At 46.8% G+C, this 41,403-nt stretch carries 38 protein-coding genes and 1 riboswitch (1 of these 39 only partly in view); of the genes, 24 read left to right on the top strand and 14 right to left on the bottom strand.

Annotated features, from left to right (window positions below):
* Window positions 1-220: the 3' portion of a UbiD family decarboxylase gene (locus QUA57_RS00850; protein ID WP_333058944.1), read on the top strand. It extends 1,289 nt beyond the left edge of the window; only the last 220 of its 1,509 coding nucleotides appear in the window; the start codon falls outside the window, past its left edge; the stop codon is at window positions 218-220.
* 183 nt (window positions 221-403) lie between these two features.
* Here the strand turns inward: QUA57_RS00850 and QUA57_RS00855 are convergent, their stop codons facing one another.
* The gene (locus QUA57_RS00855) at window positions 404-616 is read right to left on the bottom strand and encodes a helix-turn-helix transcriptional regulator (protein WP_333058945.1); all 213 of its coding nucleotides are present in this window, start codon (window positions 614-616) and stop codon (window positions 404-406) included.
* A gap of 20 nt (window positions 617-636) precedes the next feature.
* On the bottom strand, window positions 637-849 hold the full coding sequence (locus QUA57_RS00860; RefSeq protein ID WP_015176698.1) for a helix-turn-helix domain-containing protein: 213 nt from the start codon (window positions 847-849) through the stop codon (window positions 637-639).
* 127 nt (window positions 850-976) lie between these two features.
* Between QUA57_RS00860 and QUA57_RS00865 the strand changes: the two genes are divergently transcribed.
* Both QUA57_RS00865 and QUA57_RS00870 read left to right on the top strand, forming a co-directional pair.
* Complete coding sequence (locus tag QUA57_RS00865; RefSeq protein ID WP_333058947.1) at window positions 977-1,219, top strand: hypothetical protein; 243 nt, start codon at window positions 977-979, stop codon at window positions 1,217-1,219.
* Window positions 1,220-1,348: 129 nt separating this feature from the next.
* Window positions 1,349-2,140, top strand: a complete 792-nt coding sequence (locus QUA57_RS00870; RefSeq protein ID WP_333058949.1) for a DUF4058 family protein — start codon at window positions 1,349-1,351, stop codon at window positions 2,138-2,140.
* Between the two features lie 99 nt (window positions 2,141-2,239).
* Here the strand turns inward: QUA57_RS00870 and QUA57_RS00875 are convergent, their stop codons facing one another.
* The 3 genes from QUA57_RS00875 to QUA57_RS00885 form a co-directional block, all read right to left on the bottom strand.
* Window positions 2,240-2,911 carry an ABC transporter ATP-binding protein gene (locus QUA57_RS00875; RefSeq protein WP_333058950.1) on the bottom strand — a complete coding sequence of 224 codons (672 nt, stop codon included), beginning with the start codon at window positions 2,909-2,911 and terminating at the stop codon, window positions 2,240-2,242.
* Between the two features lie 23 nt (window positions 2,912-2,934).
* On the bottom strand, window positions 2,935-3,204 hold the full coding sequence (locus tag QUA57_RS00880) for a hypothetical protein (protein WP_190663726.1): 270 nt from the start codon (window positions 3,202-3,204) through the stop codon (window positions 2,935-2,937).
* Between the two features lie 146 nt (window positions 3,205-3,350).
* A complete protein-coding gene (locus tag QUA57_RS00885; RefSeq protein ID WP_333040787.1) occupies window positions 3,351-3,530 on the bottom strand; it encodes a hypothetical protein in 180 nt (59 codons plus the stop codon).
* An 89-nt stretch (window positions 3,531-3,619) separates the two neighbouring features.
* On the opposite strand from QUA57_RS00885, the gene psbD reads away from it, so the two are divergent.
* Window positions 3,620-4,678, top strand: a complete 1,059-nt coding sequence (gene psbD, locus QUA57_RS00890) for a photosystem II D2 protein (photosystem q(a) protein) (protein ID WP_006633757.1) — start codon at window positions 3,620-3,622, stop codon at window positions 4,676-4,678.
* A 202-nt stretch (window positions 4,679-4,880) separates the two neighbouring features.
* Here the strand turns inward: psbD and QUA57_RS00895 are convergent, their stop codons facing one another.
* On the bottom strand, window positions 4,881-5,063 hold the full coding sequence (locus tag QUA57_RS00895) for a hypothetical protein (RefSeq protein ID WP_333063656.1): 183 nt from the start codon (window positions 5,061-5,063) through the stop codon (window positions 4,881-4,883).
* A gap of 515 nt (window positions 5,064-5,578) precedes the next feature.
* Between QUA57_RS00895 and QUA57_RS00900 the strand changes: the two genes are divergently transcribed.
* The 6 genes from QUA57_RS00900 to QUA57_RS00925 all read left to right on the top strand — a co-directional run bounded on the left by QUA57_RS00900 (window position 5,579) and on the right by QUA57_RS00925 (window position 13,147).
* Window positions 5,579-5,860 (top strand): 4a-hydroxytetrahydrobiopterin dehydratase, encoded by a 282-nt coding sequence (locus QUA57_RS00900; protein WP_333063655.1) that lies wholly within the window; start codon window positions 5,579-5,581, stop codon window positions 5,858-5,860.
* A 159-nt stretch (window positions 5,861-6,019) separates the two neighbouring features.
* On the top strand, window positions 6,020-7,669 hold the full coding sequence (locus QUA57_RS00905; RefSeq protein WP_333063654.1) for an HD domain-containing phosphohydrolase: 1,650 nt from the start codon (window positions 6,020-6,022) through the stop codon (window positions 7,667-7,669).
* Between the two features lie 292 nt (window positions 7,670-7,961).
* Window positions 7,962-10,160, top strand: a complete 2,199-nt coding sequence (locus QUA57_RS00910; protein WP_333063653.1) for an iron uptake porin — start codon at window positions 7,962-7,964, stop codon at window positions 10,158-10,160.
* 396 nt (window positions 10,161-10,556) lie between these two features.
* Window positions 10,557-10,997: an Rrf2 family transcriptional regulator gene (locus QUA57_RS00915; RefSeq protein ID WP_333040796.1), complete on the top strand. Its 441-nt coding sequence runs from the start codon at window positions 10,557-10,559 to the stop codon at window positions 10,995-10,997.
* A 58-nt stretch (window positions 10,998-11,055) separates the two neighbouring features.
* The gene (cysK, locus tag QUA57_RS00920; RefSeq protein WP_333063652.1) at window positions 11,056-12,018 is read left to right on the top strand and encodes a cysteine synthase A; all 963 of its coding nucleotides are present in this window, start codon (window positions 11,056-11,058) and stop codon (window positions 12,016-12,018) included.
* Between the two features lie 448 nt (window positions 12,019-12,466).
* The gene (locus QUA57_RS00925) at window positions 12,467-13,147 is read left to right on the top strand and encodes a J domain-containing protein (RefSeq protein ID WP_333063651.1); all 681 of its coding nucleotides are present in this window, start codon (window positions 12,467-12,469) and stop codon (window positions 13,145-13,147) included.
* Window positions 13,148-13,241: 94 nt separating this feature from the next.
* On the opposite strand, the gene QUA57_RS00930 is transcribed toward QUA57_RS00925, so the two are convergent.
* The gene (locus QUA57_RS00930) at window positions 13,242-14,741 is read right to left on the bottom strand and encodes a cyclic nucleotide-binding domain-containing protein (protein WP_333063650.1); all 1,500 of its coding nucleotides are present in this window, start codon (window positions 14,739-14,741) and stop codon (window positions 13,242-13,244) included.
* A 440-nt stretch (window positions 14,742-15,181) separates the two neighbouring features.
* On the opposite strand from QUA57_RS00930, the gene QUA57_RS00935 reads away from it, so the two are divergent.
* The 7 genes from QUA57_RS00935 (at window position 15,182) to QUA57_RS00965 (ending at window position 25,227) form a co-directional block, all read left to right on the top strand.
* On the top strand, window positions 15,182-16,054 hold the full coding sequence (locus tag QUA57_RS00935; protein ID WP_333063649.1) for a 6-carboxytetrahydropterin synthase: 873 nt from the start codon (window positions 15,182-15,184) through the stop codon (window positions 16,052-16,054).
* A 315-nt stretch (window positions 16,055-16,369) separates the two neighbouring features.
* Window positions 16,370-18,556, top strand: a complete 2,187-nt coding sequence (locus QUA57_RS00940; protein ID WP_333063648.1) for a tetratricopeptide repeat protein — start codon at window positions 16,370-16,372, stop codon at window positions 18,554-18,556.
* Between the two features lie 163 nt (window positions 18,557-18,719).
* Complete coding sequence (locus QUA57_RS00945) at window positions 18,720-21,695, top strand: dynamin family protein (RefSeq protein ID WP_333063647.1); 2,976 nt, start codon at window positions 18,720-18,722, stop codon at window positions 21,693-21,695.
* Between the two features lie 88 nt (window positions 21,696-21,783).
* Window positions 21,784-22,029 carry an HNH endonuclease gene (locus QUA57_RS00950; protein WP_333063658.1) on the top strand — a complete coding sequence of 82 codons (246 nt, stop codon included), beginning with the start codon at window positions 21,784-21,786 and terminating at the stop codon, window positions 22,027-22,029.
* A 12-nt stretch (window positions 22,030-22,041) separates the two neighbouring features.
* Window positions 22,042-22,731 carry a hypothetical protein gene (locus QUA57_RS00955; RefSeq protein ID WP_333063646.1) on the top strand — a complete coding sequence of 230 codons (690 nt, stop codon included), beginning with the start codon at window positions 22,042-22,044 and terminating at the stop codon, window positions 22,729-22,731.
* A gap of 266 nt (window positions 22,732-22,997) precedes the next feature.
* Window positions 22,998-23,094, top strand: a riboswitch (TPP riboswitch).
* 7 nt (window positions 23,095-23,101) lie between these two features.
* A complete protein-coding gene (gene thiC, locus QUA57_RS00960) occupies window positions 23,102-24,475 on the top strand; it encodes a phosphomethylpyrimidine synthase ThiC (RefSeq protein WP_190661570.1) in 1,374 nt (457 codons plus the stop codon).
* A gap of 158 nt (window positions 24,476-24,633) precedes the next feature.
* The gene (locus tag QUA57_RS00965) at window positions 24,634-25,227 is read left to right on the top strand and encodes a Uma2 family endonuclease (RefSeq protein WP_333063645.1); all 594 of its coding nucleotides are present in this window, start codon (window positions 24,634-24,636) and stop codon (window positions 25,225-25,227) included.
* A gap of 235 nt (window positions 25,228-25,462) precedes the next feature.
* Here the strand turns inward: QUA57_RS00965 and QUA57_RS00970 are convergent, their stop codons facing one another.
* The 3 genes from QUA57_RS00970 to pyrE form a co-directional block, all read right to left on the bottom strand.
* Window positions 25,463-25,915, bottom strand: coding sequence for a hypothetical protein (locus tag QUA57_RS00970; RefSeq protein WP_333063644.1), 453 nt, complete (start codon window positions 25,913-25,915; stop codon window positions 25,463-25,465).
* Between the two features lie 87 nt (window positions 25,916-26,002).
* Complete coding sequence (locus QUA57_RS00975) at window positions 26,003-26,230, bottom strand: hypothetical protein (protein WP_333063643.1); 228 nt, start codon at window positions 26,228-26,230, stop codon at window positions 26,003-26,005.
* A 79-nt stretch (window positions 26,231-26,309) separates the two neighbouring features.
* Window positions 26,310-26,885 carry an orotate phosphoribosyltransferase gene (gene pyrE / locus QUA57_RS00980; protein WP_333063642.1) on the bottom strand — a complete coding sequence of 192 codons (576 nt, stop codon included), beginning with the start codon at window positions 26,883-26,885 and terminating at the stop codon, window positions 26,310-26,312.
* An 84-nt stretch (window positions 26,886-26,969) separates the two neighbouring features.
* Between pyrE and QUA57_RS00985 the strand changes: the two genes are divergently transcribed.
* Window positions 26,970-27,497, top strand: coding sequence for a hypothetical protein (locus QUA57_RS00985; protein ID WP_333042583.1), 528 nt, complete (start codon window positions 26,970-26,972; stop codon window positions 27,495-27,497).
* Window positions 27,498-27,678: 181 nt separating this feature from the next.
* On the opposite strand, the gene QUA57_RS00990 is transcribed toward QUA57_RS00985, so the two are convergent.
* Both QUA57_RS00990 and QUA57_RS00995 read right to left on the bottom strand, forming a co-directional pair.
* A complete protein-coding gene (locus tag QUA57_RS00990) occupies window positions 27,679-28,422 on the bottom strand; it encodes a pentapeptide repeat-containing protein (RefSeq protein WP_333063641.1) in 744 nt (247 codons plus the stop codon).
* Between the two features lie 20 nt (window positions 28,423-28,442).
* Complete coding sequence (locus QUA57_RS00995; RefSeq protein ID WP_333042577.1) at window positions 28,443-29,087, bottom strand: hypothetical protein; 645 nt, start codon at window positions 29,085-29,087, stop codon at window positions 28,443-28,445.
* Window positions 29,088-29,409: 322 nt separating this feature from the next.
* Here QUA57_RS00995 and QUA57_RS01000 point away from each other — a divergent pair, with 322 nt between their 5' ends.
* On the top strand, window positions 29,410-29,721 hold the full coding sequence (locus tag QUA57_RS01000) for a WGxxGxxG family protein (protein WP_333042574.1): 312 nt from the start codon (window positions 29,410-29,412) through the stop codon (window positions 29,719-29,721).
* Between the two features lie 398 nt (window positions 29,722-30,119).
* Here QUA57_RS01000 and QUA57_RS01005 read toward each other — a convergent pair whose 3' ends face one another.
* Window positions 30,120-35,474 (bottom strand): PAS domain S-box protein, encoded by a 5,355-nt coding sequence (locus QUA57_RS01005; protein WP_333063639.1) that lies wholly within the window; start codon window positions 35,472-35,474, stop codon window positions 30,120-30,122.
* A 183-nt stretch (window positions 35,475-35,657) separates the two neighbouring features.
* Between QUA57_RS01005 and QUA57_RS01010 the strand changes: the two genes are divergently transcribed.
* Both QUA57_RS01010 and QUA57_RS01015 read left to right on the top strand, forming a co-directional pair.
* Window positions 35,658-36,461, top strand: coding sequence for a creatininase family protein (locus QUA57_RS01010; RefSeq protein ID WP_333063638.1), 804 nt, complete (start codon window positions 35,658-35,660; stop codon window positions 36,459-36,461).
* A gap of 81 nt (window positions 36,462-36,542) precedes the next feature.
* Window positions 36,543-37,298: a DUF561 domain-containing protein gene (locus tag QUA57_RS01015; RefSeq protein WP_333063637.1), complete on the top strand. Its 756-nt coding sequence runs from the start codon at window positions 36,543-36,545 to the stop codon at window positions 37,296-37,298.
* A 292-nt stretch (window positions 37,299-37,590) separates the two neighbouring features.
* Here QUA57_RS01015 and QUA57_RS01020 read toward each other — a convergent pair whose 3' ends face one another.
* Window positions 37,591-38,268 (bottom strand): calcium-binding protein, encoded by a 678-nt coding sequence (locus tag QUA57_RS01020; protein ID WP_333063636.1) that lies wholly within the window; start codon window positions 38,266-38,268, stop codon window positions 37,591-37,593.
* Between the two features lie 80 nt (window positions 38,269-38,348).
* Here QUA57_RS01020 and QUA57_RS01025 point away from each other — a divergent pair, with 80 nt between their 5' ends.
* The 3 genes from QUA57_RS01025 (at window position 38,349) to dprA (ending at window position 41,172) form a co-directional block, all read left to right on the top strand.
* Window positions 38,349-38,996 (top strand): DUF2301 domain-containing membrane protein, encoded by a 648-nt coding sequence (locus QUA57_RS01025; RefSeq protein WP_333063635.1) that lies wholly within the window; start codon window positions 38,349-38,351, stop codon window positions 38,994-38,996.
* Between the two features lie 146 nt (window positions 38,997-39,142).
* Window positions 39,143-39,796: a YdcF family protein gene (locus QUA57_RS01030; RefSeq protein WP_333063634.1), complete on the top strand. Its 654-nt coding sequence runs from the start codon at window positions 39,143-39,145 to the stop codon at window positions 39,794-39,796.
* 224 nt (window positions 39,797-40,020) lie between these two features.
* A complete protein-coding gene (dprA, locus tag QUA57_RS01035; protein WP_333063657.1) occupies window positions 40,021-41,172 on the top strand; it encodes a DNA-processing protein DprA in 1,152 nt (383 codons plus the stop codon).
* The last annotated feature ends 231 nt before the right edge of the window (window positions 41,173-41,403 follow it).

Below are 41,403 nucleotides of genomic sequence, written 5' to 3' on the forward strand. Positions count from 1 at the left end.
TACGTTAGATTTTGCCAGTGAAAAGATTGGTTTGGGAGGCAGAATGGGGATTGATGCTACTACGAAGATGCCGCCGGAAAGCGATCACGAGTGGGGGGAAGTTTTGGAGTCAGATCCCGATGTGGCGGCGATGGTAGAAAGGCGTTGGGCTGAGTACGGTTTGGCTGATTTGAATTTGGGAGAAGTCGATCCGAATTTGTTTGGATATGAGATGAGGTAGGAAATCGCAACAATGTTGTCTCCTAGCTTTTTTGAGTAAAATACGATTCCTCAATTGCCGACAATACACTAGGGACACAACAATGTTGTGTCCTGGTTTTTTTGAGTAAAATACTAGAAGCACAACAATGTTATGTCCTCAGACAATCAACTCTCTTTGAATCTTCGCGAGCATTATTTTTTTTTACTGTTCCAAAATCTCAACTAAGTCTTCGATCGCAATATCAAACAGGCGAGCCATCTTATTCAAAGCTGTATAGTCTACTGTTGCCAGTTTGGGAGAATGGGCATAACTTCTAACCGTACTGTAAGGAATGCCCGATCGCTCAGAAACTTCTTTAAGCGTCCAACCCTTCTCTTGGGCTAGTTCTCGAACCCGCAATCGAATTAGACCCATCTTCCCGCTAACAAATTAGTTTAATGTTCCAAAACCTCCACCAAATCTTCGATCATCAAATCGAAGACAGCAGCAAGTTTCTGCAAAGCCGTATAGTCCACTGTTGCCAGTTTAGGAGCTTGGGCGTATTTTTTAACCGTGCTGTAAGGAATTCCCGTTCTGTCCGAGACTTCTTTGAGCGTCCAACCCTTCTCCTCAGCGAGTTCTCGAACTCGCAATCGAATTAATCCCATTTATGCTTGACAGCAGCTATGCTCATATCTTTTAATAAAGATAGTTAACAGCGATCGCCCTCCGACCTGAGAAATCTAGAGCGATCGCCTTTCATTCACCACCCACAAAAGTGGGAAGGATTTTCCTATGATACCAAAACAACCGACATATCGCGATCGACTTCAACCTTGGCATCTAATTCGCCACCTCCCCAACTGTCAGCGGTTAACAGTCGCCCGTTTCGCCCGCCGTCCCGATGCCGAATCTTACTTGAACGCGCTGCGCCGCTTAATGCCGGCAGTCCCGCATACAATTGTGTTCGTAAATGCGGTGTCTGTGTTGGATGAAAACAGCGTTGCAATTCCAACACAATTGCCGATCGAAGTTTAATTGTTGAAAAGTGCGATCGCCCTTCCACAAATAGGAATTAATCTATTTGACAGGAAGTGCGATCGACCCTAATTTGCCAAAAAAAATGTTGCTAAACTGAAAATAGATTTGAGTCAAGGAGTGACATCAATGCCATCTCCCTTTCCCGGCATGGACCCGTATTTAGAACATCCCGACTTTTGGCCTGGGATATACCACTTGCTGATTAGTAAAATTTTCAGGTTTTTATCTCCCCAACTGCGTCCTAAGTATTTCGTGTCATTGGAAGTGAGAATGTATGAAACCGCTGACAATGATTTGTCCGTTATTGGCATTCCTGACGTAAACGTAATACAGCCGCAAACTGCAACAGAAACAACAGCATCAAACGTAGAAGTTGCAGCACCGCCTACACAATCATTAACAGTAATTATTCCCATGCCCTACCAGGTTCGGGAAGGCTATTTAGAAATTATAGAAAGAGAAACCAAAGAATTGATAACAGTTATTGAAATCCTCTCGCCTACTAATAAGCGCACAGGAAAAGGACGACAAATGTACGAAGAAAAGCGAGAAAAAATTTTATCCAGTCGCACTTATTTAATTGAAATAGATTTATTGCGGCGCGGTCAAAAAATGCCAGTTATTGGCAATGACATTGAAAGCCACTATAGCGTTTTGGTGTGTCGGGGAAATCGCCGTCCCAAAGCAGATTTGTACGCTTTTAACCTGCAGAACCCGATGCCAGCCTTTCCTTTGCCACTGCGATCGGGCGATACCGAACCTATAATCAATTTGCAGGAATTATTCACTCAAATTTACGACATAGCAAGTTACGACCTGAAGATAGATTATCGCAACTGGGAAGTCATACCACCGCTGTCAGAAGCCGATACAATTTGGGCAGATGCTTGGTTGCGCGATCGAGGATTGCGAGATTGATTTGGCGTGCAGCCCTTCTCTTAGTCTGCCGAGGCAGACTTCGTTTTTGTAGAAGCGATTTCAATCGCAGAATGACTTAATTCTCAAATTGCTTGAGGGCTAAACATCTTGACTTTGCATCAACCGCTGCTTCAAACGCGCCGGATCTCCCCGATCGACCACTTCGCCCTTTTCCAACAAAAAAGCCCCATCACAATAATTCAACTCATCCAAACGGTGAGTCACCCACAAAGCCGTAATCCCGCGATTTTTCACCAACCGCTGCACCGCCGCCACCAAATCCAACTGAGAATCAGGATCTAACAAAGCCGTCGGTTCGTCCAACAGCAGAATTTCGCAGTGACGGGCGATCGCCCCAGCCAGGGCAATTCGCTGCTTCTGACCGCCACTCAAAGCATAAATCGGCCGCCGCTGCAAATCCAGCAAATTCACAGCCTCCAAAGCCTCCGCCACCCTCGCCCGCACCTGAACATTAGAAAGCTTTTCCTCCACCAAACCAAAAGCCACATCCGCACCCACCGTCGGCATCACCAATTGGTGGTCCGGATTTTGGAACACAAAACCCACCCGCCCACTCAGATCAATTTCCCCCGACTGGGGGTGCAGCAGCCCAGCCATCAGCCTCAACAGCGTAGACTTGCCGCTGCCGTTAGTGCCCAAAAGCATCCAAAACTCGCCCTTCGGTACATCCAGAGAGCAACCTTGCAACACTCGATCGCCCGACGGCCAGCAAAAACCCAAATCCCGCACAGCAACGGCTGACTGGCTCATATCGGCACCAACACCCCCAGCCCTCATTCTGCTGTCATCGAGACAAAACCAGGGGATCTGCCTGTAGATGACGCCCCCGATTTCTGAGAAACCACCACCCCAGAAATCTCGCTGCTGAGTACAGCCACCTTTTTCTCAGGATTTTTCTCACAGGTGAGTTCCAAAATTTGCGGTTGGGAGTTGCGAATCGCCGCCAGCACCTGCTGGTAAACAGTCTCAGCGTCCTCCTCCAACTTCCGCTGCACCGACAGCGAGACGGGCGTATTTTTCACAATGATGTCAATGCTGAACATATAGTCTTAAAAACCTAAGTTTGGAGCTCTATCCTCAGTATATATATAGGACTTACCCGCGGAAACCCAGTTTCTTAGAAAAATCAGAGGTTGAGGCCGATATATCTACCAAGCCACCGGGCTTCTGACGCAAAGCGCAGACACTCCTATATAGTAGAAGTTCCCAAATGCAGGGCAAAGACTTCGGGGACTTCGAGGGCTTCGGGGACTTCGCACAAGTCAAAAGTCAAAAGTCGGAAGTTTTTTAATAAAAACTTGCTCTTGTAAAGAATTACCTCTATAATCGTCAATACGGTAAAGAAAAGTAAACTCTGTTCATAATCCAACTTGTTTTCTGCTAAGCAGAGGCAACGGTGGAAGACTCATGACTAGAGACAGATCCGTTGTAATTATATCCATTTGGAGATTTGCGTAAATGACAATCGCAGTCGGACGCGCCCAGACCGAAAGAGGCATCTTTGATGTACTCGACGACTGGCTCAAACGCGATCGCTTCGTCTTCGTAGGCTGGTCTGGCATCCTGCTATTCCCCTGCGCCTACCTAGCCATCGGTGGCTGGTTAACAGGCACCACCTTCGTCACCTCCTGGTACACCCACGGTTTGGCAAGTTCCTACCTCGAAGGAGCCAACTTCCTCACCGTAGCAGTCTCCACCCCAGCCAACAGCCTCGGACACTCCCTGCTGTTCCTGTGGGGCCCGGAAGCACAGTGGGACTTCACCCGCTGGTTCCAACTCGGTGGGCTGTGGACATTCGTCGCCCTCCACGGCGCTTTCGCACTGATTGGCTTTTGCCTGCGTCAGATTGAAATCGCCCGCTTGGTAGGCATCCGTCCCTACAACGCCCTAGCATTCACCGGCCCCATCGCCGTGTTTGTTTCGGTGTTCCTGCTTTACCCCTTGGGTCAATCAGGCTGGTTCTTCGCCCCCAGTTTCGGCGTCGCAGCAATTTTCCGCTTTTTGTTATTCCTGCAAGGCTTCCACAACTGGACGCTCAACCCGTTCCACATGATGGGCGTTGCAGGCATCTTGGGCGGCGCGCTGCTGTGCGCCATCCACGGTGCAACCGTAGAAAACACCTTGTTTGAAGACGGCGAAGGCGCAAACACCTTCCGCGCCTTCAACCCAACTCAGTCAGAAGAAACCTACTCGATGGTTACAGCTAACCGCTTTTGGTCGCAAATCTTCGGAATTGCCTTCTCCAACAAGCGCTGGTTGCACTTCTTCATGTTGTTCGTACCTGTCACAGGCTTGTGGATGAGCTCCATTGGCATCGTCGGTTTGGCATTGAACCTGCGCGCCTATGACTTCGTATCACAAGAATTGCGCGCTGCTGAAGATCCTGAGTTTGAAACGTTCTACACTAAGAACATTCTGCTTAACGAAGGCATTCGTGCTTGGATGGCTCCTACGGACCAACCTCACGAAAACTACATCTTCCCTGAAGAAGTTCTGCCTCGCGGTAACGCTCTGTAATCAGCGCCAAATATCAAAATTTCCAACATTTTAAAAGGGTAAGATAAAGCAGTTTAGGCTTTACCCTTAATGCTCAAAAAGCTCCCGCCACCAGGCAGGAGCTTTTTGTTTCCAGGATTCGATCGAATTAGCGCCCTAAAAAAAGTTAATTTTGTACAAAAACCAACTCTGCCTGTAGCTAGGACAACTTGTGTCTTTATATCTAGCGAACTCTCCTATCTGGTAAGAAATCGATCGGCCTTTCCCCGCCGCCAGAGTTGCCATGCACCTGATAACCGCACAGCTCGGATTCTGAAGAAAATATAGGCAAATGGCTGAAACTGCGATCGCCCGCTTGCTGTAGAGATCGATCGAAGACCTTGCAGCAGCAGTAATTTGCCATCATTTTACAAAAATCTCAATTTGCATCCCCCCACTTCTAATTCCTTGTGTTATTCTAATAATTGTGACTACTAGAATGATACTCAGAACGCAAGTTCTTCTGGTAATGCTGGCAATGGCTAGCGCACAAATCATCACCTTAAATCTTGTATTTAGGTGATGTGCGTTCCAATATTAAGCCATTTAGCTAAACTGGAGGTGATGCCCATGATAGAAAGTAGTAAACGCATGGGTCATCAGATTGGAAACTACCGGCTGTGCGCCGGGGCCGCTCACTAGCAGTCAGCCGTCGTCTCCAACGGGAAACGACTTCCACGGGGAACCAGGCTGAGCTAGGGATTCTCCCGGCAGTCAGGTTCTAATCTGAAGACCCGCTAGACCGCTCTCACCTCAAATAGTGTTAAATCTTGAGTGTTAAAACTTGAGGCTAAACGCTATTGGTGAGAGCGGATAGTTTTTGGTCAGGGTTTCTACACGTGGGCAGTTAATCTGCCATTGCTAATCCCAAAGAAAAAAATTATGGCTGAGCTAATTAACCATAGTGAAATTCAAGAGCGCGCCAGTCACTTGTCAGGTTGGACAATTGAAGGTAAAAAACTGCGCTCTACCCGTTTATTTAAAGATTTTATCGAAGCGATCGCCTTTGTAAATAAGTTGGTCGCTCCCTCAGAAGCCGCAGGACATCACCCCGACATAGAAATCTCTTACAACAAAGTAACAGTTAACTTGACAACCCACGATGCCGGAGGCTTAACTGAGAAAGACTTTGCCCTAGCCCAAGAGATTTCTGCGCTAGATTAAAAGAGTGCCAGTTGACCCAACAATAGTCCTGGATCTAGCCACAGTCCCCGATCGCGGAAAGCTCGCAAATAAAAAATCGACTTGGGGTTAAAATCGGGTGTGAAAAAGTCGAGAGGCCCAACGTTCAATGTATAAAAGGCTATTCCCCATCATCCGACCATGATCGTATTTGAAAAGCCAGAGTTCAGGAACGAGTCTGCAGCAGAAAAAACCGATCTTATAGAAAAGCTTTTAGATATTGGCGCGGCTCTGTCGAGCGCCCAAGATTTGGGCGACTTGTTAAACTTAATTTTATCCAAAAGTAGGGAAATTACCTACAGCGATGCTGGCAGCGTTTACTTAGTAGATCACAGCGACGAAACATCTAAGCTGCTGTTCAAGGTAGCCCAAAACGCTTCTAAACCGAGCCTGTCGTTTAAAGAGTTTGCTCTGCCCCTGACAGACAAAAGCTTGGCAGGATACGTGGCAATTACAGGTCAAAGTTTAAACCTGTCTGATGCCTACGACTTACCCCCCGGCGTACCCTATCGGCTAGATACCAGTTTTGACAGGGATATTGATTACCGCACTTGCTCGGTAATGGTACTGCCGATGCAAAACCGACAGGGGGAGACAATAGGTGTACTGCAACTGATCAACCGCAAAACAAAGGCAGAGACGGTGCTGACAGCAGACAATGCCTGGGAATCGACGCAGCAGTATTCGGAGTGGGAAGAAAGGATAGTTCGATCGCTCGCTTCTCAAGCAGCAATCTCGATCGAGCGCAATCAACTCCAAGATAGCATAGAAAATTTGTTCGAGGGCTTCGTGAAAGCCTCGGTGCAAGTCATAGAAGCCAGAGACCCCTGTACCTACGGCCATTCAGAACGAGTAGCAGCCCTGACAGTACGCCTTTCAGAAGAAGTAAACACCGTCAGCAGCGGACAACTGCGCTCTATTTACTTTAACAACCGCCAAATTCAAGAACTTCGCTATGCCGCCCTGCTGCACGATTTTGGCAAAATAGGAGTGCCCGAAGCAGTTTTGACCAAACAGAAAAAGCTCTACCCCGCACAGCTAGAAGTCATTCGCCACCGCTTTGGCTTAGCTCAACGGACGATGGAAATGGAATGCGTCCAGTCTAAATATAAATACTTGCTGGAGCATTCAGCCTACCGAAAACACTCGAGCCAGGAGCCAGAGTGCGCTCAATGCCAGGAAATCGAACAGCTAGACACTAAGCTAGCAGAGGCGAAAACCAGATTAGCAGAATACTGGGAAGTGCTGCTAGAGGCAAACGAGCCTCACATTTTGGCAGCAGAACCCCTAGCTCAACTGCGAGAAATTTCTCGACAAACTTACAGAGATATAGATGGGGCAAAGAAACCCCTGCTGAACCCAGACGAGATCGTGCAATTGATGGTGTCGAGGGGCAACCTGACCCCGGAAGAACGATCTGCAATAGAATTTCACGTAACTCACACTTACGAGTTTCTGAAACAAATTCCTTGGACAAAGGATTTGAAAAATGTTCCAGACATTGCCTACGGACATCACGAAAAACTCGACGGCACAGGCTATCCGCGAGGCCTAAACAAGTCAGAAATTCCAATTCAAGCGCAATTGATGACGATCGCGGATATTTACGACGCCCTGACAGCAGGCGATCGCCCCTACAAGCGAGCTCTGCGAACAGAGGCAGCGATGAAAATTTTGCGGCAAGAAGCAGCTCACAATAAAATCAACGCCGATTTGTTAGAACTGTTCGATTACCGCCAAGTCTTTAGCGTCCTGGGACACAGCTTGAGTGTTAAAGTCGAATCAGCCTAGACGAGTCGGGCGTGCTGTGCTAAAAAGTAAATAGGCAATCAGGCGCTATCAAGTCTCAGCAGTCAAATCAATTCACAGCCCAAGCCCGGTCTGGTTTTGAGGCAGTTGAGTACAGGTTGAAAAACAGGCTCTCTGCAGCCGTCAGTGACATCTATATACTCGGTCAGCCCAAAAGAATCAAAAGAAAAAGTGAATTTTAGGTCTCTTTTTAGAGTATGCTAGTTGAGCAACGACTGACCACATAGAAGACTAGAAAAGTTTCTCTGTAATCGGTGTGAGGATGAGAGTGAATATGTCGAAATTTTTGTGGAGTTACTTACTAATCAGCCCAGCAGTCTTAGGAGCTACCCTAGTAGTTTCTTCGAGCGCGATGGCAGCAGACGCTCAGCAGGCTGCTGATGCGGTCAATCCCGCTGTCGCAAAAGCTGAAACCGCTGAAACCTCCGAAGCGAAACTAAATGCTTTAGCTGCTGTTTCCGAAACAACCGCAGCCTCCGAGCCAGTAGAAGAAATTTCCCAAGTCGCTGGCAGCGAAACCCACGCAGCGATTGAAGATTTGGCTACGCCTGCAACTGAAAGTGCGATCGTGGGAGCCAACACAGCCCCTGCTGAGGCAGAGCCCCAAGCGGCATCACAACCTACAAGTGAATCTTTAGCCGCAGTTGAGCCAACAGTCGCTCAACCAGTAGAAAATTCGGCCCCGGCAGCCCAACTAGAAATTCCAGCCCCGGCAGCTACCGCTCTCCCAGAGCAAATCGGTGCAGTTCAATTAGAAACTCCAGCCCCGGCAGTGGCAGAGTCGCCAGAACAAAGTTTGCCACAACCGGCTGAATCTTTAGCCCAAACTGCCGCACCACAAGAGCAAAACCCAGCCGCCACATTAGAACAGCTCAACCAGTACACTACCGAAGGTACGGCCGGCAGCGAAACTGAAGGTCAAGTTACCTCAGTTTCCCAACTTTCCGACGTGCGGCCTACAGACTGGGCCTTCCAAGCACTGCAATCCCTAGTCGAGCGCTACGGCTGTATTGCTGGTTATCCCGACGGAACTTTCCGCGGCAACCGGGCAATGACCCGCTACGAATTCGCAGCCGGTTTAAATGCTTGCTTAGACAAGGTGAGCGAGCTAATTAGAGGCGGCACTGGCAACTTCGCTACGAGAGATGACTTGGCAGCCCTCCAACGGCTCCAAGAAGAATTTGCGGCGGAACTGGCAACCCTGCGCGGTCGCGTCGATGCTTTGGAAGCTCGGACAGCCGAACTCGAAGCCAACCAATTCTCCACCACTACCAAGCTGACTGGGGAAGCTATTTTCGCCCTCAGCGACGACTTTAGTAGCGACGTTAGCGTTTTTGGCAGAGACGGCGAAAGAATCGGCAGCAACAATAACGAAGCTGTCTTCCAACAGCGGGTGCGTCTCAATTTAAATACGAGCTTCACCGGCAGAGACTTGCTGCTGACCAGGCTTCAAGTCGGCAACGGTCAAAGATTTAACCTTGGGGCTACCAGCGAAGGCACTCAAACTTGGAATTTTGTCGGCAGAACCGACAATGTTGTTGCCCTCGACACCTTGCTGTACAAGTTCCCCGTCGGTCAGCGACTGAACGTTAGCCTGATAGCCAACGCTGGCGTTTGGGACGACATTCTGCCGACTGTCAACCCTTATTTTGAAGACTTTGACGGCGGCAACGGGTCATTGAGCACCTTTGGACAGCGGAACCCGATTTATCGCTTGGGCGGTGGGTCAGGTATCGGCTTTGACTATGCCTTCGGTGGCAGGGGCTTGCTGGGCGGCGTGTTCGGCCCCACTTCTCTGTCCTTCGGTTATTTGGCGTCAACAGCAGCCAGTCCCGCTAGGGGTGCAGGCTTGTTGAACGGCGACTACGCGGCGATGGGTCAGTTGACTTTTACCCCCGGACGCAACTTGCAAGTTGCTTTCAACTACAACCACGGTTACTTTAGCAGAGGTAACTTTGGGTTTGACAATGGTTTAGCGAATGGGCCAGACAGTCTCGGCGGTTTCACCGGTACGGGCGTGGCTAATTCTCTCAACGGTTTGAGCGAGGGTTTTGAGGGCTTCGGCGCTCGAAAAGTTGTCAGCAACTCCTACGGTGCTCAGGCTTCGTTGCGACTGAGCCCGAGGTTTATCCTTGGCGGCTGGGCTGGTTTAACTAATGCCCGCATTATCGGCATCGGCGATGCAAAAATCTGGAACTACGCTGTCACCTTGGCTTTGCCCGATTTAGGGAAAGAAGGTAACTTGCTAGGGCTGGTGGTAGGTCGTGAGCCTTACTTGGATAAACTTGAAGCTTCGAGGAGTTTGCGGAGCTTCCGCAACGATGATTCCTATCACGTTGAAGGTTTCTACAAGTTTCAGCTCTCCGACAACATTTCTGTTACTCCGGGCGTGATTTGGGTGACAAATCCTAATCAAGATGACCGTAATGATGACATCATCATTGGTACTCTGAGAACTACTTTCACGTTCTAAGAGCGGGTTAGAGGAGGCAGGGAGGTTATAACCTCTCTGCTGGTCACTCTAAAGGCCAAGTTTAGCCCTGCCTAGCGCAGGGCTTTTTTGTTTGCGGGAGGAAGGGGGCGCCAAGAATATATTAAAAATTAAAAATTATCAGTCAGAGAGGCAGACAACCAGTTTCTTGAGGTAAGACAACAGTGGTGGAAGCGGAGGGAGCCAAAACGAGAAACTGGGTTTGTTGGGTTCAGATTGCCGATCGTTCCAAGGATGAAGTGATGAAAGTCGCTCAAGTTCAGTGGAAAACCGGGGTATAATAAAAGGTAAAGTTAGGAGTTAGAATTTGGAACTCAACATTGATGAGAATTTTAACATCTGACTTCGGAGTAGATAATTCTGATATTTGAAGCAATTATGGTAGAACTCTCCTGTAAAAGCGAATACGCAATCTTAGCTTTGCTGGAGCTTGCCGATTGCTACGAGGAAGGCGAGCCTCTGCAAATTCGCCAGATAGCGGCTCAGCAAAATATTCCCGATCGATATTTAGAGCAGTTGCTGGCTACCATGAGACGCTGCGGGCTGATTCGCAGCCAGCGAGGAGCTAAGGGAGGTTATATCTTAGCCAGGGAACCGTGGAAAATTACACTCCTAGAAATTATCAACTGTCTCGAAGGCTCAGAGTTTGATCGATCTGAAAAAGACTCGCCTGCTCAAACTGTAGAAAGTGCGGTGATTTGGGAAGTTTGGCAAGAAGCTCGATCGATTGCCAACTCAGTTTTGCACAAATACACGCTACAGGATCTGTGCGAAAAGCGTAATGGCAGACGGCAGCTCGATATCATGTATTACATCTAGTTAAAATATTGCCAACTAGGAATTAACATTTACTTTCAACCACAAACTGACAAAGATTATGCGTATTGCTGGCGACATTACAGAATTGGTAGGGCGGACGCCCCTGGTGCAACTCAACCGCATTCCTCAAGCTGAAGGTTGCTTGGCTCGGATTGTGGTAAAACTCGAAGGCATGAATCCGGCATCATCGGTGAAAGACCGCATCGGTGTCAATATGGTCAATCAAGCAGAGGCCGAAGGGCTGATTAGTCCAGGCAAAACGGTTTTAGTGGAACCGACTTCTGGCAATACCGGAATTGCTCTGGCAATGGTGGCGGCGGCTAAGGGCTACCAGTTGATTTTGACAATGCCGGATACGATGAGCACGGAACGCCGATCGATGCTGCGAGCTTACGGGGCCCAACTAGAACTGACTCCCGGAATTGAGGGCATGAGCGGCTGCATCCGCCGCGCTCAAGAGATTGTGGACACAACTCCCAATGCGTATATGTTGCAGCAGTTTCGGAATCCAGCGAACCCGCAGGTTCACCGTTCGACAACGGCTGAGGAAATTTGGGAAGATACAGACGGCGAGGTGGATTTCCTGATTTCGGGAGTCGGGACGGGCGGTACGATTACGGGTGTCGCAGAGGTGATTAAGTCGCGGAAACCCGAGTTTAAGGCGATCGCCGTTGAGCCGGCCAATAGTCAGATACTGTCGGGCGGAAAGCCAGGGCCTCACAAAATTCAAGGTATCGGTGCTGGTTTTGTGCCGCCGGTGCTGAATGTGGATTCGATCGACGAAATTATAGTTGTTACGGATGACGAGGCGATCGCCTATGGCCGCCGCTTAGCCAGAGAAGAAGGACTTTTGTCCGGTATTTCCAGCGGTGCGGCACTATGTGCGGCGGTGAAAGTCGGCAAGCGTCCCGAAAATGCAGGGAAATTGATTGTGATGATTCAGCCTAGCTTCGGCGAACGTTATCTCAGCACTCCCTTGTTCCAAGATCCAGAACTCAATCTGGCGATGGCCCTCAACTAGGCTAGCATCCGGCCCAAGTTGCCGAAATAGAGAGCAGGGCGTAGACTGTACGCTCTGCTTGGCTTTTTAGTAGATTAAAGAATGGCGATAGATTGTAGCTCCCTCGATCGCGAATGATGCCGAATTTCTGAAGGTGCTTGTTTTTGAACCGCTTTCGGCGTGTTAGCGAAGCGGGCGCTGAGCGCTCTTGTGGTGAAGGAAGAGAAAAGAAAAGAAGGAGCTAACTGTTGGCTAGAGCAGCGCTATAGGAGTCCCGAATGTCGATCGGCTCACCACTTCCAAAGCTTCAATGTTTTTCTAAAATAGATTTATGATAAGTTGAAAACTGAGGTTTTTTACTGACAATTTTTGACATTTATATCAGATAAATAATTAAAAAATTAGCAAAAAATGATATTTTTGTCAAGCAATTTTTCACATATTATCCAGATTTCAAGGAAATAACAGCGTGTCTTCCGTTATCAATCACTACAAAACCCTAAAGATTAGCCCAACCGCAACACAAGCCGAGATTAAACAAGCATACCGCCGTTTAGTCAAATTATTTCATCCAGACAGCCGCAGCGACACAGCCGGTCACGAAGAAATTGTCCGCCTCAATGCAGCCTATGAAATATTAGGAGATGCTCAGCACAGACAATCTTACGATCGCCAACTTTCCGAGCAAAGCGAACAGCAATCACCAGCCGCACCAAACGTCAGCCGCCAGCAAACACAAACAGCAAGGGACGCGGATGAACTAATGGAACAGTGGCTGATTAAAGTATACAAACCAGTCAATAGAATGCTCAACAGCATCTTGAAACCGCTTAAAAAAGAAATAGACGAATTGTCAGCTGATCCGTTTGATGACGAACTCATAGAAAAGTTTCAACTTTATATCGAAACCAGCCGCGAGTTCCTCAAAAAAGCTCATAACTTTCTTACATCAATGCCCAATCCATCTAATGTAGCCGGAGTGGCGGCCCATCTCTACTACTGTATCAATCAAGTCGGAGACGGCATAGAAGAATTGTATTTATTTACCCTCAATTATGACGATCGCCACTTGCACACTGGTCAAGAACTGTTTAGAATTGCCGCTAGACTGCGGCGGGAAGCGCAGGATGAATTAAAAATTAAAATTTAAAAAATCAGATTGTTCCCTCTTCCCTCTTCCTTCTTCCTGACATCTGTTACATCCGTTACATCCGTTACAGAATCCGTTGCCGAAATTCCCTCTTTCAAATCCCAAAAAGAACTTGAATTCGCTTGCGAATTTTAATAAAAGGAGTTTGTTCCAGAGAGTCGCCATCTAACAATCCCAAATCTCTCAAAGCTTGCTGGCGTTCCGACAATTTTTGAGCAATCTGATCGGCTAAGTTAGGTTGTTCTCTTAAAAGTTTTTGCAAATCGTGACGTTCCACCACAAACAAAATTGCATCTTCGCTAGTTTTAACAGTCGCCGTTCTCGGAGTACCCAACAGCAAAGATATTTCCCCAAAAAACTCGCCCTCGTGAAGGGTAGCAATATACTGACCGGCTTTTTGAGAAAGAACTTCTACAGTACCTGAAAGAATAATATAAAAAGAATCGCCAGGGTCATTTTCTTTACATACCACTTGTCCCGCTGGAAACAGTTGTCGGTAGCCATATTCAATTAACTGTCGGAGTTCTAAATCCGTACACTGTTCAAAATAAGTTACTCGCCGCAACAAATCTCGCAGCGTCCAATTATTGGGGGATTTAGGCGCTGGATTTTTAGGTTCAGAAACGGTGGAATTAGATTTTAACTCTGCTGAATGTTTGGCATTCTGCGGAAAAACTTTTCCGTTGGAATTTTCCTCTTTGTTATTGTGAAAAAGTTGAGCTAACTCTTGCGGGTTTCGCAGCCACAAATCCCGCTGGGGAAAGGGAATTTCGATATTTCGGTGGCGCAATTCGTAATCTATTAAAAAATTTACCGCGCTTTTAATAGCATCGCTTTCCTGCGGCTGGTCAATCCAAACTAAAAGTTCAAAATTTAAAGCGTTATCTCCAAAACCGTGAAACCATACTTTAGGAGAAGGATGGGACAAGACATTCGATTCCATCCGCGCCGCAATTAACAGCGCTTCCGTAACTATTACTGGGTCTGATCCGTAAGCAACACCGACGGGGATGTGGAGGCGACATCTGGGGTCTCTGTAACTCCAGTTAATAATGTTAGTTTCGACAAACTTAATATTTGGTATGATTACAAATAGACCGTCAATTGTTTTAATAATTGTAGAGCGGATCGAAATTGTTTCTACTGTTCCTAATAACTTGTCTATTTCAATAAAGTCTCCGACTCTAATTTGGTGTTCAAATAGCAGGGTGAGACCGCTGATAAAGTTGCTGGCGAGATTTTGCAAGCCGAAGCCGAAACCAATGCCAACAACCCCAGCTAAGACGGTGAGAGAAGTGAGGTTGATGCCGGAACCTTGCAGGACGAATATACAGCCAATACTGGCTAAAATATAGCTAATGATCGTAGAAATTGCTTCTCGACTGCCGCGATCCAATCCCATCCGAACTAGCAGGCTGCGCTTGATTCCTTCACTGATAATCTTAGCTATAATCAAGGCAAATATAGCTAAAATTATCAGTTTGACGATCGCACTGATGGACAGATGAGTGTCCCCGATATAAAATAGCGGGGTTGTCATCGCACCCGATAAATGTTCAAAAAAGCGATCGGCTCGTGCAGTAATCGAATTCATTAATATTGGGTAATGGGTAATGGGTGATTAGTTTTGAGCGCAACTGAACGTCAAACTGCTAACTATTGCAGAGCTTAGGCGAAAAACTCTAACGGTGCAGTCGCCTGTGTTGCAAAAAAGGTGGATTCCCTACCCTTCGGGAACGCTTCGCGAACGGGATAAATCCGCTTCACGCACTTTCTCAAAGGCTGGTAAATGATGGGTTAGTAACTGATGGCGAAAAACTATTTTGTAGCGGTATTTTCTGCCGGATATCTGTATGGTGGCGTAAAATGGGCCCTGCAGCGCGATCGAACAGCGACTTGTTGCCCATATCTGGAAAATTGGTAGAAATTCATTTACAGCACCCCCAAATTATTGAAAAATTCCAGCAAAAATTAGTTTATCCTTAAGAAGTAAGTCCTTTACAGAACTTAACAAGCTTACCCTACTTGACTTTTATGCAGTGCATCATCAATCGTCGGGCACAGTTTTCGGCGAGTCACCGGTACTGGCTGCCGGAGTTAAGCGAAGCCGAGAACTTTGAGCGGTTTGGCCCAACTGCCCGCGCACCGGGACACGGACACAATTACGTCCTTTACGTTTCCATGATAGGCGAACTCGACGAGTACGGCATGGTGCTCAACCTGTCTGATGTCAAGCACGTCATCAAGCGGGAAGTTATCAAGGATCTCGATTTTTCCTACCTTAACGAAGCGTGGCCGGAATTTGAGCAGACTCTGCCAACTACCGAAAACATAGCACGGCAAATTTGGCTGCGGCTAGCCCCTCATTTACCTGTGAGCAAAATTCAATTGTTTGAACATCCCGAACTTTGGGCTGAATATTTAGGAAACGGAATGGAAGCTTATCTAACTTTGTCCACTCATTTTAGTGCCGCCCATCGGTTGGCTCGTCCCGATTTGAGCTTTGAAGAAAACTCGGAAATTTACGGCAAATGTGCTCGTCCCAACGGTCACGGTCACAATTATCATTTAGAGGTGACTGTTAAAGGGGAAATTGATGCGCGGACTGGCATGATTGCTGATTTGGGAGCTTTGCAAAAAGCCGTTGACGATTATGTTGTTGAACCTTTCGATCACACTTTTTTAAATAAGGATATTGCTTATTTTGAGAATGTTGTGCCGACTGCGGAGAATATTGCTGTTCGGATCGGGCAATTATTGCGATCGCCCGTTCGGGAATTGGGCGCAGAGTTGCACAAGATTAAGCTGATTGAAAGTCCGAATAATAGCTGTGAAATTTACGGCGCTGATTTAGAGGAAGTGGCGGCTGAACGTCAGCAGCCGGACGCGGTTTTAGCTGGGGTTTAGAGTTGAAAATCGGGTCGGTTGGGGCGGGTTCACCCGGATAGTTGGCTAATTGTGCAGATCGGTGAAGCCACCCCTACCAGCCTAATGATGATTCCGAGAGTTATCCAACCGCATGAGGCGCGAGAATATATTCTTTCACCAAAGTTCCACAGCCCGAATTACTGGCAGTTTTCCTGAAAAGTCAGACTCCGCGCGTATTTTGGAGATAGTAAGTCAGCATTCCTCATGTCAGCTATTTTAAATGCTGAGACTATGAGGTCGATCGTCCGATCGCTGACAACCAAGCACTAATTTCTCCTAAATGAGTTGACGTTTATGCGCGTCTCTAATCTAGCTCTCCTGACTCTGGCTGCCCTCGCATCCCACAATTTAACTGCTAATACTAGCGCCAATCCTGCTGCACATCCTATTTCTCCTGAGACACCGCAGGCTAGCAACTTTGTTAATGCGGTAAATAATACTGAATCGCGTCCGGCTGAGTCAATTAGCGAGCCCGAGACGATCGCCCACGAACAATTTTCTCCAAATACTAGCCTATCCCGTCGGGCTGAGTCAATTAGCGAGCCTGAGACGATCGCTCACGAACAATTTTTCTCAAATACTACCCTATCCCGTCGGGCTGAGTCAATTAGCGAGCCTGAGACGATCGCCTACGAACAATTTTCCCCGCGAATTGCTGTAAAATCGCCGACTGGTTTGCTGGTAGCGGCCGCTCAACCCGATTTATCTGCTAGTGCAAAAACCAAGGCGAATACTCCTGCTGCATCCGGCGATGAACTAACAAAATCTTTACAAGAAACCTGGCTGGCTAAATTAATCGAAACTGGGGTTGAGACCAATCCTCAAGTTCGCGAGGTTGTCGCTTTTATCTCGCCGTCTAGTGGCAGTTCTGAATCTGGATACGGTTTTAATAGTACCATAACTTTGCTCAATATTTTACTAATTCTTGGTACTGTATTTCCACCAGTGACAATTGCATTTTTTTGGATGATGCGACGGCTGATAATCAAACAGTTGGTTGCTGATGCCAATAAACGATTGCAGGGCATTGGTGTATTGGAATCCGAGCTCCTAAATTCTAGCCAACTGACTCAAAAGTTGAGGGATGAATTAGAAGCGCAAATGGGTGCAGCTAAACAATCTCTTGATTTTTTAACTAGAGAAACTGAACTTTCCAAATCTTCTGTCGAGCAAATTGAGACTCTCAAATCTCAATTTATCATGCACCTGCAAGTTTTGCTGAAAGAAGTTGACGAGAAAAAATCTCAAATTGTTCAAGAAATTTCCCAAGTTCCCGAAGTTGTTGCCAAAGAAGCTCTCAAAATCGCACCTCAATCGGCCTTAAACAATTCCCAAAATTCTAAAACTGCACCTGCTAGCAACGAAAATTTGATTGCTGACGATTATATCAAGCAAGCCGAAGGGCTTTATTTTCAAGGCAATTATGATGAGGCATTAGCCTGCTTGGAAAAAGCTATTTTAGCTAATAATAATTTGGATGAGGCTTGGTATTGGCGCGGAAATGTGTTAATAAAATTGCAGCGCCCGGAAGAAGCACTCGCCTGTTACGACCAAGCAATATCTATTAAACCGGATAACTACGAATTGTGGTATAATAAAGCGCATTTGCTAGGCAAATTGCAGAGGTACGAAGAGGCGATCGCTTGTTACGAGCGAGCAAGTTCGAGCGAATCTCGAAAATACGGTTGTTGGCACAGTATAGCGGCTTTGTTGGGTCAATTGCAGCATTACGAAGAAGCGATCGCCAGTTACGATCGCGCCCTCGCTATCAAAGCAACCGACAGCGAAATTTGGCACAACCGAGGTGCGATGCTGGCCAAAGTACAGCAGTACGCAGCAGCAGTTGATTCTTACGATCGCGCTCTTGAACTTAATTCCAAGAGATATGAAACTTGGTACAATCGAGGCAATATGCTGTGGAGACTGCTCCGCTACAGTGATGCTATTGATTCTTACGATCGGGCGATCGCCATCCGGCCCGATAAATACGAAGTTTGGTACAATAGAGCCGCTGTGTTCGGCAAAATGCAGCGATATCAAGAATCGATCGAATCCTACGACAAAGCAATAGCTCTTAAACCGCAGGATTTTGAAGTGTGGCACAACCGAGGCGCAGCTTTCGACAAACTGTCGCAGCACGAAGCAGCAATTGCCTCTTACGAATCAGCAATTACCCTTAATTCCGAGTGTTACGAAGCTTGGTTTGGTAAAGGCGAATCTTTGGCCAAATTGCAGCGCCATGAAGAAGCGATCGCAGCTTATGAGAAAGCGATTGCTATTAAGCCAGACTCCTACGATGCTTGGCGTCATGTGGGAATAGCTTTGTCAGAATTAAAGCGGTATGAGGAAGCAATGGCAGCTTACGATCGAGCTATTGCCATCAAACCAGAAAATGCCGAAGCTTGGCGCGATCGAGGCGCAATTGTATCAGAATTAAAGCACGATACAGACAAAATTGAATCCGGGGAAAAAGAGACTTAAATTTAGCTATACTGACTTAGGGGCAAATAAGGTGAGCGCGAGCACGATTAGTATCGGTGACCTGGCGAGACTAACTGGTGGGTAGGTAGGCCAGGGGGGCTTGAGTTGCTAATGGAGTCCGGCTCTTCTGATAATTGTCTGAAAATTAGAGTGCTTTTTCCACATGACCCCAAAACAACATCAATCTGAAAAGTTAGAAGCCGATGTAAATCTTCTGTTGCGGCTGTTGGACAAGGAGCCATCGTTGAGAGGGCAGCACAACACCGCCGCAATAAAAACTTCCCGTGATAAGGCAATTGCCCCCAGGTTCGAGATTGTTTTTGCGGGGACGTACAGTGCTGGTAAGTCGATGCTGATCAATGCTTTGCTAGGGCAAGATTTGCTTTACAGCAGTACAGGTCATGCTACTGGCATCGAATGCTACATAGAGTATGCCAAGTCGTTAGAGGAAGAACGAGTTGATCTTACCTTTCTTAGCACCTCAGAAGTGCAGGAAGAGGTAAATGACAGGTGTAAGACTCTGAAACTACAGTCAGTTGACATTACTCAAGAGGGGGCAATTAAAAAGTTAAGGGAACAATGTGAAAAAATCACTCAAGAGCATAAGGGATCTGGCAAAACCGAGAAGGAAGGCGAAGCAGATGGACTGCTGGCATTACTTGAGGGATTTGAGGATAACCGCAAGTATATCGACCTATCGAACAATAAAACCTATGGGATGGAAGAGTTAGGTCTTTCCAACAAGAAGGCACATGATTATGCTTGTCGTGGCAAAAACAGTGCTGTTCTCAAGCGCATTAAATACTACTGCCATTATCCCCTGTTAGAGGATGGTAACGTCCTAGTTGACTTGCCAGGGATTGATGCCCCAGTGCGAAGAGATGCAGAATTAACCTATCGCAAAGTTGAAGATCCTAACACCTCTGCTGTCATCTGTGTGATGAAGGCTGATCAAGAAGGGGAGGCAATGCAAGCAGAACAGAAACTAACAGAAGCAATACGGGAAAACTCAGGAATTGGCGATCGCGTCTTTTACGTCTTTAACCGCATCGACAAAACTTGGCGTGACCCCAAACTGAAACAAGAACTGGACGATCTGATTAGTGAAGATTTCAGTAATACACGAAGGGGAATTTATGAAACTAGCGCATTGCTGGGTTTCTGGGCTAGTCAACTCAAAAATATAAGTGAAAGCGATGATCGCTGGGGACTAGATACTATATTTAAAGCGGAAACCAGTAAAGGCTCAGATGGGGTTGAAGGAACCCCTTCATTTGTCTTGGAGTTCCTTGATTATTGTGATTCCGATAAACTACCAGTTGATAAATTTACTGATATTGTACGGCGTAAAACTCAAACTAAAAATGAGCAATATTTGGAGATTATTAATCGTTATAAAACCAGTATAATCGAGCAGTTAATTCAGGATAGCGGTATTCAAGAATTTAGTAATGCTATCACCCGCTATCTAACCGAAGAAAAGCGACCAGAACTATTTGCTAAGCTAGCTAGTGATATTAGCGAACTCTGTAACGACTTGCGTGAATCTTACTTAGAAGAGCGCCGTCTATGGAAAGAGAAACCTGCAAATATTGCAGAAATAACTGAACAGGATTTGGCACAGATCGAGAAAGAAGTATGGGATGTTGGCGAAGACTTTTACAGACACATCGAAAAAGAGATTCAACTATTAGTAATGGAGACCTGCGAAGATTTTAAACAAGATTTCAACAATCTTCACCAGAAGATGCAAGATAATCTCACCAAGTTGATAGAAAACTTTTCTATATTAGATGCCTTCGCCAATACCTGTCGCAATCATCGTCATGTCACAGCACCATTGGTAGCCATTTTGGGACAAGCCTTTTATGACATTGCCAATGGATTAGAGGATGTTCTGGTTAAGGAATCAGAAATTTTGATTGTTAGCTTTTTCCAGCGCTTGATTAAGCGAGTACGCAAGCAAAAATACTACCGTCAGCTTGGTAATTTATTGTTAGGTGATGATTGTGGAATTGTCCAATATCTACAGGATATACAAATAAAGATTATCGAGGGAGTAAAAGTATTGGCTAGTGCAGAATGTGTCTTTTATATCATCGAAAGCCCCGATCTTTATGATTACGAAGATAGCGTTTGGCTCTATCAATTCCGGGAAACTTTGCAAGAAGCATCTAACAGTCGAGATGTCAAACGCATGGTGGAAGCAGAAGAACCTATACGTCAACTGCTAGAGATTGATTTTCAAGCTAAATTCAAACAAACAATAGAAGTAAATTTTGGTTCAAGAATTATCAAAATGCTGAATAAATATCTGTTGTCGATGGCTGAAAATAAACGGCAATTGATTTGGCAGCAATCCGCTCGCGCTCGCGCCAACAAACGGCAAGCGATAGAAAGAGAGGCTCAAGCTAAAATCGACGAGCGTAACCGGAAGTTGAGAGAAGTTGAGCGAAAGATTTTCGACTATAACCAAGCTGTTGAAGGTATCAATAGCTGCTTAGAGGCTATGAAATTAGACGACTACAAGCTGGGTATAATACCGCAAGATAATTCGAGTGTAACATCAATTATCACTAACACAAATTCTGTTGATTCAAATAACATCCCACCAGAATCGGCTTCCAGTTTCGACTCAGAAAATGATTCGAGTGCTACACAAAGTTATAGTGAGACAAATCCTGTAGAGTCAGATGACAGCCCGGAATCTGGAGCGAGTCCCGATGATCCGCTAATGCGACCTAATTACTTGGCTGCTCAATCTGCAAGATCCAACCAATTAGAGAGAGGAAAACTGGTGTATTGTACAGTAACTTCTGTTACCGACCGTGTTGTATATGTCGAGGTGGATAGTTTTAAAGACGGAGAGAGAGACGTAGAAATTAATGAGCATAAGGAGGGGTCTTTACATATAGGGAATGTAAGCGAAGATTTCCTTGAATCTCTTATTCCTATATTTGAAACAGGTGAGGCAATTAAGGCAATAGTTTTGGCAATAGACGATGATAAGGGGCGAATTTCTTTATCTACTAGGGTTCTTGAAATTAGTAAGGGTGAAATAATTAAGAAAAAGAAAGAAGTGATGGATGATGCAGAGAAGCGCGTCAAACGAGCCTTTAAAAAGCTGCCTAAGCCATAGGCATTTGTCAAGGAGGTATTGGCAATATGCCCCCACATGACGAGCCTGGAAGTGTCTGATTTTATAATTTCTACCAGCAATGTCTTTGATGAGAAAAACTCCACGAATTTTAATTCCACCAAAGGTGAGAAAACTTGTTTTTGAGCGCGATGGAAATTGCTGCAAAAGCTGTGGCACAACTGACCAAGAGACTAATCTTACGATAGATCACATCATTCCCTTAGCTCTTGGAGGCTCAAATGACATCAGCAATCTGCAAACGCTTTGCTTCGATTGCAATAGACGAAAAAAAGACCGTATTGACCCCCGGTTCAAGCGTAGATTCAGCAAATGAAAAGGAAAAAGTATGCCTGAAACAACTCCTAACTATTGGCCTGCTATTTTGGGTACAAGCATAGCTGTTTTATGGTTTATTCATACAGGGTTATCCATTGGATTTAGCAAAAAATATAATAATTATTTATCAAACTTGAGAGATTTTTTTAATAAAAAACCTATAATATTACCTTCATTAATAGTGTTAATATCTCCGTTTATATTGACTCGTCTTGCGCTGCCTGAGTATGAACTAACCGGAGCGTTTAAACAATTTTTATCAATATTTACTTTTCTTCTAGGTGTAGTGATTGCCAGGGGAAAAGAAAAATCCGACGCAAGAAAAAGAGATAAGATTTTAGCAAACTCTCTTTTACTAGAGTGCTGGGAGAACCTTAAGATATTGAACACAAATACAACAAGAATTCAAGAGAAAGTCGATTCTCCCTTATTAGTATTAAATCTCACCAAACTAGAATCTCTAGTTAATCTTATTGCTGAAACGCAAGAAGTTAATTCAATTAAATTGGGAGAACTATATTTTAATACAGAAAATTATCTTAAGCCTCTGAAAAGTTTAAACTTTAAAATTAGAAAATACAACTATCGACTCTCTAAAAAACTTGCTAACTCTCCAGAAGACTCCCAACAATTACTACCTCAATTTTTGGAAATCAGAGAAAAAATATTGAAAATTATAAAGGTTTTAAGTAGCTTTTAGACTAATTAGCGACGACAGCAATAGAAGAACAGCAGAGATTCGCGCAAAATATAACACGATTCGCCTAGCAGCCAAATTGCGCGAAATGGGGATTAATCCTGATGAGGTGTGATTGTTTTTAGATTGTTAAATGGAGTACGATCGCACTTTTTAAACAGCAGAAATATCAGAAGCCCCAAAAGGGCGATCGCTCGCCTCATCTATCTCTCAATATTAAGATTTCCTTAGTTGCTGCCGTGGCGCACAGAAATCGGTGATACAATCAACAGCTTAGCTAGGGGTGCCCGAATATCCGGGCTGAGAAAACACCCTTAGAACCTGAGTCTGGGTAATACCAGCGGAGGGAAGCTGTTTATCAAGGAAATTAAATATGCGTACCGAATGGATCGCGAAGCGTCAGGGGCACACCAATGTATCTCAAATGCACTACGCCCGCCAAGGTGTAATTACTGAGGAAATGCACTTTGTTGCTAAGCGAGAAAATCTCCCGCCAGAACTTATCCGCGCCGAAGTAGCGCGGGGACGGATGATTATTCCGGCTAATATCAATCACACGAATTTAGAACCGATGGCGATCGGCATTGCGTCTAAATGCAAAGTCAATGCTAATATCGGTGCATCTCCCAACTCTTCCAATATGGAAGAAGAAGTTGACAAGCTTAAACTAGCAGTGAAATACGGCGCTGATACCGTGATGGACTTGTCCACCGGCGGCGGCAATTTGGATGAAATTCGCACTACAATTATCAAAGCTTCACCGGTGCCGATCGGAACTGTACCAATTTACCAAGCTTTAGAAAGCGTTCACGGTAATATGGAAAGTCTGACGGCGAATGACTTTCTTCACATCATTGACAAACACGCTCAACAAGGTGTTGATTACCAAACAATTCACGCCGGAATTTTGATCGAGCATTTGCCGTTGGTGAGAAATCGGATTACGGGGATTGTCTCTCGCGGCGGCGGCATTTTGGCGCGGTGGATGCTGCATCACCACAAACAAAATCCCCTCTACACTCACTTTAACGACATCATTGAAATCTTCAAAAAATACGATGTTTCGTTTAGTTTGGGAGATTCTCTGCGCCCCGGTTGCACTCACGATGCGTCGGATGAAGCTCAATTAGCTGAACTCAAAACTTTGGGACAATTAACTCGCAAAGCTTGGGAACATGACGTGCAGGTAATGGTGGAAGGCCCAGGCCACGTGCCGATGGATCAAATTGAGTTTAATGTCAAGAAACAAATGGAGGAGTGTTCGGAAGCACCCTTCTATGTTTTGGGGCCGTTGGTGACAGATATTGCGCCTGGATACGACCACATTACCTCAGCAATTGGGGCGGCGATGGCTGGCTGGTACGGTACTGCAATGCTGTGTTACGTGACACCGAAGGAACACTTAGGATTGCCGAATGCTGAGGATGTCCGAAACGGGCTGATTGCTTACAAAATTGCGGCTCACGCAGCAGATATTGCGCGGCGGCGTCCGGGTGCGCGCGATCGCGATGACGAACTCTCGAAAGCGCGTTACAATTTCGATTGGAACCGTCAATTTGAGCTGTCATTAGATCCAGAACGCGCAAAGGAATATCACGACGAAACTTTGCCGGCGGATATCTACAAAACTGCTGAATTCTGTTCAATGTGCGGGCCTAAGTTCTGTCCGATGCAGACTAAGGTTGATGCCGATGCTTTGACGGAACTAGAGAAGTTTTTGGCTAAGGAACCTGTAGCCCAAAGCTAATAGGATTAATTCGTAGGGTGCTGATAGCGCACCTTACTTAATCCTAAAGCTGTTTCGTTTCTTGGGGGGCGGGCATCCTGCTCGCCCAAAACTATGGTGCTGATGGCGTACTTTACTTAAGGTTATATTAAAAGGAGTTTCCAAAAAGGAGAATTGCGATGTCCGTTCAACTTCAAAAACGCCTTTTTACGGTGAAAGAATATCATTTAATGGGTGAGACAGGGATTCTTTCTGAAGCTGAGCGCGTCGAACTCATTGAAGGAGAAATTATTCAAATGGCTGCTATTGGAACTCGTCACGCAACTGCTGTGAGACGACTTAACCGACTTTTTCACCGATTACCAGAAGATAGAGTTATTGTTGATGTCCAAAACCCTGTTCAGTTAAGCGAACGTACTGAACCGCAACCTGATGTAGTATTGCTCCAATTTCGCGATGATGATTACGAGACAGCACATCCAGTTCCCTCAGAAGTGTTGCTTTTGGTAGAAGTCGCTGACAGTACAGTGGATAATGACAGAAATGTCAAAATTCCTATTTATGCCCGATCGCTCATTCAAGAGGTTTGGTTGGTTAATTTAGTGGAAAACAGCTTGGAAGTTTACCGCCAGCCAACACCAAACGGTTATAGTTTAATACTAAACTTGTACCCTGGTCAAGAGGTGGCACCGATCGCATTTCCTGATTTTACAGTCAGTGTGGATTTGATATTGAGTGCGGGCGATCGTACTTCCTCAACCGCAGAACAATAAATTTGCTGCTTGATGCTGATTAAACTGCATTTTTCAAAGGCCTTTGCTTTGCAGAGGATAAACACTTCTGGATTACTTCTAGACCAACAGCTTCAACTACATTAATACTTAAATACTTACCTAGATATTTATTACCATGCTCTGCCTGGTAACGAGAAATTTTCAATTTGTAGGGTGCGTTAACGCCGTGTAACGCACCGCCAGCCTAATGCACCATTTGAGCTAGGTAAAAGATTTACCTGGATATGTTAGCTCGCGCTGTCTGTTGGCACGTTGAAAGAATGCGGCGATCGTTTGAGCTAATTGTGCGAATAGAGTGCAGATTGGTTAGCTGAGTATTGATTTCAAGTGTTTGAATTTTTCCGGCTGAGATTGCCTTCCCGGATAGTGTATTTCCCTGTATTTTACCAGTGAAGCACGCAAAGTCCGATCGCGGCGCGTAGATTGCACCAACGACGCGATCATTCTGGCGTTGAAACACGATATAGTTTTGAAGAACTTGGTTGGGCTGTGGCGAATCTCCGTACAGGTAAATACCATCTGGCAAAGCAGCAACATTAGTCTTAGATGGATTTTGTTGTGCTTGAAGCGGTTGTTGCTGAATCCCAACACCAATTAGTGTCAGAGGACAAATAAAGGCTGTTGCCAGTAGTTTCCATTTCTGTTTAATAGATGCAGGTAAAATCATTACTGCTTCTCCTTGCGCCAGGTCATCTAATCATATTAAAACAGTCTTCTCTAGTTAATACCTCACTCAGGTTATAAATTCGCTCTGCTAAAATCTGCCGATTGGTAGAGATTCAGAACCTGAAAGCTTGCGCTTGTTTAGCTCAGAAAACTTTATTTTCCCTTGTCCTCCAATTACCTGAGCTGATTTTGATAAAATTAGAGCGGGCATAGTTTCTAATCCCACCCAACAAAACACCGATTTCCTCACTTCAAATGCACGCAGATCCTCTAGATATTCATTACCAGGCAGAGCCTGGTAACGAGAAAAAAACATCTTGAAAACTCTTGTGGAAGAATCCCGAAAGCCGGTTCAGGAAAATGGTGATCTTCGGTCAGTTCGATCGCACTTTTCCCTATTTTTTGCTAGCCATCCACTTTTGAAGATCGTTAATCGTAAAAACTGTTTCAAAGTCCAATCCAACAGAGCGATAAAACTCCGCACCACCTTGCTCTCTGTCAATCAGCGACAACACGCGATCTACTTTATAACCCGCACCTCGCAACCGTTCCACCGCCTGCATCGCCGACTTACCCGTCGTCACCACATCCTCCAAAACCGCCACATTCGTCCCCTCTGGCAACAGCGGCCCCTCAATATAGGCCATTGTCCCGTGTCCCTTCGTCTCCTTTCTGACAATTAGCGCCGGAATCGATCGACCTTCCAGAGCCGAAACCACACTCACCGCAGTTACAATCGGGTCAGCACCCAAAGTCAAACCGCCCACAGCTTGCACCTCCGACGACAACATCGACAGCAACAAACGTCCCGTTGCCAAAGCACCTTCAGCGTGCAGCGTCACCGGTTTGCAGTTAATGTAATAAGAACTTTTCTGCCCCGAAGACAGCACAAAATCGCCTTCACGATAGGCAAACTCGCACAACAAATCTAGAAGTCGATCGCGCAACACCTTTAAATCCGCAGCATCCATAACTCACACCGTGTAAAAAACACAAATAATCCGTCGATAATCAGTTTATATTGGAATCGGAATTAATTAAGGAGGCCCAAATATATGAGTCAAAAGTTAAAAAGCCTGAGCGGCGCGTTGATTCTCGCTGTCGCCTCTGCCGCAATGGCATCCGTCAAACCAGCTCAAGCACAAACAGAGCGATTTCACCCGATTGCTGACGACTTCAACCGACAATACTTTGAAGCTTCAGGAGACTTTTACCACAACGTCAGCTTGCAAGGTTACTTGGGCGACTATTTAGGCATCGGTTCCCCCAGCGGCGTCGTTGCCTTTCCCGAAAAAGAAATTGAGCGGGATGCTAGTCGCGTCAACGGATTCTACCGCCGAGTCATGCAGCGGCAAGTTTCCAGCGATCCGATTCTCCGCGTCCCAGATGCCGTCAATCCCTTCGATGCCTCAGTCATGGCACTCCCTGCTGCTTGCCAGCTAGGACCTCAACCAAGCGGCTGTTTCCCTACTCCCGCCGGACTCCAAGATCAGTTTACACTTCCAACACAGCAGGAAGGTTCACCGACTGATGCAGGGCCCGTTAGAGGACTTTATCAAGTATCGCCCCCTGGCCAAAATTAATCGATCAACAGTTGCGAGTTTTGAGCCGAGGCGGGTTTACTCAATCTCTGATTTGTATTCAAGAGAAAGCCTCAACCCGCCGCAAAAGCTCATATTTTGGCAATCGTTGCGGTAAACGCGCAACTGACTTTTTTGTAACTATTGCGGTTATTTTACAGGAATAAATATTATCCAATATTTATCAAACAATGCTGCCGTCAGGCATGATTGTTCCTTTCAAAATAGCTTCGCCCAGATTAGCTCCCCCCAATTTCGCTCCCCTGAGATTTGCCCCGGTCAAATTCGCCCCTCTCAAATCAGCTTTGCCAAGGTTTGCCCACCGGAAATCTGCCGCGCTCAACTCTGCAAAACTGAGATTTGCCCTAAAAAGATATGCTGCAGTGAAGTGAGCTTCCGCGAGGTTAGCTTTAGAGAAATTGGCTGCATAGCAATGTGCTTCAATCAATTCGGCTTGAGTGAGATTGCCTTGACTGAGATTAGCAAAATTGAGGTTCGCGCCCATCGCATTAACTCCAGACATCACCGCACCGATTAAATTCGCATCACCGAAATCTGTTTGTTGGAGATTAGCAGCGGTGAGATCAGATCCAATTAAATTAGCACCGCTCAAATCAGCTCCCTTGAGGTCGGCCGCTCGGAGGTTAGTTCCAGTTAAATTAGCTTTAATTAAATTAGTTTCGAGCAGTTGCGCTCCCGCAAGATTTGCTAAACTCAAATTAGATTCGGCGAGGTTTGCCGAAATTAATTTAGCCTTAAACAAGTCTGTTTTAAAAAGGTTAGATCGCCAAAGATGCGCGCCTCTGAGATTTGCTTCCGCGAGGTTAGCTTCGCTGAGATCCGGTTCTATATTTGGGTTGAGACTTCTCCATTCAATCCAAGTAACTGCACCTTTTTTTAACAGCGCTAAATGCTGTGTATTTGCCATAATTGCATCTCCTTTAACGGCTATTCCTTGCGACCAAAAATTGTTGGATTTTCTCGACCCGTCACGTTTTCCACCGCCGCAATTGCTGCCTGGGAACCTGCTATAATATCTCGTTCTGCGCCGCCGAGGTAAAGCCGTCCGAAACTGCCTACAGCCTGAACCTCTAAGATGTTAATAGATGCGCCTTTTTCTGCTTCATTGGCCGCCAGCGCTGCATAAGCAGCGGGTTCTACTTCTAAAACGTAAAGCGTTTGTCCCGCAAGCAGCAACTGTCCGCGGCGGGTGCGGTTGATTAATTGTGTTTGGTGAGGGTCAATGTTGCGAATAATTTGACTGGAAATCACTCGCGGTTTGATACCTTCTTCTCTGCGAACTCCCATAAATTCTAGAATTGCTTTGCCTGCTGCCCGCGTTTCCCCCTGCTGACCCGAGTGTACTTCCAGAAGGCCGTACAAGCGTTCGACTATTTGCACTCCCGGGCGCACGGAGGCAGATTTGAGGGCGACATCGGTAATTCGGTTAATTTCGATACCGGGGGAGATTTCTATCCACAGCGACGCATCCCCTGGCAGCGGCAAGAATCCGGCGGCGATGGTGCCGATGTATGCTGCGTGCTGCGGCTGCAAGTTGTCTAGAAATACGTAGCTGCGTAGCTCTATACCCAAAAGTTTTTATCTCCGTCGATCGAGTTTAAACACTTATCTGTGCAATATCTGAGTTTACCTTTTTTTGTCAGCAACACCTTGTCTATTGTCGAGAGTGCCGGAGTGCCTCACAACCGAGTCAGGTGTCAGACCCGCGATTTCTAGTGCTGGAGTGCCTCTGCGAGCAATCTTTAATTTTGTGCGCCTGCTAAAAATTTGATATCAATCTCTAGTTATAGGTGGAACATAACCATCTTTACTGCTAGAGGTGGATTTAACTTTAAAAGCCAATCGATATAGTTTTGATAGTTAAAGATTTTAGCCAACAGAGAGCATTTGAATTATGAAACGTTCTGATTTATCCAAAGCAATCGGTGCAGGTATTATAGCTGCTGGGTTAGCCCTAGCACCAGCTCATCTGCCTGCTTCAGCTCAGACAGATACAACTGGCGGTACTAACAACACTACAACCACCACCACTCCTCGCTCCGATGTCTACAATGCTGAGACCGATCGCGATTTTGATTGGGGATGGTTGGGATTGCTAGGCTTGTCTGGTTTGTTGGGCTTGATTCCCCGCAAACGCGAAGAAAATGTCCGCTATACAACTACAACGAGTGATCGAGAACCCGCTGTGCGTAGTGACTACCGCTAAGAATTGAGTCTTAGGGCTGTGGGCATCATGCAGGGACAGGATGTTTTAACCTGTCCGGTCAGCACCAATAATCATCAAAAAACCTCCATCTGTGAGGTTTTTTTATTGGACATGATGCGCGATCGAACGACAATAAAATTGGTTACATCTAATATCTTGTACCATTTTCCTGAATAGGCTTTCCGGCCTGCTCCAAAACAGACGAATTTTATTGTGCGCCATTGCTCCTACCCCGTCAATAAAACGCTGATTGAAAAGGGTGCAATATCTCAGATGTAACCGGAATTGAGATGATTAACTTCTTCCCTTCTTCCTACCCTTCGGGAACGGTTTCGCCGAACGCGTTCTTTGCGCCTTTGCGGTTCATTAAATAAAGACTTTTCCGACAAAAAAACACTTTAAATAATGTTTTTGCCCGATCGATCGAGTACCTCCCCAATCGCCTGCACCAACTTGTCGGGGTCTAAAGGCTTACAAATGTGCCGCTGGAACCCCGCCGCCAGGACCTGCTGATAGTCAATTTCTCCAGCATAAGCCGTGAGGGCGATCGCCGGAATCCGTCCCCCTTTGTCGGGCGCCAGATCCCGAACCTGTCGCATCAACATATAACCGTCGGTGTCGGGCATTCCAATATCGCTCAACAGCAAATCCGGCACAGACTCAGTTAAAACCGCCAAGGCATCGGCGGCGCTAGCAACTGCTGTAACACTTGCCCCACAATCCTCAAGCAGAAAAACCACTAAATCTAGCGCATCGGCCTCATCATCCACCGCTAACACGCTGATACCGCTCAAATTGAAGGATTGATCCGGCGCCGCAGTTCCCGCAGGACTTGTCTGAGATGGCACCGGCATCAGAGGTATCCTGACGGTCAAGGTTGCACCTTTTCCTTCGCCGGGACTGTCGGATTTCACCGTGCCGCCGTGGAGTTCGACGAGATGGCGGACGATCGCCAATCCTAAACCCAAACCGCCAAACTTGCGCGTCATCGAGCTGTCAGCTTGTCGGAAGTAGTCGAATACATAGGGCAGAAAATCAGGTTCGATACCTTTTCCAGTATCAATTACACTAATTTGGGCGTTCCTGTCCACCCGATCGAGAACAACTTGGATTTTGCCTCCCGGCGGGGTGAACTTGACGGCATTTGACAGCAAATTCCAGACTACCTGCTGAAGTTTGCCCGCATCGCCCAACACCGGACCGAGATTCGGTGCAAATTGAGTGCTGATTTGAATCGACTTAACTTCGGCCGCCAGACGCACCGTTTCAATAGCAGCGCCGATCACCCCAACTAAATCCACAGGTGCAATATTCAAGCTGACCTTACCTTGCAGAATCCCCGACACATCGAGCAAATCTTCGATAAGCTGGGTTTGCAGTTTGGCGTTGCGCTCGATCGTCTCTAAGGCATAACGCTGCTTTTCCGGTGTCAGAACGTTCGATTGAAGCAGCTTCGCCCAGCCCATAATCGGGTTTAAGGGAGTCCGCAATTCGTGGGACAAAACAGCCAAAAATTCGTCTTTGACGCGGTTAGCCTGTTCTGCTTCTTCCCGCGCTGCCTTTTCCCGTGCTAGAAGGCGTTCCCGTTCCGCTTCTGCAACTTTTCGATCGGTAATGTCAGTGTTAGTGCCACACCAGCGCAGCACCTTGCCTTGCTCGTCGCGGATCGCCACGGCGCAAGAGAGAAACCAGCGGTACGATCCGTCTTTGCCGCGCAAGGGGAAAGTATCTTCCCAGAGTTCGCCTGTTTCAATGCAGCGCCTAAATTTTTCGACAACGCGATCGAGGTGTTCCGGGTGGTGTACCAGTTGCCAGCCCCAGCCTAGCATTTCTTCTAGCGTTGTGCCCGTGTACTCAAACCAGCGCTGGTTATACCATAAACTCCCGCCAGTGGGATCTGTGATCCAGGCCAACTGAGCGATGTTGTCAGCTAGAGCGCGGAACCGAGCCTCGCTTTCGTGCAGCTCATGCAGGGCTCGCGCGTGCAGGATCACCGTCCAGAGGCGAGCCACCACTTCTTGCATCAGCCAAACTTCATCGGGCCGCCAGTGCCGAACCACCTTTGATGCCACCAACAAAAGAGCCACCCAGCGGCCTTCCTGAAGGCAGGGAACATCGACCAAAGCGCGAATCGACACGGCACCGTAGTTATCGACTAAATGCGCTGTATAGGGGTGATTAGCGATATCTGAGATGATAACAGTTTGACCTGCGATAGAGAGAGCTTTAAGTTCTGGCATCTTAAAGTCTGAGATTTTATAGATGCCGACGGTGCTGGCAAGGTCGGACTGGTGCCAGTCTTGCTCGACAATTGCCCGATCAGCTTCTAGATCGATTTCGTGCCATATGCAGCGATCGACTTTTAAATATTCTCCTAGACTTTTCATGGCTTCCCACAACATTTCTGCGGGGTTGATGCGCTGCCGCAAGCGGACTTCGAGATCCGAGAGAAACTGCTCGTTGAGTTGGGCTTGTTTGCGATCGTGAATATCGGTATTCGTGCCGATCCACTCGACAATCTGGCCCTCCGCGCCGCGAATTGGCACGGCGCGGGACAAATGCCAGCGTTCCATTTGGTCTACTGCCCGCCGCAGGCGCAGCTCAATTTGATAAACTTCTCCGGTGATTAGACATTCTTTCCAGCGGGCCCAAGATTCTGCCAAATCCGAGGGCGGCACCAGGGACTCCCAATTGTTTTGAGCGGCTTCCTCGTAAGACATTCCCAGATATTCCGACCACTTTTGTTGATTGGTAAAACGAATTTCGCCGGCGGAGTCTACGTTCCAAATCAGGTGGGGCAACGACTCAGCCAGAAAACGGAAGCGGCGATCGCTTTCTGCTAAGCTTTCTTCTGCTCGTTTGCGATCGTCAATATCAATCCCGATTCCCGCCCATTGCACCACCTGTCCCTTCCTGTCTTTGACGGGTACAAGTCGCGCTAGATGCCAGCGGTAAGTACCATCAAACCTGCGTACCCGACACTCAAATTCGTAGGCTTCCCCTGCTTCAATCGCCTTGGTGCGCGTGCCGACAACTGTTGGCAGATCATCAGGATGAAATAATTGCAGCACCGGTGCAGCCAGCGGCAATTCTGCTGGCCTGATGCCCGTGTAGCTTTGCCAGTGCTGGTTGCAAAACTCTAACCTGCCGTCGGCGGTATTGATCCACATTAATTGCGGGACGCCATCGGCGAGGGTGCGGTAGCGATTTTCGCTTTGCCGCAGTGCTTCTTCTATTTGCCGGCGCTCGGTTTTGTCCTGCATGATTTTCAGGAAACCTTGCACTTCGCCTCCTGCGTCGCGCAGGGGCATCACCAGTCCGCTGCCCCAAAAGCGGCTGCCGTCTTTGCGGACGTGCCAGCGCTCGTTTACTGCCTTTCCCTGAGTCAGCGCGAGGTGCATTTCTAGTTCCGGCTTTCCGGCTGCAGAGTCTTCTGGGGTGAAGATGATTCGTCCGTGCTGCCCTACGATTTCAGCTTCGGAATAGCCCAGCAATCTCTCTGCGCCTGCGTTCCAATTGGTAAGGTGTCCACCGAGATCCTGGGTGAAGATGGCGTAGTCTTTGGCGCTGTCGAGAATAAACTGCAGGTGGGTTTCACGATCGCGCAGTTCTGCTTCTGTTTGCTTGCGCTGGGTAATGTTGCTGGTGAAGCCGACTATTTTAGTCACTTCACCTTGCTGGTTGCGGATCAAACAGCCGCGTTCCCAAACATCGATCCAGCGCCCGTCTTCGTGCCGGACTCGGTACTCGACTTCGTAGCGCTCGGCACTTAAGATTGATTGCCCCCCGGCTTGGATGCGTGCCAAATCGACGGGGTGGATGCGTTCTCTCCACCACTCTGGTGTTGCCGGTGCATCCTCTGGGCAGACACCGACGATCGAGTACAGTCCCTCGGAACGGTAAACGGAGTTTGCTGCCAAATCCCACTCAAACACCAGGCCGTCGATCGCCGTTGTAGCTAATTGGAAACGGTTGTAGCTTTCTTGCAAGGCGAGTTCGGCCATTTTGCGAGCGGTAATTTCCTGTACCACGATATGAATCCCGACAATCTCTCCGCCCCTGTCTCTGAGCGGCCACCAATTCTGGAGCCAAGTGCGAACAACAGTGGGTTGAGCCCTTGTTTCACCCGTGAGTTCAAAATTTCGGATCGGTTCTCCGGTGTCTAGAAGGTGGCCCAATAAAGGTTCGGCTGTATCTGCCCAGTCGGGGACAATTTCGCGCAGGGTGCGGCCGATGTGCCTTTCTACTGCCAGGCCGTTCATTTGGGCAAACCGCTGGTTGATCCGCACGAACCGCAAATCTGTGTCTAAAACGGCCAAACCCACGGGAGTTGTTTGGTAGAGCGACTCTATCTCTAGAAGTTGACGGCGCACGGTTTGCTCGCTCTCTTGCAGCGCGAGTTCGGCTTTTTTGCGATCGGTAGCATCAAATAATACTCCGATAAACCGCACTGCTTCGCCTGCCGCGTCGTAGAGATAGCGCCCGAACGCGCTCAACCAGCGGATTTCTCCGTTGTCGGCGCGGATGATGCGGTATTCGGGGGAGTAGAGCGATCGCGTTTCCCGAGCTGTTTTGGCTGCTTGCATGACTTGCTTTAAGTCGTCTGGATGCACGCACTTTTGCCACACAGCCGCGCTTGCTTCGCCGCCCGGTACCGGTTCGCAGCCCAAAATGCTGAAATGGGTCGCCGACCAAATTACTCGGTTTGTTCGCACGTCAAAATCCCAGGTTGCCATGCCTGAGCCTTCGATGGCGACGCTCAAACGTTCTTCGCTTTGTTTCAAGGCAATTTCTGTTTGTTTGCGATCGCTGATATCTGTCAGGGAACCTACGGCCCGCAGGGGATTGCCTGACTCGTCCCAAATTGCTCGCCCTCTGGCTAAAACCCATTTGTAGCGCCCGTCGGAACAGCAAACGCGGTACTCGCAGCAGTAATGTGAGGTTTCTCGATTTAAGTGCTGCTGCCAATTGCTTTGTATTACCTGCAAATCATCGGGATGAATGTAGCTCAAATATTGGCTGAAGTTTTTGACTTCTTCGGGCCCGCGTTCCAAAATCTCTAAAAAGCGATCGCTTACTACACAGCAATTGGTTTGCAGGTTGTGATCCCAAATGCCGTCGTTGTTGCCCTGCAAGGCTAGCTGCCAGCGTTCTTCGCTTTCTCGCAAAGCTTCTTTGGTTTGATTGGCGCGATCGATTTGTACGGCGGCAACGGCAAAGTCTGCTAGGGCGATCGCGATCTGCAAGTCTTCGGCATCGAATTGGCGAGCGGAATCGTGAGATACAATCCATATTGCCCCCAGCGGTTGATTTTCTGCTTGCAGTGGCACGACTAATGCTTCGGCGATCGGCAATTCTAGCTGTTGCAAGTCGGTAAAATATTGTTCTGGAGCGAAGTAAAGCTGAGGAGTTTGGCGATCGATCGGGGTTCCGGACAAACGCAATTTGCGGGGTGTGTTTCTATGTTCTACTGATTCCCACGCTCCTGCCAAGGCTTCCCAGCGAAATATTTGTTCGGAAGTTGCATTTTCTTCCAGCAAGCAGACTCCGACGCTTCCGGCGTCGCACAAATCTTTAGCGATCGCAACCAGTGTTTTGAGCAGCCTGTGCGGTGAGGTTGCCAATTGTCGAGCCAGCGTTTGCAGCGCTCGGTTTTCTGCTTTTTGATCGTGCGATCGAGGGAGGCGGTGCGACAGTTCATCGGCGATCGGAATGTCGGTTAAATTAGTTTGTGGGGTTTGCCAAGCTTCCATCAATTAGTCATCTCTACGTCTTTCGGTCTGAGCTGGCGAGCGTCTATCACCACGCTGTTAAAGCATCTGCTATATTTCTATATTATCTACCCACATACAGAATATGTGAGCTATCTTGGAAATTACTTTTTAGTTTTCAGGCTAGTTGATTGCCTTGGTTGCCTCTCCTCTTGCCGCCACAATATGCACAATTTTATTCCCGCATCGCGCTTTTTTCCATATCTGACTTGGACTGAAATTCAGTCTATGCCGGATAAGGAAAATACTGTGATAATTCTGCCGCTAGGTGCGATCGAACAGCACGGCCCCCATTTGCCTTTAATTGTAGATGCGGCAATTAGCGCGGCAGTTACAGGCCAAGCCCTGGCAAAGTTAGACGCAAATATTCCCGCATATGCTTTGCCACCTTTGTACTATGGCAAGTCTAACGAACACTGCCATTTTCCCGGTACAATTATGCTCAGTGCTCAGACAATTTTAGCAGTAATCAGTGAAATTGCAGACAGTATTTATCAAGCTGGATTTCGGAAATTAGTGTTAATGAATGGTCACGGCGGGCAGCCACAGGTGATGGAAATTGCGGCGCGGGATATCCATCAAAAATATCAAGATTTCTCAGTTTTTCCGCTGTTTGTGTGGCGGGTTCCGAATGTGGCTGCTGAATTATTGAGCGCCAAGGAGTTGGAGTTTGGGATTCACGCGGGTGATGCAGAAACGAGTTTGATGTTGTCAATTTTACCCGAACAGGTGAAAATGGAACTGGCTGTTTGCGAGTACCCGCAGGGTTTACCAACAGACAGTTTGCTGAGTATGGAAGGGAATTTGCCTTTTGCTTGGCTGACGCGAGAGTTGACTGAAAGTGGTGTATTGGGCGATGCGACGGTGGCGACGAAAGAAAAGGGAGCTCGTATTCTCGAATCTCTCTCTGACGGCTGGGCACAAGTTATCAAAGATGTTTACAAATTTCGACAGCCGCGTAGTAATTAAAAATTAAGAATTAAAAATCAAAAATTGTTCTAATTCGTGTCAAAATGAGTCTAAGAAATTTTTTGAGTTGGAAAACTAACGATGAGTGTAAATTCTAAATTGCAGCGCGCTTTTGAGCAAGGTCGCGCCCTGAAAATTATCAGCGGTTTAAATAATTTTGATGCCGCCAACGTTGCTGCTGTCGTCAAAGCAGCGGATCTCGGCGGTGCTTCCTTTGTCGATATTGCTGCCGATCGAGATTTGGTATTGATGGCAAAACAGTTGACAAATTTGCCAATTTGTGTATCGGCTGTGGAACCGGAAAAGTTTGTGCCTGCGGTAGAAGCTGGCGCTGATTTGATTGAAATTGGTAACTTTGATGCTTTCTACGCAGTAGGCCGCCGCTTTGAAGCTGAGGAAGTTTTGCAGTTGACTCGCGAAACTCGATCGCTATTTCCAAACATCACTCTTTCTGTGACAGTTCCCCACATTTTGGCACTCGACAAACAAGTGCAGTTAGCAATTGAATTAGTCAAAGCTGGGGCTAATATCATCCAAACCGAAGGTGGCACCAGCGCTCAACCAATTCACGCTGGCACCTTGGGATTAATTGAAAAAGCAGCGCCTACTTTGGCAGCAGCCTTTGAAATTTCCCGCGCCTTATCCGTCCCCGTACTCTGCGCTTCGGGTATCTCCAGCGTCACCGCACCGCTCGCTATTGGAGCCGGTGCTGCGGGTGTTGGTGTCGGTTCTGCTGTTAGCCAACTTAATAGTGAAGTGGCGATGATTGCGGCTGTTCGCAGTTTGGTTGAAGCTTTGGCTTTGGTTTCGCGATCGCACTTGCCAGCTTCCATTTAATTAAGAAGGAAGTTCGGCAACGGATTCGCTTTCTTCGGATGTAACGGATGTTAGGGAGAAGAGAGAAGGAAGTTCGGCAACGGATTCGATTTCTTCGGATGTTAGGAAGAAGGAAGAAGGAAGTTCGGCAACGAGCAATGTACGGGATGTAACGGATGTAAAGGATAGAAGCAAGAAGGAAGATTTTTCCCATCCCCCACTCTCCCACTCTCCCCTTCTGCCCTTCTCCCTTCTCCCCTTCTCCCACTCTTCCCCTCTTCCCCTCGCCACTTTTCCACTTTTGCACTCTTGCTTAATAATTGAGAAACCACACGGCATAATCATCTAATAACTGATTGTTGCGGGAGATTACATCAACTGATTCTAACTCTGATAAAGGCAACATAAACTTTTGGCGATCGCCGACGCGCTGCACTTCCACAAATATGCCTTCTTCCTGAACCACCAAATCCTCCAACCGATTAATTGTGAATCTATCAGTATAAGAAGGTTGAGTTTTTTTGAGCCGTGCATATTCTTTTTTGCTGCCCGAACCCATTGTATATTCTTCTTCCCATTCAAACTCTTCTATGCCGGTAACGTGGCACGGTAGTTGAATATTTTGCTTGATGTAATCTAGATATTTGACTGAATTTTTTAGGCTGAAATAAATATTTTTTGAACCCAAAATCTTGCTAATTTTAGTTTCAAATTGCTTGGCATTAAATGGGATATTTTCCTCGATATGCGCTAAAATTTCTGGATCGAACCCCGATCTCAATTCGGATAATTCCTCCAGCAGGCGCTGGAAGTCGTTTACCGGTTTGGGTCTTCTGCCTGCTACAATGGTTTCATCAAGCTGAACTGGAGGAAGGTCGGATGGTGAAGAAAGGGATTTGCTTTGATCTGGGCGATCGTCAAATTTAGATTGGTTAACTTTAGACTTGTTAACTTTAGGCTGGTTAAGTTTAGGCTTGTTAAATTTAGGCATCGCTCGGTCTCGCTGGCTCGGTTTATCAATAAAGTATATCTTGGCAGAAGTACATTCGTGTCTAATAGGAGGAAGCTATTATGCAACTACTGAAATCACCTCATGAATCGCCAGTCTATCAAGGACAATTCGGCGAATTTACGATTACTCAAAACGATCGCACGGGAGTGTTGATTTACCGCGCTGGATTGGGGGTGGCGGCGCTGTGTTTTGCGATCGGCACTACTCTGGTGTTGCAACAGGGCGACAATCCGATTGCAATCCAAGCTGTAACGCCTATTTTTGCTTGTTTCTGGATAGCTTTAGGCGTCAGCTTAGCAACTATTCACATTTACATGATTGCGCTGCACCGAACACTACAGGTGTTTTGGGCGATCGGCGGCGCGGCAGCATTGTTTGTAGCGTTACAAAGCAGCCAACCTCTAGCTTTAGCAGTGTACGAACATCCCGCCACGTTGTGGGGAATTGGCTTTACTTTTGCCGCCTTAAATGGCATTTATTTTAAGGAAGCATTCTGCTTTAATCGCCTAGAAACCAAGTTTTTGACTCCCGGAGTTCCTCTTTTAATTTTAGGACATATTTTCGGCTTTTTGTCAGCCGAAAATGAACAGTTTTTGCTGGCTATTTGGGCGGCTTTGTTTATCATCTTTGCTGTACGCAAGTTTTTTCAACCGATGCCGCAGGATATCGGGGATAAAAGCGTTTTTGAGTATCTGAAACACAAATAATTTGGGAATGGTGCATAGGGAATGGGACATGGGGCCGAAAAGCAATTTGATCGCTCTCTCACTGTCCCACTATTTCCATTTTCCTGAAACCATTGGTATTGTGGCTTCTTCCATCTTCATATCGATTTTCTTCCTTATACTCTAAAATGAGAATTCGTTTAATCCGTCGTCGAGAAATCTGGGCAATTACTAGGGAAGGTTGGGTAATTGCAAGCGCGGGGTTGATAATTTTAATGCTCTTAATTATTACAAATATCCATCCATTTTTGGCGGTAAATGCGCCGATTAAAGCAGATATATTGGTTGTAGAAGGCTGGTTGCCAGATTATGCGATCAAAAGTGCGATCGCTGAATTCAAAAAAGGTGAATACCGCCAATTAATTACCACAGGAGTTCCTTTAAGTAAAGGCTACTATCTGGCTGAATATAAAAATTATGCGGAACTGACGGCAGCAACTTGTATTGCGCTAGGATTTGATAAAAACCAATTAGTAGCAGTACCCGCCGCTAATGTTTTGAAACACCGCACGGCTGCTTCTGCGATCGCACTTCGGGATTGGTTTTCTACTTCAGGTTTAAAAGTTAACTCAATTAATCTTTATTCCTTTGGCCCTCACGCCCGCAGAAGTTGGATTGTATTTAAAGAAGTGCTGAATCCTGAGATTAAAGTCGGCATTATAGCGGCGGAACCGCAAGATTACAATTCCCAAGAATGGTGGAAATCTAGCGAAGGTTTTCGGACAGTAATCGGAGAAATTATTGCTTATATTTATGCCCGTTTCGTAGATTGGAAAACCTAGCCAGTAATTGTCAACCTCCCTCTTAATTCCCTTCGCGTTCTTAGCGCCTTCGCGGTTCGTAAAAAAATTTATATAGCAGTTTTACATCCGTGTAAATACACGACACGGCAGTGCCGTTTTCCTACCCGGGCATCTGTGGAAATACAGAACACGGTAGTGCCCTTTCCCTACTATATTCAACCAAAAATGATAAAATTATTCTCAGAGAAGTTGAGGGCAACTCGTTGGTAGAAGAACGCGCTTACTGGTTAGCATGGTCGCAAATTAACGGTATCGGGCCGATTTTGTTGCAAAGATTGCAGCAAAATTTCAATAGTTTGGCAGAAGCTTGGACGGCTAAATCAGTAGATTTAATGGGAATCGAAGGGTTCGGCAAGCAGATAATTGAAACCATTGTGCAAGAACGCACTAAACTCAATCCAGAAGAATTTATCGAAAAACATCTTATAAAAAATCCCTATTTTTGGACGCCCGCAGATCCGGATTATCCCCGCTTATTATTGGAAATTCCCAATCCGCCACCAGTGTTGTATTATCGCGGTTTAGTTGATGTAAAAGAAAATCAAGGAATTACGCCGACAGTGGCAATAGTTGGCACTCGCAGCCCTTCGGAATACGGCAGAAGGTGGGCTCGCAAAATTAGTACGGCTTTGGCTAAAAGTGATTTTACTGTGGTTTCGGGATTGGCGGCTGGCATTGATACAGAGGCTCATACAGGCTGTTTGGAGGCGGGAGGAAGGACTTTTGCAGTGGTGGGGACGGGAGTAGATATTGTATATCCTAAACAAAATGAGAGGTTGTGCGATCGCATTTTGCAGCAAGGATTGGTAATTAGCGAATATCCCGCCGGGACTCAACCGAATAAAACTAATTTTCCGCGCCGAAATCGCATAATTGCTGGCTTAAGCCGCGCTACAATCGTGATAGAAGCTCCGCATAAATCGGGTGCTTTAATTACTGCTTATCAAGCGAATGATTTTTGCCGGGATGTGTATGTTTTGACGGGCAGATTGGATGATGAGCGTTCTTTTGGATGTTTGGAGTTGCTGAGTAAAGGTGCTCATCCGATCCTGCCAAATAGCGATCGAATGTTAAGCGAAGACAGGTTGTTGGAAATGCTCGGAGCTATGCCAAAATTGGATAGAGCCGAGCAGTTATCGCTATTTCCTCCAAATCCGACGGTAGAGAAACAAGGGCCGCCGTTGGAGCCGGAATTGGCTAAGGTGTTAAGTGCGATCGCATCTGGGCCAATTTCTTTTGATACAATTGTGGAAGCAGCGGGATTAGAAGCGGGAAGAGTTTCTAGTATACTTTTGCAGTTGGAATTGTTGGGATTAGTTTCGCAGTTGCCGGGAATGCGATATCAGCGGTGCTGATTTGTAAGTAATACGGTTTAGGGCCTTGGTGTCAACTTAAGTCTAAAACCCTCTTTATCTCTCGTTTACCGCCGAGGCCAGATCCCCCTAAATCCCCCTTAAGAAGGGGGACTTTGAGAAGATTCTTGTCCCCCCCCTTTTTAAGGGGGGTTAGGCAGGGTGGATTTATTGTGATCGGATGATTATATAATGGAAGGGGCGATCGTCCCCTAGCGGATCCCGCTTGACCAT

The organism is Microcoleus sp. Pol7_B2 (genome assembly GCF_036701035.1).
GTDB lineage: Bacteria > Cyanobacteriota > Cyanobacteriia > Cyanobacteriales > Microcoleaceae > Microcoleus.

Excerpts from the sequence above, each read along its gene's own strand:
- QUA57_RS00855 (WP_333058945.1), bottom strand. The coding sequence starts at position 616 with ATGGGTCTAATTCGATTGCGGGTTCGAGAACTAGCCCAAGAGAAGGGT.
- QUA57_RS00860 (WP_015176698.1), bottom strand. The coding sequence starts at position 849 with ATGGGATTAATTCGATTGCGAGTTCGAGAACTCGCTGAGGAGAAGGGT.
- QUA57_RS00865 (WP_333058947.1), top strand. The coding sequence starts at position 977 with ATGATACCAAAACAACCGACATATCGCGATCGACTTCAACCTTGGCAT.
- QUA57_RS00870 (WP_333058949.1), top strand. The coding sequence starts at position 1,349 with ATGCCATCTCCCTTTCCCGGCATGGACCCGTATTTAGAACATCCCGAC.
- QUA57_RS00875 (WP_333058950.1), bottom strand. The coding sequence starts at position 2,911 with ATGAGCCAGTCAGCCGTTGCTGTGCGGGATTTGGGTTTTTGCTGGCCG.
- QUA57_RS00880 (WP_190663726.1), bottom strand. The coding sequence starts at position 3,204 with ATGTTCAGCATTGACATCATTGTGAAAAATACGCCCGTCTCGCTGTCG.
- psbD (WP_006633757.1), top strand. The coding sequence starts at position 3,620 with ATGACAATCGCAGTCGGACGCGCCCAGACCGAAAGAGGCATCTTTGAT.
- QUA57_RS00895 (WP_333063656.1), bottom strand. The coding sequence starts at position 5,063 with ATGATGGCAAATTACTGCTGCTGCAAGGTCTTCGATCGATCTCTACAG.
- QUA57_RS00900 (WP_333063655.1), top strand. The coding sequence starts at position 5,579 with ATGGCTGAGCTAATTAACCATAGTGAAATTCAAGAGCGCGCCAGTCAC.
- QUA57_RS00905 (WP_333063654.1), top strand. The coding sequence starts at position 6,020 with ATGATCGTATTTGAAAAGCCAGAGTTCAGGAACGAGTCTGCAGCAGAA.
- QUA57_RS00910 (WP_333063653.1), top strand. The coding sequence starts at position 7,962 with ATGTCGAAATTTTTGTGGAGTTACTTACTAATCAGCCCAGCAGTCTTA.
- QUA57_RS00915 (WP_333040796.1), top strand. The coding sequence starts at position 10,557 with ATGGTAGAACTCTCCTGTAAAAGCGAATACGCAATCTTAGCTTTGCTG.
- cysK (WP_333063652.1), top strand. The coding sequence starts at position 11,056 with ATGCGTATTGCTGGCGACATTACAGAATTGGTAGGGCGGACGCCCCTG.
- QUA57_RS00930 (WP_333063650.1), bottom strand. The coding sequence starts at position 14,741 with ATGAATTCGATTACTGCACGAGCCGATCGCTTTTTTGAACATTTATCG.
- QUA57_RS00935 (WP_333063649.1), top strand. The coding sequence starts at position 15,182 with ATGCAGTGCATCATCAATCGTCGGGCACAGTTTTCGGCGAGTCACCGG.
- QUA57_RS00940 (WP_333063648.1), top strand. The coding sequence starts at position 16,370 with ATGCGCGTCTCTAATCTAGCTCTCCTGACTCTGGCTGCCCTCGCATCC.
- QUA57_RS00945 (WP_333063647.1), top strand. The coding sequence starts at position 18,720 with ATGACCCCAAAACAACATCAATCTGAAAAGTTAGAAGCCGATGTAAAT.
- QUA57_RS00950 (WP_333063658.1), top strand. The coding sequence starts at position 21,784 with ATGAGAAAAACTCCACGAATTTTAATTCCACCAAAGGTGAGAAAACTT.
- QUA57_RS00955 (WP_333063646.1), top strand. The coding sequence starts at position 22,042 with ATGCCTGAAACAACTCCTAACTATTGGCCTGCTATTTTGGGTACAAGC.
- thiC (WP_190661570.1), top strand. The coding sequence starts at position 23,102 with ATGCGTACCGAATGGATCGCGAAGCGTCAGGGGCACACCAATGTATCT.
- QUA57_RS00965 (WP_333063645.1), top strand. The coding sequence starts at position 24,634 with ATGTCCGTTCAACTTCAAAAACGCCTTTTTACGGTGAAAGAATATCAT.
- QUA57_RS00970 (WP_333063644.1), bottom strand. The coding sequence starts at position 25,915 with ATGATTTTACCTGCATCTATTAAACAGAAATGGAAACTACTGGCAACA.
- QUA57_RS00975 (WP_333063643.1), bottom strand. The coding sequence starts at position 26,230 with ATGTTTTTTTCTCGTTACCAGGCTCTGCCTGGTAATGAATATCTAGAG.
- pyrE (WP_333063642.1), bottom strand. The coding sequence starts at position 26,885 with ATGGATGCTGCGGATTTAAAGGTGTTGCGCGATCGACTTCTAGATTTG.
- QUA57_RS00985 (WP_333042583.1), top strand. The coding sequence starts at position 26,970 with ATGAGTCAAAAGTTAAAAAGCCTGAGCGGCGCGTTGATTCTCGCTGTC.
- QUA57_RS00990 (WP_333063641.1), bottom strand. The coding sequence starts at position 28,422 with ATGGCAAATACACAGCATTTAGCGCTGTTAAAAAAAGGTGCAGTTACT.
- QUA57_RS01000 (WP_333042574.1), top strand. The coding sequence starts at position 29,410 with ATGAAACGTTCTGATTTATCCAAAGCAATCGGTGCAGGTATTATAGCT.
- QUA57_RS01005 (WP_333063639.1), bottom strand. The coding sequence starts at position 35,474 with ATGGAAGCTTGGCAAACCCCACAAACTAATTTAACCGACATTCCGATC.
- QUA57_RS01010 (WP_333063638.1), top strand. The coding sequence starts at position 35,658 with ATGCACAATTTTATTCCCGCATCGCGCTTTTTTCCATATCTGACTTGG.
- QUA57_RS01015 (WP_333063637.1), top strand. The coding sequence starts at position 36,543 with ATGAGTGTAAATTCTAAATTGCAGCGCGCTTTTGAGCAAGGTCGCGCC.
- QUA57_RS01020 (WP_333063636.1), bottom strand. The coding sequence starts at position 38,268 with ATGCCTAAATTTAACAAGCCTAAACTTAACCAGCCTAAAGTTAACAAG.
- QUA57_RS01025 (WP_333063635.1), top strand. The coding sequence starts at position 38,349 with ATGCAACTACTGAAATCACCTCATGAATCGCCAGTCTATCAAGGACAA.
- QUA57_RS01030 (WP_333063634.1), top strand. The coding sequence starts at position 39,143 with ATGAGAATTCGTTTAATCCGTCGTCGAGAAATCTGGGCAATTACTAGG.